Annotated in this window: 56 protein-coding genes and 1 riboswitch (2 of these 57 only partly in view); of the genes, 28 read left to right on the top strand and 28 right to left on the bottom strand. The window is 72.1% G+C overall.

The window, feature by feature from the left end:
- The 8 genes from ACZ6I1_RS17880 to ACZ6I1_RS17915 form a co-directional block, all read left to right on the top strand.
- Positions 1 to 132, top strand: the end of a protein-coding gene (locus tag ACZ6I1_RS17880; protein WP_469288152.1) for a 2-oxo-4-hydroxy-4-carboxy-5-ureidoimidazoline decarboxylase. Its footprint begins 474 nt before the window's first position; only the last 132 of its 606 coding nucleotides appear in the window; the start codon falls outside the window, past its left edge; its stop codon occupies positions 130 to 132.
- Between the two features lie 152 nt (positions 133 to 284).
- Positions 285 to 665, top strand: a complete 381-nt coding sequence (gene sdhC / locus ACZ6I1_RS17885) for a succinate dehydrogenase, cytochrome b556 subunit (RefSeq protein ID WP_469288153.1) — start codon at positions 285 to 287, stop codon at positions 663 to 665.
- 5 nt (positions 666 to 670) lie between these two features.
- Entirely contained in the window at positions 671 to 1,153 is a 483-nt protein-coding gene (locus tag ACZ6I1_RS17890; RefSeq protein ID WP_030663932.1) for a succinate dehydrogenase hydrophobic membrane anchor subunit, read from the top strand.
- Between the two features lie 23 nt (positions 1,154 to 1,176).
- Positions 1,177 to 2,931 carry a succinate dehydrogenase flavoprotein subunit gene (gene sdhA, locus ACZ6I1_RS17895; protein WP_469288156.1) on the top strand — a complete coding sequence of 585 codons (1,755 nt, stop codon included), beginning with the start codon at positions 1,177 to 1,179 and terminating at the stop codon, positions 2,929 to 2,931.
- On the top strand, positions 2,931 to 3,698 hold the full coding sequence (locus ACZ6I1_RS17900; protein WP_469288158.1) for a succinate dehydrogenase iron-sulfur subunit: 768 nt from the start codon (positions 2,931 to 2,933) through the stop codon (positions 3,696 to 3,698). Before sdhA ends, ACZ6I1_RS17900 begins: the two co-directional genes overlap by 1 nt.
- 217 nt (positions 3,699 to 3,915) lie before the next feature.
- Complete coding sequence (locus ACZ6I1_RS17905; protein ID WP_469288160.1) at positions 3,916 to 4,446, top strand: hypothetical protein; 531 nt, start codon at positions 3,916 to 3,918, stop codon at positions 4,444 to 4,446.
- Between the two features lie 94 nt (positions 4,447 to 4,540).
- Positions 4,541 to 5,305 carry an alpha/beta fold hydrolase gene (locus ACZ6I1_RS17910; RefSeq protein ID WP_469288162.1) on the top strand — a complete coding sequence of 255 codons (765 nt, stop codon included), beginning with the start codon at positions 4,541 to 4,543 and terminating at the stop codon, positions 5,303 to 5,305.
- A 74-nt stretch (positions 5,306 to 5,379) separates the two neighbouring features.
- On the top strand, positions 5,380 to 6,039 hold the full coding sequence (locus ACZ6I1_RS17915; protein ID WP_469288164.1) for a Uma2 family endonuclease: 660 nt from the start codon (positions 5,380 to 5,382) through the stop codon (positions 6,037 to 6,039).
- A gap of 145 nt (positions 6,040 to 6,184) precedes the next feature.
- Here the strand turns inward: ACZ6I1_RS17915 and ACZ6I1_RS17920 are convergent, their stop codons facing one another.
- A complete protein-coding gene (locus tag ACZ6I1_RS17920; RefSeq protein WP_469288166.1) occupies positions 6,185 to 6,556 on the bottom strand; it encodes a VOC family protein in 372 nt (123 codons plus the stop codon).
- A gap of 75 nt (positions 6,557 to 6,631) precedes the next feature.
- On the opposite strand from ACZ6I1_RS17920, the gene ACZ6I1_RS17925 reads away from it, so the two are divergent.
- The 9 genes from ACZ6I1_RS17925 to ACZ6I1_RS17965 all read left to right on the top strand — a co-directional run bounded on the left by ACZ6I1_RS17925 (position 6,632) and on the right by ACZ6I1_RS17965 (position 12,493).
- Entirely contained in the window at positions 6,632 to 7,360 is a 729-nt protein-coding gene (locus tag ACZ6I1_RS17925) for a hypothetical protein (RefSeq protein ID WP_469288168.1), read from the top strand.
- A 78-nt stretch (positions 7,361 to 7,438) separates the two neighbouring features.
- Positions 7,439 to 7,867, top strand: a complete 429-nt coding sequence (locus ACZ6I1_RS17930) for a hypothetical protein (protein ID WP_469288170.1) — start codon at positions 7,439 to 7,441, stop codon at positions 7,865 to 7,867.
- 30 nt (positions 7,868 to 7,897) lie between these two features.
- Positions 7,898 to 9,226 carry a hypothetical protein gene (locus ACZ6I1_RS17935; RefSeq protein ID WP_469288172.1) on the top strand — a complete coding sequence of 443 codons (1,329 nt, stop codon included), beginning with the start codon at positions 7,898 to 7,900 and terminating at the stop codon, positions 9,224 to 9,226.
- 29 nt (positions 9,227 to 9,255) lie between these two features.
- On the top strand, positions 9,256 to 9,756 hold the full coding sequence (locus ACZ6I1_RS17940) for a hypothetical protein (protein WP_469288173.1): 501 nt from the start codon (positions 9,256 to 9,258) through the stop codon (positions 9,754 to 9,756).
- 4 nt (positions 9,757 to 9,760) lie between these two features.
- Positions 9,761 to 10,273 (top strand): hypothetical protein, encoded by a 513-nt coding sequence (locus ACZ6I1_RS17945; protein ID WP_469288175.1) that lies wholly within the window; start codon positions 9,761 to 9,763, stop codon positions 10,271 to 10,273.
- Between the two features lie 68 nt (positions 10,274 to 10,341).
- The gene (locus tag ACZ6I1_RS17950) at positions 10,342 to 10,737 is read left to right on the top strand and encodes a hypothetical protein (RefSeq protein ID WP_469288177.1); all 396 of its coding nucleotides are present in this window, start codon (positions 10,342 to 10,344) and stop codon (positions 10,735 to 10,737) included.
- Positions 10,738 to 10,880: 143 nt separating this feature from the next.
- Positions 10,881 to 11,285 carry a hypothetical protein gene (locus ACZ6I1_RS17955; protein WP_469288179.1) on the top strand — a complete coding sequence of 135 codons (405 nt, stop codon included), beginning with the start codon at positions 10,881 to 10,883 and terminating at the stop codon, positions 11,283 to 11,285.
- Between the two features lie 27 nt (positions 11,286 to 11,312).
- Positions 11,313 to 11,720 (top strand): thiol-disulfide oxidoreductase DCC family protein, encoded by a 408-nt coding sequence (locus ACZ6I1_RS17960; RefSeq protein ID WP_469288180.1) that lies wholly within the window; start codon positions 11,313 to 11,315, stop codon positions 11,718 to 11,720.
- Between the two features lie 11 nt (positions 11,721 to 11,731).
- Positions 11,732 to 12,493 (top strand): TetR family transcriptional regulator, encoded by a 762-nt coding sequence (locus ACZ6I1_RS17965; RefSeq protein WP_469288182.1) that lies wholly within the window; start codon positions 11,732 to 11,734, stop codon positions 12,491 to 12,493.
- 42 nt (positions 12,494 to 12,535) lie between these two features.
- Here the strand turns inward: ACZ6I1_RS17965 and ACZ6I1_RS17970 are convergent, their stop codons facing one another.
- Positions 12,536 to 13,837, bottom strand: coding sequence for a metallophosphoesterase (locus ACZ6I1_RS17970; RefSeq protein ID WP_469288184.1), 1,302 nt, complete (start codon positions 13,835 to 13,837; stop codon positions 12,536 to 12,538).
- Positions 13,834 to 14,139 (bottom strand): SCO4848 family membrane protein, encoded by a 306-nt coding sequence (locus tag ACZ6I1_RS17975; protein ID WP_469288186.1) that lies wholly within the window; start codon positions 14,137 to 14,139, stop codon positions 13,834 to 13,836. The genes ACZ6I1_RS17970 and ACZ6I1_RS17975 overlap by 4 nt, the downstream gene beginning before the upstream one ends.
- Before the next feature lie 133 nt (positions 14,140 to 14,272).
- Between ACZ6I1_RS17975 and ACZ6I1_RS17980 the strand changes: the two genes are divergently transcribed.
- Positions 14,273 to 15,520: a D-alanyl-D-alanine carboxypeptidase family protein gene (locus ACZ6I1_RS17980; RefSeq protein ID WP_469288311.1), complete on the top strand. Its 1,248-nt coding sequence runs from the start codon at positions 14,273 to 14,275 to the stop codon at positions 15,518 to 15,520.
- Positions 15,521 to 15,584: 64 nt separating this feature from the next.
- Here the strand turns inward: ACZ6I1_RS17980 and ACZ6I1_RS17985 are convergent, their stop codons facing one another.
- From ACZ6I1_RS17985 to ACZ6I1_RS18005, 5 genes are all read right to left on the bottom strand, one after another.
- Positions 15,585 to 16,028: a hypothetical protein gene (locus tag ACZ6I1_RS17985; RefSeq protein WP_469288188.1), complete on the bottom strand. Its 444-nt coding sequence runs from the start codon at positions 16,026 to 16,028 to the stop codon at positions 15,585 to 15,587.
- Between the two features lie 139 nt (positions 16,029 to 16,167).
- Positions 16,168 to 17,061, bottom strand: coding sequence for a YihY/virulence factor BrkB family protein (locus ACZ6I1_RS17990; RefSeq protein ID WP_469288190.1), 894 nt, complete (start codon positions 17,059 to 17,061; stop codon positions 16,168 to 16,170).
- Between the two features lie 166 nt (positions 17,062 to 17,227).
- Positions 17,228 to 17,824, bottom strand: a complete 597-nt coding sequence (locus ACZ6I1_RS17995) for a 2'-5' RNA ligase family protein (RefSeq protein WP_469288192.1) — start codon at positions 17,822 to 17,824, stop codon at positions 17,228 to 17,230.
- Positions 17,825 to 17,918: 94 nt separating this feature from the next.
- Positions 17,919 to 18,932, bottom strand: a complete 1,014-nt coding sequence (gene trpS / locus ACZ6I1_RS18000; protein WP_469288194.1) for a tryptophan--tRNA ligase — start codon at positions 18,930 to 18,932, stop codon at positions 17,919 to 17,921.
- 396 nt (positions 18,933 to 19,328) lie between these two features.
- Complete coding sequence (locus ACZ6I1_RS18005) at positions 19,329 to 20,597, bottom strand: serine hydroxymethyltransferase (protein ID WP_469288195.1); 1,269 nt, start codon at positions 20,595 to 20,597, stop codon at positions 19,329 to 19,331.
- A gap of 34 nt (positions 20,598 to 20,631) precedes the next feature.
- Positions 20,632 to 20,722: riboswitch (ZMP/ZTP riboswitch) on the bottom strand.
- A gap of 109 nt (positions 20,723 to 20,831) precedes the next feature.
- Between ACZ6I1_RS18005 and rocD the strand changes: the two genes are divergently transcribed.
- Positions 20,832 to 22,034, top strand: coding sequence for an ornithine--oxo-acid transaminase (rocD, locus tag ACZ6I1_RS18010; RefSeq protein ID WP_469288197.1), 1,203 nt, complete (start codon positions 20,832 to 20,834; stop codon positions 22,032 to 22,034).
- Between the two features lie 25 nt (positions 22,035 to 22,059).
- Here rocD and ACZ6I1_RS18015 read toward each other — a convergent pair whose 3' ends face one another.
- Positions 22,060 to 23,250, bottom strand: a complete 1,191-nt coding sequence (locus ACZ6I1_RS18015; RefSeq protein ID WP_469288199.1) for a glutathionylspermidine synthase family protein — start codon at positions 23,248 to 23,250, stop codon at positions 22,060 to 22,062.
- Positions 23,251 to 23,264: 14 nt separating this feature from the next.
- Positions 23,265 to 23,567: a hypothetical protein gene (locus ACZ6I1_RS18020; RefSeq protein ID WP_469288201.1), complete on the bottom strand. Its 303-nt coding sequence runs from the start codon at positions 23,565 to 23,567 to the stop codon at positions 23,265 to 23,267.
- 116 nt (positions 23,568 to 23,683) lie between these two features.
- Between ACZ6I1_RS18020 and ACZ6I1_RS18025 the strand changes: the two genes are divergently transcribed.
- Positions 23,684 to 24,499 (top strand): DMT family protein, encoded by an 816-nt coding sequence (locus ACZ6I1_RS18025; RefSeq protein ID WP_469288313.1) that lies wholly within the window; start codon positions 23,684 to 23,686, stop codon positions 24,497 to 24,499.
- A gap of 49 nt (positions 24,500 to 24,548) precedes the next feature.
- Here ACZ6I1_RS18025 and pdxR read toward each other — a convergent pair whose 3' ends face one another.
- The gene (gene pdxR / locus ACZ6I1_RS18030) at positions 24,549 to 25,952 is read right to left on the bottom strand and encodes a MocR-like pyridoxine biosynthesis transcription factor PdxR (protein WP_469288203.1); all 1,404 of its coding nucleotides are present in this window, start codon (positions 25,950 to 25,952) and stop codon (positions 24,549 to 24,551) included.
- A 47-nt stretch (positions 25,953 to 25,999) separates the two neighbouring features.
- Here pdxR and ACZ6I1_RS18035 point away from each other — a divergent pair, with 47 nt between their 5' ends.
- Entirely contained in the window at positions 26,000 to 26,491 is a 492-nt protein-coding gene (locus ACZ6I1_RS18035) for a carboxymuconolactone decarboxylase family protein (RefSeq protein ID WP_469288205.1), read from the top strand.
- Positions 26,492 to 26,556: 65 nt separating this feature from the next.
- On the opposite strand, the gene ACZ6I1_RS18040 is transcribed toward ACZ6I1_RS18035, so the two are convergent.
- The 6 genes from ACZ6I1_RS18040 to ACZ6I1_RS18065 all read right to left on the bottom strand — a co-directional run bounded on the left by ACZ6I1_RS18040 (position 26,557) and on the right by ACZ6I1_RS18065 (position 32,172).
- The gene (locus ACZ6I1_RS18040) at positions 26,557 to 27,138 is read right to left on the bottom strand and encodes a hypothetical protein (RefSeq protein ID WP_469288207.1); all 582 of its coding nucleotides are present in this window, start codon (positions 27,136 to 27,138) and stop codon (positions 26,557 to 26,559) included.
- A gap of 176 nt (positions 27,139 to 27,314) precedes the next feature.
- Complete coding sequence (locus ACZ6I1_RS18045) at positions 27,315 to 27,731, bottom strand: hypothetical protein (RefSeq protein WP_469288209.1); 417 nt, start codon at positions 27,729 to 27,731, stop codon at positions 27,315 to 27,317.
- Positions 27,712 to 29,487, bottom strand: a complete 1,776-nt coding sequence (locus tag ACZ6I1_RS18050; protein WP_469288211.1) for a hypothetical protein — start codon at positions 29,485 to 29,487, stop codon at positions 27,712 to 27,714. Before ACZ6I1_RS18050 ends, ACZ6I1_RS18045 begins: the two co-directional genes overlap by 20 nt.
- A gap of 160 nt (positions 29,488 to 29,647) precedes the next feature.
- Positions 29,648 to 30,637: a malate dehydrogenase gene (locus ACZ6I1_RS18055; protein WP_469288213.1), complete on the bottom strand. Its 990-nt coding sequence runs from the start codon at positions 30,635 to 30,637 to the stop codon at positions 29,648 to 29,650.
- A gap of 253 nt (positions 30,638 to 30,890) precedes the next feature.
- Entirely contained in the window at positions 30,891 to 31,322 is a 432-nt protein-coding gene (locus ACZ6I1_RS18060; protein WP_469288215.1) for a DUF3017 domain-containing protein, read from the bottom strand.
- Positions 31,312 to 32,172, bottom strand: coding sequence for a bifunctional methylenetetrahydrofolate dehydrogenase/methenyltetrahydrofolate cyclohydrolase (locus ACZ6I1_RS18065; RefSeq protein ID WP_469288217.1), 861 nt, complete (start codon positions 32,170 to 32,172; stop codon positions 31,312 to 31,314). The genes ACZ6I1_RS18060 and ACZ6I1_RS18065 overlap by 11 nt, the downstream gene beginning before the upstream one ends.
- A 329-nt stretch (positions 32,173 to 32,501) precedes the next feature.
- On the opposite strand from ACZ6I1_RS18065, the gene ACZ6I1_RS18070 reads away from it, so the two are divergent.
- A complete protein-coding gene (locus ACZ6I1_RS18070; protein ID WP_469288219.1) occupies positions 32,502 to 33,107 on the top strand; it encodes a hypothetical protein in 606 nt (201 codons plus the stop codon).
- Positions 33,108 to 33,200: 93 nt separating this feature from the next.
- Here ACZ6I1_RS18070 and purH read toward each other — a convergent pair whose 3' ends face one another.
- The gene (gene purH / locus ACZ6I1_RS18075; RefSeq protein WP_469288220.1) at positions 33,201 to 34,811 is read right to left on the bottom strand and encodes a bifunctional phosphoribosylaminoimidazolecarboxamide formyltransferase/IMP cyclohydrolase; all 1,611 of its coding nucleotides are present in this window, start codon (positions 34,809 to 34,811) and stop codon (positions 33,201 to 33,203) included.
- On the bottom strand, positions 34,808 to 35,431 hold the full coding sequence (gene purN, locus ACZ6I1_RS18080) for a phosphoribosylglycinamide formyltransferase (protein ID WP_469288222.1): 624 nt from the start codon (positions 35,429 to 35,431) through the stop codon (positions 34,808 to 34,810). Before purN ends, purH begins: the two co-directional genes overlap by 4 nt.
- Positions 35,432 to 35,683: 252 nt before the next feature.
- Here purN and ACZ6I1_RS18085 point away from each other — a divergent pair, with 252 nt between their 5' ends.
- Positions 35,684 to 36,280 (top strand): hypothetical protein, encoded by a 597-nt coding sequence (locus ACZ6I1_RS18085; protein WP_469288224.1) that lies wholly within the window; start codon positions 35,684 to 35,686, stop codon positions 36,278 to 36,280.
- Between the two features lie 115 nt (positions 36,281 to 36,395).
- Here the strand turns inward: ACZ6I1_RS18085 and ACZ6I1_RS18090 are convergent, their stop codons facing one another.
- The 3 genes from ACZ6I1_RS18090 to ACZ6I1_RS18100 all read right to left on the bottom strand — a co-directional run bounded on the left by ACZ6I1_RS18090 (position 36,396) and on the right by ACZ6I1_RS18100 (position 39,979).
- Complete coding sequence (locus ACZ6I1_RS18090; protein WP_469288226.1) at positions 36,396 to 37,199, bottom strand: cyclic nucleotide-binding domain-containing protein; 804 nt, start codon at positions 37,197 to 37,199, stop codon at positions 36,396 to 36,398.
- Positions 37,196 to 37,459 carry a hypothetical protein gene (locus ACZ6I1_RS18095; RefSeq protein WP_469288228.1) on the bottom strand — a complete coding sequence of 88 codons (264 nt, stop codon included), beginning with the start codon at positions 37,457 to 37,459 and terminating at the stop codon, positions 37,196 to 37,198. The genes ACZ6I1_RS18090 and ACZ6I1_RS18095 overlap by 4 nt, the downstream gene beginning before the upstream one ends.
- Positions 37,460 to 38,161: 702 nt before the next feature.
- A complete protein-coding gene (locus ACZ6I1_RS18100; protein ID WP_469288230.1) occupies positions 38,162 to 39,979 on the bottom strand; it encodes a cell division protein PerM in 1,818 nt (605 codons plus the stop codon).
- A gap of 119 nt (positions 39,980 to 40,098) precedes the next feature.
- Here ACZ6I1_RS18100 and ACZ6I1_RS18105 point away from each other — a divergent pair, with 119 nt between their 5' ends.
- Positions 40,099 to 41,445 (top strand): helix-turn-helix domain-containing protein, encoded by a 1,347-nt coding sequence (locus ACZ6I1_RS18105; protein ID WP_469288232.1) that lies wholly within the window; start codon positions 40,099 to 40,101, stop codon positions 41,443 to 41,445.
- A gap of 88 nt (positions 41,446 to 41,533) precedes the next feature.
- Here ACZ6I1_RS18105 and sucD read toward each other — a convergent pair whose 3' ends face one another.
- The 5 genes from sucD to ACZ6I1_RS18130 all read right to left on the bottom strand — a co-directional run bounded on the left by sucD (position 41,534) and on the right by ACZ6I1_RS18130 (position 48,542).
- Positions 41,534 to 42,424: a succinate--CoA ligase subunit alpha gene (sucD, locus tag ACZ6I1_RS18110; protein WP_469288233.1), complete on the bottom strand. Its 891-nt coding sequence runs from the start codon at positions 42,422 to 42,424 to the stop codon at positions 41,534 to 41,536.
- A 21-nt stretch (positions 42,425 to 42,445) separates the two neighbouring features.
- Positions 42,446 to 43,624 carry an ADP-forming succinate--CoA ligase subunit beta gene (gene sucC / locus ACZ6I1_RS18115; RefSeq protein WP_366100195.1) on the bottom strand — a complete coding sequence of 393 codons (1,179 nt, stop codon included), beginning with the start codon at positions 43,622 to 43,624 and terminating at the stop codon, positions 42,446 to 42,448.
- Between the two features lie 281 nt (positions 43,625 to 43,905).
- Positions 43,906 to 45,102, bottom strand: coding sequence for a vWA domain-containing protein (locus tag ACZ6I1_RS18120; protein WP_469288235.1), 1,197 nt, complete (start codon positions 45,100 to 45,102; stop codon positions 43,906 to 43,908).
- A gap of 69 nt (positions 45,103 to 45,171) precedes the next feature.
- Positions 45,172 to 47,439 (bottom strand): DUF5682 family protein, encoded by a 2,268-nt coding sequence (locus tag ACZ6I1_RS18125; RefSeq protein ID WP_469288237.1) that lies wholly within the window; start codon positions 47,437 to 47,439, stop codon positions 45,172 to 45,174.
- Positions 47,436 to 48,542 (bottom strand): ATP-binding protein, encoded by a 1,107-nt coding sequence (locus ACZ6I1_RS18130; RefSeq protein ID WP_469288239.1) that lies wholly within the window; start codon positions 48,540 to 48,542, stop codon positions 47,436 to 47,438. The genes ACZ6I1_RS18125 and ACZ6I1_RS18130 overlap by 4 nt, the downstream gene beginning before the upstream one ends.
- Positions 48,543 to 48,676: 134 nt before the next feature.
- Here ACZ6I1_RS18130 and ACZ6I1_RS18135 point away from each other — a divergent pair, with 134 nt between their 5' ends.
- Positions 48,677 to 50,020: an SWIM zinc finger family protein gene (locus ACZ6I1_RS18135; protein WP_469288241.1), complete on the top strand. Its 1,344-nt coding sequence runs from the start codon at positions 48,677 to 48,679 to the stop codon at positions 50,018 to 50,020.
- A gap of 274 nt (positions 50,021 to 50,294) precedes the next feature.
- Positions 50,295 to 51,884 (top strand): DUF5691 domain-containing protein, encoded by a 1,590-nt coding sequence (locus ACZ6I1_RS18140; protein WP_469288243.1) that lies wholly within the window; start codon positions 50,295 to 50,297, stop codon positions 51,882 to 51,884.
- 147 nt (positions 51,885 to 52,031) lie between these two features.
- On the opposite strand, the gene ACZ6I1_RS18145 is transcribed toward ACZ6I1_RS18140, so the two are convergent.
- Positions 52,032 to 52,433: a cobalamin B12-binding domain-containing protein gene (locus ACZ6I1_RS18145; RefSeq protein ID WP_446592799.1), complete on the bottom strand. Its 402-nt coding sequence runs from the start codon at positions 52,431 to 52,433 to the stop codon at positions 52,032 to 52,034.
- Positions 52,434 to 52,624: 191 nt separating this feature from the next.
- Here ACZ6I1_RS18145 and ACZ6I1_RS18150 point away from each other — a divergent pair, with 191 nt between their 5' ends.
- A complete protein-coding gene (locus ACZ6I1_RS18150; protein ID WP_469288245.1) occupies positions 52,625 to 53,449 on the top strand; it encodes an esterase/lipase family protein in 825 nt (274 codons plus the stop codon).
- 221 nt (positions 53,450 to 53,670) lie between these two features.
- Positions 53,671 to 55,041: the 5' portion of a M23 family metallopeptidase gene (locus tag ACZ6I1_RS18155; protein ID WP_469288247.1), read on the top strand. The gene runs 180 nt beyond the window's last position; only the first 1,371 of its 1,551 coding nucleotides appear in the window; the start codon lies at positions 53,671 to 53,673; the stop codon falls past the right edge of the window.

A 55,041-nucleotide genomic window follows, 5' to 3' on the forward strand; every position in this document is an offset into this window, starting at 1 on the left:
GAGGAGCGCTCCATCTCCGCCGATGAGCTTCGCCGCCTCGCGCAGGCCCGGCTGTGCGACCTGACACAGTGGCTGACGTCCGCGGAGGGCCCGACCGGGGCGGAAATGGGGCTATTCGCCCCTGTCGGATAGTCCGTCCGAGCCTGTTTGATCACACCGATGGCCCCCGCGCGAAGGAACCGACAAAGCGTCGCTACGATGTCCGGGGCCGGAGGACCGTACCCGGCCGGGCCCGACCGACAAAGAAGCCGGCTGGCCCCCGCCCCGCTTCCGGAGGGTTTTCCGTGCCGGCTGGAACGTTGTACCGCGGCCGGGAAGGAATGTGGTCCTGGGTGGCTCATCGAGTCACCGGCGTCCTCATTTTCTTCTTCCTGTTCGTACACGTCCTCGACACCGCACTCGTCCGCGTCTCCCCCGAGGCGTACGACGACGTGGTGGCTACCTACAAGACGCCGATCGTCGCGCTGCTGGAGTACGGCCTCGTCGCCGCAATCCTCTTCCACGCGCTCAACGGTCTCCGTGTCATCGCAGTGGACTTCTGGTCCAAGGGTCCGCGCTACCAGAAGCAGATGCTCTGGTACGTCATGGCTATCTGGATCGCGCTGATGATCGGGGCCGTGTACCCCGTCCTCAGCCACGCCTACCTTGAACTGTTCGGGAAGTGACACGCATGTCTTCTGACACTTCTTCCGCCAAGGTCATCGGTGACGTCGAAGGCGTGAGTCTCTACGACGTCGACAACCCGGCGCCGTACATCGAGGCACCGCGCAAGCGCACGGGCAAGACCCCGCGCTCGACCCGCGGCAACTTCGAGATGGTCGCGTGGCTCTTCATGCGCCTCTCGGGCATCGTGCTCGTCGTCCTCGTCATCGGCCACCTGCTGATCCAGCTGGTGCTCGACGGCGGCGTCTCCAAGATCGGCTTCGCCTTCGTGGCCGGCCGGTGGGCTTCCCCGTTCTGGCAGGTCTGGGACCTGCTGATGCTGTGGCTGGCCATGCTGCACGGCGCCAACGGTCTGCGTACCGTCATCAACGACTACGCGGAGCGCGCCAACACGCGGCTGTGGCTGAAGGGCCTGCTCTACACCGCCACGGTGTTCACCATCCTTCTGGGCACGCTGGTGATCTTCACCTTCGACCCGAACATCCGCTAGGCACGGGGCTGAGGCAACCGACTATGAAGATCCACAAGTACGACACCGTCATCGTCGGCGCCGGCGGCGCGGGCATGCGCGCCGCCATCGAGGCGACGAAGCGCAGCCGCACCGCCGTGCTGACGAAGCTCTACCCCACCCGCTCCCACACGGGCGCCGCGCAGGGCGGCATGGCCGCCGCGCTGGCCAACGTGGAAGAGGACAACTGGGAGTGGCACACCTTCGACACGGTCAAGGGCGGTGACTACCTGGTCGACCAGGACGCCGCCGAGATCCTGGCGAAGGAGGCCATCGACGCGGTCCTCGACCTGGAGAAGATGGGCCTGCCGTTCAACCGCACCCCGGACGGCACCATCGACCAGCGCCGCTTCGGCGGCCACTCCCGCAACCACGGCGAGGCCCCGGTCCGCCGGTCCTGCTACGCCGCGGACCGCACCGGCCACATGATCCTCCAGACGCTGTACCAGAACTGCGTCAAGGAGGGCGTGGAGTTCTTCAACGAGTTCTACGTCCTGGACCAGCTCCTGGTCGAGGAGGACGGCGTCAAGAAGTCGGCCGGTGTGGTCGCGTACGAGCTCGCCACCGGCGAGATCCACGTGTTCCAGGCCAAGGCCGTCATCTACGCCTCCGGCGGCACCGGCAAGTTCTTCAAGGTGACCTCCAACGCGCACACCCTCACGGGTGACGGCCAGGCGGCCTGCTACCGCCGCGGCCTGCCGCTGGAGGACATGGAGTTCTTCCAGTTCCACCCGACGGGCATCTGGCGCATGGGCATCCTGCTGACGGAGGGCGCCCGCGGTGAGGGCGGCATCCTCCGCAACAAGGACGGCGAGCGCTTCATGGAGAAGTACGCGCCGGTCATGAAGGACCTCGCGTCCCGTGACGTCGTCTCGCGCTCCATCTACACCGAGATCCGCGAGGGCCGCGGCTGCGGTCCGGCCGGTGACCACGTGTACCTGGACCTGACGCACCTGCCGCCGGAGCAGCTCGACGCGAAGCTCCCGGACATCACCGAGTTCGCGCGCACCTACCTGGGCATCGAGCCGTACACGGACCCGATCCCGATCCAGCCCACCGCGCACTACGCCATGGGCGGCATCCCGACCAACGTCGAGGGTGAGGTCCTGGCGGACAACACCACCGTCGTCCCCGGCCTGTACGCGGCGGGCGAGGTCGCGTGCGTGTCGGTGCACGGCGCGAACCGCCTGGGCACCAACTCGCTGCTGGACATCAACGTGTTCGGCAAGCGGTCCGGCATCGCGGCGGCGGAGTACTCGGCGAAGAACGACTACGTCGAGCTGCCGGAGAACCCGGCCCAGCAGGTCGTCGACCTGGTCGAGCAGCTGCGCAACTCCACGGGCAACGAGCGGGTCGCCGACCTGCGTCTGGAGCTCCAGGAGACGATGGACGCGTGCGTGATGGTGTTCCGTACGGAGCAGACCATCAAGACGGCGGTCGAGAAGATCGCCGAGCTGCGCGAGCGCTACAAGAACGTGTCCGTCCAGGACAAGGGCAAGCGCTTCAACACGGACCTGCTGGAGGCCATCGAGCTGGGCAACCTGCTCGACCTGGCCGAGGTCATGGCCGTGTCCGCGCTGGCGCGCAAGGAGTCCCGCGGCGGTCACTACCGCGAGGACTACCCGAACCGCGACGACGTCAACTTCATGCGCCACACCATGGCGTACCGCGAGGTCGGCGACGACGGCAAGGACTCCGTCCGGCTGGACTACAAGCCCGTCGTCGTCACCCGCTACCAGCCGATGGAGCGTAAGTACTGATGGCCACCCCCACCCTGTCCAAGACGGACAAGATGGAGGCCGCGGCCGCGGCCTCGCCGTACATCACGGTCACCTTCCGGATCCGCCGCTACAACCCCGAGATCTCGGACGAGGCGCAGTGGCAGGACTTCCAGATCGAGATCGACCCGAAGGAGCGCGTGCTCGACGGTCTCCACAAGATCAAGTGGGACCTCGACGGCACGCTGACCTTCCGCCGCTCGTGCGCGCACGGCATCTGCGGCTCCGACGCGATGCGGATCAACGGCAAGAACAGGCTCGCCTGCAAGACGCTGATCAAGGACATCAACCCGGAGAAGCCGATCACCATCGAGGCCATCAAGGGCCTCACGGTGATGAAGGACCTCGTGGTCGACATGGAGCCCTTCTTCCAGGCGTACCGCGACGTCATGCCGTTCCTGGTCACCAAGGGCAACGAGCCGACGCGTGAGCGTCTGCAGTCGGCCGAGGACCGCGAGCGCTTCGACGACACGACCAAGTGCATCCTGTGCGCCGCGTGCACGTCCTCGTGCCCGGTGTTCTGGAACGACGGCCAGTACTTCGGTCCGGCGGCGATCGTCAACGCGCACCGCTTCATCTTCGACTCGCGCGACGAGGCCGGCGAGCAGCGGCTGGAGATCCTGAACGACAAGGACGGCGTGTGGCGCTGCCGCACGACGTTCAACTGCACCGACGCGTGCCCGCGCGGCATCGAGGTCACGAAGGCGATCCAGGAAGTCAAGCGCGCGCTGATCACGCGCCGCTTCTGATCCTCCTCGCCCGATCCTGAGGCCCGCACCCCGTCTTCTACGGGGCGCGGGCCTCAGGCGTACTCGGGGCCGGGTCGGGGCCGGGTGGGGTCCGGCTCCGGGATGCCCGGCAACCGCTGGACGATGGCGGCGGGCCTCACGCGGATCGTGGAAATGGTCGAAGCAGCTCTCTGACCGGGGGTACGGGACAGCGGGCCGCTATGGAAGGATCGGCCGCATGAGCGAGCAGCAGCCGAATCCCTACGCGAGCGACCCCCACCAGAGCGGTGACTACAAGTGGGGCCCGGGCGAGGCCGGTTACGGCTACCCCTATCCGGCGGCCCCGGCCCCTGCCCCTGCCCCTGCCTACCAGCCGACCGTGGGCGCCGGCATGCCGACCCCCGCCTACCCGGCCGCCGCCCCGGGCGGCGCCGGCTTCTCCCTCGGCGACATCAGCATCGCCGGCGACCAGATCATCACCCCGTCGGGCACGATGCCGCTGCGGGGCGCGATGTGGAACGCGACGGACTTCTCGCGCACCGAGGAGAAGATCCCGACCCACGCGATCATCCTGGCCGTCATCTTCTTCCTGTTCTGCCTGCTCGGCCTGCTGTTCCTCCTGATGAAGGAGAAGAAGACCACCGGCTACATCCAGATCACGGTCACCAGCGCCGGCCGCCACCACTCCACGATGATCCCGGCCACGGACGCGATGGCGTACCAGCGGGTGATGGGGCAGATCAACTTCGCCCGCTCTCTGAGCATGTGACGGGACGACACCCCTGACCCGGCCACCCCCGTCACGGCCCCGGCCCCACCGAAACACAGTGGCGGGTGGGGCCGGGGACCGCGAAGATCCGGGGATGAACGTTTCCTTTGAGGTGTCCGGGCCCGTGGACGGGCCCGCCGTGGTGCTGCTGCACTCTTCCGTCTGTGACCGGCGCATGTGGGAGCCGCAGTACGGGCCGCTCGGCGAAGCCGGGTTCCGGGTGGTCCGGCTCGACTTCCGGACCTGCGGGGACTCCCCCGCCGCGCAGGAGCCGTACAGCGACCACGGCGACGTCGTCGCCCTGATGGACCGGCTCGGCATCGAGCGCGCCGCGCTCGTGGGGGCCTCGTACGGCGGGCAGGTCGCCCTGACGGTCGCCGCGCTGCACCCGGAGCGGGTGACCCGCCTGGCCCTGCTGTGCGCGGGCCGCCCGGGGTACCGGCCCGGGAGCCCCGAGGTGAAGGCGTTCGGCGCCGCCGAGGACGCCTTGCTGGAGGCCGGCGACCTGGCGGGCGCGGCCGAGCTGAACGCCCGTACCTGGCTCGGCCCGGACGCCGACGAGGCCGCGCACGCCCTCGTACGGGACATGCAGCTGCGGAACTTCCAGAACTCCCTGCTCCCCGCCGGCGACCACGAACTCCCCGCACCGGACGTCGACCTCGCCGCCGTCAGCGCCCCGACCCTCGCCGTAGGCGGCGCCCACGACGTCCCCGACTACCGCGACGTCGCCGCCGGACTCCCGGACCTCGTCCCGGGCGCCCGCCACCTGGAACTCCCCTGGGCGGGCCACCTGCCCTCGCTGGAACGCCCGGCCGCGATCACGGACCTCCTGCTGGACTTCCTCCACCCGGTCCGGTGACCGGACCGCTTGCGGGACGCGCGCGTGCCACCGGCCTACGATGATGTTCTCGACCCAGCCCACGGGAGGCCGAGATGTCCGCAGCGCCCGTCGAGTACCCCGCGTACCCGGACGAGAACCAGCCGCTGACCCTGCTCGAAGCGGCCAACAGGCTCATGGAGCAGGCCCCTGGCTACCGCGTCGAGATCATCGGAGGCCAGCTCACTGCGACGCCGCCTGCGGACCTGCCCCATTCCCGGGTGCTCAACAAGATCACCCGGCCACTCGTCGCCGCAGGCTTGGACGACGGTGAGACCGAGGTGCACCAGGGCATCGGCCTGTGGCTGCCGGGGGGACCGGAGGACTACGCCATCCCGGACCTCGTCGTGATCGATGCGGACAGCGACGAGAACCTGATCAGGAACAACTGCTACGACCCGGCCGTATTCCGGCTCGTCGTAGAAGTGACGTCGAGCAACTACAACACCGACCTGCGCTCCAAGGTGGGGGCCTACGCGAGTGCCGGGGTCCCCGTCTACGTCATCGTCAACCGCAAGCACCAGCGGCTGCACGTCCTGACCGAGCCCGTCGACGGGACGTACGACAGCCACCGCGTCTACGCCGCGGGCGAGCTCGCCACCCTCCCCGACTCCCTGGGCGCCAAGGTCACGCTCGATGTCGACGAGCTCCTGTCGGCGGGCCGGCCGCAGCCGCGCAAGAAGGCCGCCCCGCCGGCCGCGGAGGAGACCTCCTGAAGGAGCCGGCCCTGGGGCCGCGGTCGCCGGACGAGGAGCGACAACTGTCCCTGGCCACGGCCGCGAGGACGATCCCGCCGCGCCGGCCGCCCTCGAAGCGGCCGGCTTCCGCTGGATCGACGGGCCACCGGATCGGTCCGCGTCACTACGTGCGCTCGGCCGCGCTGCGTTCGACGCAGAACTCGTTGCCCTCGGGGTCGGCGAGCGTCACCCAGCCCGTGCCGTCGGGGTTGCGGTGGTCGCCGACGACGGTGGCGCCCAGGGCGAGGATGCGTTCCACCTCCTCGTCGCGCGTACGGTCCTGCGGCTGGAGGTCCACGTGCACCCGGTTCTTCACGGTCTTGGCGTCGGGCACCGTCACGAACAGCAGCGCCGAACCGGGCGCCGTGACCAGCGCCTCGGGGTCGCCCGGGGAGTCCTCGTCGGAGATCTTGCCGTCCAGGACGCCGGCCCAGAACTGCCCCAGGGCGTAGGCGTCGGAGCAGTCGAAGGTGAGGTGTCGTACGAGAGAAGTCATACGGCGGACTATCGGACAGGGGCGCCTCGGCTGTCCACCGAGTTCACCGGCCGGGGACTGTGATGGAGTGGCGCCATGACCGACTTCGAGACGATCACGGTTCCGGACCACCTGTGCGGATACCCGGGAGTCGCCTTCGGCGGCTACGTGGCGGGCGTGCTCGCCGGGCGGGCCGCGGCGAAGACCGTACGGGTGGACTTCCGCCGGCCGGTGCCGACCGGCACGCCGGTCCTGCTGACCGGGACGGCCGGAGGGGGCGCCGAACTCACCTCCGATGACCTGCTGTTGGCCGCCGCGACACCCGCCGGTCCGCATACGGACCCGGCCGGCGTACCCGATGCGCCCTCCTGGGCGGCGGCCTCGGCCGCGGCCGAGGCCTACCGGGCGGCCCCGCCGGACGGCTCGGCGGACTGCTTCGGCTGCGGCCTCGACCGCACACCCGCCACCGGACTGCGCCAGCACTGCGGGCTGGTGCCGGGCCGTAAGGACATGGTCGCCACCGCGTGGACGCCGTCCGCCGAACTCGCGGGCTCCGACGGCCTGTTGCCGCCCGAGCTGGTGTGGGGCTCGCTGGACTGCCCGGGGAACGCGGCCGGGCGCCTGCTCGACGGCCGCCCGGCCGGCGCCGTCACGGCCGCGCTGACGGCGCGACTGCTGCGGCCGGTTCCGGTCGGCGAGGGCCTCGTCACCTACTCCTGGCTGCTCGGCTCGGAGGGCCGCAAGTACACGGCCGGCACCGCCCTGGCCACGGCGTCGGGCGACCTCTGCGCCTATGCCGAGGCGCTGTGGGTGCAGCCGCGCTAGGCCCTGCCCGCCGGACTCCTTGGCCGGTTCCCATCTGCCGTGCATATGATCGAAGCCTCGGGACGGGGAGGCGTGAACATGTCAGAAGATCTCGGTCAGGTGGGCATGCGGTTGAACCAGGTGCCGCCGGAGCCAGGGGGGTCGGCCCCAGGGCCGCCCGCTCCGGCAGGTCCCGGCGGTCCCGGCGGTCCCGCCGACTTCGCCTCCACGCCGGCCGAGAAGAAGGCCGCGGCGAACACCATCGAGACCGAGCTCGAACCGAACACGAAGAAGGCCGTCGAGCACGCGGACGACTCCACCGGCACCGCCCAGAAGGGCTTCGAGGGCTGGGACACCGCCTCCGGCCTGAAGAAGGTGGCGGACACCTGGGACCAGCAGGTGAAGACCCTGATGGGCCGCCTGGCCGCCGAGAAGAACGCACTGCGCGGGGCCTCGGGCCTCTTCGCCCGCAACGACACGGGTCTGCATCACCAGTTCACCTCGCAGTCGAAGCTGAACGGTCTGTAGGGGGCTGCGGTGCTGACCTATGCGGAAGTCATGACCACGGACCTGGGCCTGCTGACGGCGGCCGCCGCCCAGTGGGACGCGATGGCGGGCGAGCTGAAGAAGGTCGAGACCCGCTACGGCGAGACCGTCCAGAAGATCACCATGGGCGACAACTGGTCCGGTCTCAGCGCCGGAACCGCCCACACCGGCTTCGCGGCGACCCGCTACGAGTACGCGGCCGCGCAGAGCCAGGCCAAGGCGATCGCGAGCCTGCTGCGCGACGCGCACGAGAAGTTCACCGACCTCAAGAAGAAGCTCGAGAGCGGCCGCGACGACGCGATAGCCGCCGGCATGACCGTCTCCGAGCAGGGACACGTCGCCTTCGACTACGCGAAGCTCACCCCTTCCGAGCGCAGCGCCTACCACCACGACCCCGACGGCCAGACGATCATCCGCGAAGCGGTCGCCAAGTGGCAGACGCACATCAACGACCGGGTGAAGGCCGTCACCGAGGCCGACGGACTCGTCAAGACCGCCCTCGAGGCCGCCGTCGTCGACAGCAACCGGGACGCCTTCGGCAAGGGCGCCGACCAGACCCTCTCCGGGTTCAACCACTACGCCGAGGGCGACCTGGCGAAGGTCAAGAAGCCGGACGAGTCCAAGGCCGAGACGAAGACCGACAGCGAGGGCAAGGTCAGCGTGACCGGGCCCGACGCCGGTTTCACGGTCAGCGGGACCAAGTACGGCAAGGAGGGCTCGGTCAAGGCGTACGCCGACCTCTTCCACGCGAAGGCGGAGGGCTCGACCACCCTGGGCGGCGTGAAGCTCTCCGGGGTCGAGGACTGGTACGGCGGAGCCCGGGCCACGGCGAACTACGGCGCCACCAACAAGGGCCTCGTCGGCAAGGCCGAGGCGTCCGTGGGCATCCGGGCCCTGAACGAGGGCCGGGTCGAATACGGGCACGTCGGCGGCTACGGCCGCGTCGAGGGATTCGCCGGCGGCGAGGCCGGGGTCAGTGCCGGGGTGGGCCTGGAGGGCGTGAACGCCGGAGCGAAGGCGTTCGCCGGCGGCAAGGCCGGCGTCGCCGGGGGCGGCGAGGTCGCGGGCATCGGCGCCGGCGGGACCGCCGAGGGCTGGGCCGGCGTCGGCGCCGAGGCGAACGTGACCTTCGGCAAGGGCGAGGACGGCAAGTTCCACATCGGCGGCAAGGCGGGCCTCGCCCTCGGGTTCGGCGGTTCGGTGGGCGCCGAGTTCACCTTCGACCCGGACAAGTTCACCAACGCCGCGGGCGACGCGGCCGACGCGGTGGGCGATGCGGCGGACGCGGTCGGCGACTTCGCCGGCGGCGCCAAGGACGAAGTCGTCAGCTGGTTCGACTGATGTACTTTGCCCTGGAAGGAAGGTCCTGAATGTCCACGACACTGCCCGTGCCGATCGAGTTCCGCCTGCCGGAGGGCTGGCGCCCGGCCCCGCCGGACGCGGTCAACGCCCCGGGCGTGGCCTTCGTCGCGCTGCATCCGCATCCGGATGCCGGGTTCACGGCCAACATCACCATCGAGGGCGAGTTCCTGCCGGAGGAGACGACGCTGGAGGGCCTCGCCGACGCGTCGGTGCAGAACCTGCACGAGGTCGCCGAGTCGGTGGCCGTGGTCCACCGCCGGGAGATCGGCTCCGCGGACTCCCCGGGCCTGACCCAGCGGCTGACGTTCTCGGCCCTCGCCGGCGGCGCGCGCCGCGACCTCGTCCAGTCCCACGTCTACTTGGCCGTGGTCGACGCCGAGGACCCGGAGAAGCGTGCGGTGATCAAGATGGTCCTGACCGCCACCGCGGCCCAGCACGACAGCGTGCTGGGCGACTTCCAGGAGTTCCTGCGCACCGTCCGCCCGGAGAGCCGGGCGGAGGAAGGCTGATCCGATGGGCCTCTTCGACAAACTGACCGGCACCCGGCACCCCGCGGGCGGAGTCGCACCGCGTTCCGCCGAGGAGGTCCGGGCCGCGCTGCTCGCGCTCAACGCTCCGGACGTGGCGTACGCCGTACGCAACGCCGCCCCCGCGGAGAAGGCCGACCTGCTGGCCGAGTGGCGGATCCTGGAACCTGCCTGGAACACCTTCTTCGTACGCACCCAGCTGACCCGGACCCTCAAGGTCCGGATGCGCCTGGTCCCGGAGAAGCACGAGGTCCGCGCCCTCGACGAGCAGTGGGACGTCACGTGGGCCGGGAACACGCCCCGGCTGGCGATCGCGGCCGAGCAGTCCCGCGGGCAGGTGAAGACCGTGTCGAAGCGCTGGTCGGTCGAGCGGGGCGAGGACGGCAGCCTGCACAGGACGGAGGTCTTCGACTTCGACACCGCCCAGCTGAAGGACCCGCTGCGGGAGGCCGTGCTCGCCGCCGGATGGAGCTGGCGGGGAGTCGTGTTCAAGCTCTGATGGGCCGGCTCTGGGACAGGTTCACGGGCACCAGGCACCCCGCCCCGGGCATCCGACCGCGGCCCGCCGTGGAGGTGCGGGAGGCGCTGCTGGCGCTCAACGACACGGGCCTGCCGTTCGTCATACGCCAGGGCTTCCCGAAGGAAGGGTGCGACCTGGTCGCGGACTGCCGGGTCCGGGAACTGCGGCTGACGTTCAAGATCCGGATGCGGCTGGTCGCGTCCACGCGCGAGGTGCGGGCGCTCGACGAGCGATGGGAGCCGTCGCACGAATCCTCCCGTGAGCAGTACGCCCGCGGCCCGGGGATCGCGGTGTACAAGCAGTGGGAGTTCAAGAAGGGGCCGGACGGTCGCCGGCGCAAGGTCGAGACGCTCCGCTTCGATACCCGCGACGTGAAGAACCCGCTGCGGGACACGGTCCTCGCCGCGGGATGGACCTGGCGCGGAGTGCTGTTCGGCCTCTGACGGGAGGGGTGGGCGCCGGTGGGGGCCCACCCCTCCGGCATTCGCGCACGGCGCCGCCCCCCTCCACCCCTTGAACCTGTTCAAAAAAGGCCCTACAGTCATGCCCGTCAGCAGTTGAACATGTTCAAAGGAGGCTGAGGGCTGTGGACCTCACCGTGGTCGCGTACGTCATCTACCTGCTCATCAGCATCGGGCTCACCGTCTGGGTCGCCCGTACGCTCAGCCGCAACGGCCGCGTCTTCATCGGCGACGTCCTCCAGGGCAACGAGAAGCTCGCGGACGCCGTCAACCAGCTCCTCGTCGTCGGCTTCTACCTCGTCAACGTCGGCTTCGTGACCCTCTACCTCCGCTCGGGCGAGGAGATAGTCCAGGCCCGCGGCCTCTTCGAGGCGCTGTCGGTCAAGCTCGGTGTCGTCCTGCTCGTCCTCGGGGTCATGCACCTCGGAAACGTGTGGGTGCTCAACAAGATGCGCCGCCGCGGGATCATGGAGCGGCAGCAGACCCCGCCGGTCGCCCCGCAGGGGTGGACCGCTCCGGCCGGGGCCTGACCGGTGGCCGGCCCCCGGTCGTCGGCGGTGCACCGCCTGACCGTGCTCTACGACGCCGACTGTCCGCTCTGCGTGCACATCAGGCACTGGCTGCTCGCACAGCGCCGGCTGGTATCCCTGCGGCTCATGCCCGCCGCGTCGTTCGAGGCGCGGCGGCGGTACCCGGAGCTCGACCACGAGTCGACGCTGAAGGAGATCACCGTGATCGGGGACTGTGGACAGGTGTGGACCGGGACCGACGCCTTCATCGTGTGCCTGTGGGCCCTGGCCGAGCACCGCCCGAAGGCCAACTGGCTCGCCACGCCCGCCGGACGGCCCTTCGCCCGGGCTGCCATGTACACGGCCTCCAAGTGGCGGGCGGCGGTACGGACCGAGGGCCATCCGCCGGGGGCGGAGTACCCGGCCTGTGACGACCAGTGCGCCGTCCCCCGATAGGCTCGTGCACCGTGACTGATCAGAAGGCTCCCAAGAGCGAGCAGACCCGCACGCTCATCCTCGAAACCGCGCTCCGCCTCTTCCAGGAGCGCGGCTTCGACAAGACGACGATGCGGGGTATCGCGAAGGAGGCCGGTGTCTCGGTCGGCAACGCCTATTACTACTTCGAATCGAAGGAACACCTCGTCCAGGGGTTCTACGACCGGATCGGCGCCGCGCACCAGGCGGCGGTCCGGCCCATCCTGGACAGCGAGACCGATCTGCAGAAGCGGCTCGCGGGCGTACTGACGAGCTGGATGGACATCGCGGCCCCGTACCACGAGTTCGCCTCGCAGTTCTTCAAGAACGCGGCGGACCCTGAGAGTCCGCTCAGCCCGTTCTCCCCGGAGTCGGAGGACGCGCGGCAGGCGGCGATCGACATCCACCGCGAGGTGCTCGCGGGGGCGAAGACCAAGGTGCCGGCCGAGCTGGCCGACGTCCTGCCGGAGCTGATGTGGCTCTCGCAGATGGGCCTGGTCCTGTACTGGGTCTTCGACCGGTCGCCGAACAGCGAGAAGACGCGGCGCCTCGCCGAGCGCGGCGCGCAGCTGACGACGCGGGGCATCGTGCTGGCCCGGTTCCGGGTGCTGCGGCCGCTGGTGCGCGAGCTGCACGAGCTGTTCGCGGACTTCCTGCCCGGTATGGCGCAGACGGCCACGGCCGGTGCCCGCAAGCGGGCCTCGGCCCCGGACCCGGCTCCGGAGCCCGGCCCCGCGGACCCGAAGTCCGCATAGGGCCAGGCCTCCAGGATCCGGGAAGCCCCGCCTCCGGGCGGGTCAGGCCTGGTACGAGGCGAGTTCGACGACCGTGATGTCGGACGGCGCGCCGACCCGGACCGGGGGTCCCCAGGCTCCGGCTCCGCGGGACACCCAGAGCTGGGTGTCGCCGTACCGCTCCAGACCGGCGACGGTGGGGTTGGCGAGCTCGGCGAGGTAGTTGCCGGGCCACAGCTGGCCGCCGTGGGTGTGGCCGGAGAGCTGGAGGTCGACGCCGTGCTTGACGGCGTCGTGGATGACGACGGGCTGGTGGGCGAGGAGTACGGCGGTACGGGCGCGGTCGCGGTCGCCGAGCGCCGCCGCGAAGTCGGGGCCGTGGCCCTCGGTCTCGCCCGCGATGTCGTTGACCCCGGCGAGGTCGAAGTACGGGAGCGCGCGGCGGGCGTTCTCCAGCGGGGTCAGTCCGAGCTCGCGGACGTGGTCGATCCACTGCTGGGCGCCGGAGAAGTACTCGTGGTTCCCGGTCACGAAGTACGTGCCGTGCCGGGCGGTGAGCCGGCGCAGCGGCTCGGCGGCCGGTCCGAGGTCGTGGACGTCGCCGTCGACGAGGTCGCCGACGATGGCGATGAGGTCGGGCTGGGTCCGGTTGACGGTGTCCACGATGCGCTGGGTGTGGGCGCGGCCGAGGATCGGGCCGAGGTGGACGTCGCTGACGACGGCGATCCGGAAGCCGTGCGCGGCGCGCGGCAGTTTGGCCAGGGGGACCTGCACGCGCCGGACACTGGGCCCGCGCAGGACGCCGTGCGTGCCGTACGCCCCGTTCGCGACGGTCCCCAGGGCCACGGCGGCGGCCGCCCCGCCGACCGCTCGCGCGACGAACCGGCGGCGGGTCACGCCGTCCGCGGGCGGTGTGGCGGGCGCGGCGGGCGCGGCGGGCGCGAGGGGGGAGGCGACGGCGGTGGTGGTGGTCGTCGTCGCGGTCGTGCCGGCGCCTTCCTGACGCACACCGGGGGCCGTGTCCGCCACTTCGGAGGGGACCCGGTGGGCCAGTCGGCGGAGCAACAGCGCGCGGATCGGCTCCGCGACCAGCATCGTCAGGGTCAGGTACAGGAGTACCGCGAGCCAGAGGAACCCGGGCCAGGCCACGGCCTGCTCGATCGGGAAGGGAACACCCGCGCGTCCCGCGGTCAGCGCGGCCACGGAGAGGAGGGGCAGGGCGATGGCCAAGGCGGTACCGACGCGGCGGGGCAGGCCGCCGGGGGCGGTGGTGTCGCGGACGAGGCGGATCCACAGCCAGCGGTGGACCAGCACCAGGAGGGCGATGACCGCGAGCGCGACCAGCGCGAAGACGGCGATCCTCATGCGTCCTGCTCCTTCTCGCCCTGGCCCTGCGCGCCCGGCTGCTGCGCGTCCTGCTCCCCGCGTGATGCACGCCGCAGCGCCCGGACCCCGCGCAACCCGATCACGCCGACGGCCGTCCCCAGGAGAAAGGACGTCACCGCGAGCGTCAGGTGCACCCAGAAGTAGGCCGTGGGGTCGCCCGCCGCATCGAATGCCAGCCCGCTGCCGTTCTTCCACAGGTTCCGGACGAAAGACACCCAGATGAACCAGCTCCACACTCCGAAGGAGAGCAGGAACCAGGAGGCGGTACGGCTGAGTTTCATGGCCCCAGTATCGGTTCGGTCCCCAGGACGGACGCGCCGGGGTGGGCTGTCCCGGCAGTGGTTGTACCGAATGGGCCGGTCAGCGCCGCCGTGCAGCCGATCGGGAGGTACTTTCACCTGCGTGTCCGTAAAGATGACCGCGCTGACGGTCCTTTCCGCCGTGCTGCTGGTGCCCGCGATGCTCACGGCCCCCGCGCATGCCGCGCCGACCCCGCCGGCCGACGGGAAGGCGCAGCCGCCGAAGACGCCCAAGACCGCGAAGGCCCCGGCGGCTCCCGCGCCCCCGGCGTCGATGTCCACGGTCGGCGGGGCCCTGCTCGGCCGGCCGGGAACCCAGGTCAGCCTGCTGGCCGGAGCGCCCGCCCTGCCCTCGAACCTGACGGGGCGCTCGTGGATCGTGGCGGACGCCGAGTCCGGCGAGGTGCTGGCCGCGCACAACGCGCACTGGCGGCTCCCCCCGGCCTCCACCATGAAGATGCTCTTCGCGGACACCGTGCTGCCGGGCCTGCCCAAGGAGCAGATCCACAAGGTCACCGATGAGGACATGGAGGGCGTGGGCCCGGGCAGCAGTCTGGTCGGGGTCAAGGAGGACCACGAATACAGCGTCCACGACCTGTGGCTCGGGGTGTTCCTGAGGTCGGGGAACGACGCCGTGCACGTGCTGTCGGCCATGAACGGCGGCATCGAGAAGACGGTCAGGGACATGCAGGCGCACGCGGAGGAGCTCCAGGCGCTGGACACGCACGTGGTGTCGCCCGACGGGTACGACGCCCCGGATCAGGTGTCGAGTGCGTACGACCTCACCCTGATCGCCCGCTCCGGTCTGCAGAAGCACGACTTCCGGGAGTACTGCGGCACGGTCGAGGCCAAGTTCCCCGGCCTCCAGGAGCCCGGCAAGCCGCGGGACTACTTCGAGATCCAGAACACCAACCGGCTGATGACGGGCGCGGGCGGCATCTCCCCGTACAAGGGCATCGCCGGGGTCAAGAACGGCAACACGACGATGGCCGGCTCCACCTTCACCGGCGCGGCGCAGAAGGGCGAGCGCAAGCTGCTCGTCACGGTGATGAACCCGGGCGCGGGCGGCGCCAACTCGGTGTACGAGGAGACCGCAGCGCTGTTCGACTGGGGTTTCGCGGCGGCGGGGAAGGTCAAGCCGGTGGGTGAGCTGGTGCCGCCGAAGAGCGAGGACACCTCCTCGCTCGGCTCGCCGGCCCAGTCCCACGAGAACCACCCGTCGGCGGGCGGTGCGGGCTCGAGCGGCATCGGTACGGCGCTGGGTGTCGCGGGCGGGGCGATGGCCGTGCTGGCGGGCGGGGCGTTCGTGGTCAACCGGCGCTGGCCGCGCGGCCGCCGCAGCCGGGGCGAGGACCTCGTCTAGCCGCTGTGACCGCAGCATGGCGGTGAGGGCCCCGTGGCGTGGCGCGGGGCCCTGTGCCGTTGCGTCAGAACATGCGGTCGGTGCGCCAGGACGACTGGCTGGAGGGGTTGGTCAGGTCGAACGTGGTGCCGGAGAGCCGGCCGTCCGGGCCGCGGACGCCGGTGTAGCGGCCGACGGGCCCGTGGTTCCAGCCGACGGTGAAGTAGATGTTCTCCCCGTCCACGAGGCCGTCCCGGAGGGTCCCCACCGTGTTGCCGGAGGAGACGGTTCCGAAGAGGTACCCGTCCCTGTCCTGCCTCAGGTCCACCCGCACGGTGGCGTTGGTCTGGTAGAGGTACCAGACCCCACCGGCGTGGAACGCGGGCGGCACCCGTACGTCGCGCAGTGCGCTCGGTGCGGTGGCGGGGGCGCCGCTCGCGGGGGCGGCCAGTCCGGCCCCGGCGACGGAGAGGAGCAGGGCGGCGGCGGTCGTGGTGAGGAGCTTGCGCAGACGGCGTGAAGCGGACATGTGCCCTCCAGGTGCGGCCATGACGATCGGTGTCGTCGATCCCGTTGCATCGTGCACGGAACCTCGCGGCCGACCTACCCCCTCCCTGCGCGGATGATCTCCGGATTCACCCGAAGGAGATCGGCTGAGCGACGGACGGCTACGTGTGCGCCGCCTTCGCGTCGGCGGCCTTCTCCTCGGCTTCGTCGTCGCGGGTCGCCGTCCAGGCCGCGACGAACAGGAGCAGTTTCGCCGTGAAGTTGATCCAGAGCAGCAGGGCGATCGGCACGCCGAAGGCCCCGTACATGCTCTTCGCGGCGACCTCGCGGATGTAGCCGCTGAGCAGCAGCTTGAGCAGCTCGAAGCCCGCCGCGCCGATGAGGGCGGCCTGGATCAGGCGGGCGCGCGGCGGTTCGACGCCGGGGAGCAGGGTCAGGACGTACAGCAGCAGCAGGAACGCGGCCAGGACGCCGACGAGGAAGGCGCCCGAGCGCAGCAGCGCGCCGCCGATGCCCTCGCGCGGGATGCCGAGCCACTCGGCGGTCTTGCCGACCGCGCTGGCGCCGAAGATCGAGGCGGCGGCCGAGGCCAGGCCGACGCCGCCGAGGCCGAGCAGCACCAGCCCGTCCTTGCCCTTGCGGGCGAAGGGGTTCCCCTCGTCCTCGTCGTCCTTCTCCCACACGGCGCGCAGGCAGTCCCGCATGGAGCCCACCCAGCCGATGCCGGTGAAGAGGAGGAGGGCGCCGGCGACGAGGCCGACGGTGCCGGCGTTCGCCACGAGGGCCTCGATGTCGAGCTGGTCGGAGATGCCGGGAACCTGTTCGGCGAGGCTCTTCTGGAGCCGGTCGAGCTGGTCCTGGCTCAGGAGTCCGGCGCCGACGGAGGCGGCCACGGTGATCAGGGGGAAGAGCGCGAGGAAGCTGATGAAGGTGATCGCCGCGGCGAGCCGGCTCCAGTGCACGCGGTCCAGGCGTTCGTACGAGCGCCATGCGTGTGTCCGCATCAGACGCGACACCAGGGGGCCGATCACCGGGAGTTTCGTCAGCCAGTCCATGAAGTCACCGTAATTGAGCTGTCGGAAATAGCCGGTATTGCCCGTTTCGGGTACTACGGTCGTCGACTGTGACTTTTCGCGAAGTGCCCCGGACGGACCGTCCGTTCCACGCCCTGGTCCTGCGCAGGCTCAGGTTCCACACCTACCAGGCCCTGCGGCCGCTCCGTCAGGAAGGCAGCGCCGTCGTCCCGGCCGCTTCGTCGGCCGGTGACCCCAGCTGCGCCGGGACGCCCGTCGGACCGGTGCCGAACGGGTACTCGCGCAGCTTGCGCCAGACACCGTCCGAGCCCTGCTCGTAGAGCGCGAAGCCCGCGCAGACCCACTCGGCCGCGTACGCGGCGAGGGTCGCGAACGCCAGGTCCATCGCCTCCTCGGAGATCCCGTGGGCGACCGTGACGTGGGGGTGGTACGGGAACGCCAGCTCGCGGCTGAGCGGCCCGTCGGGGTCGCGGACCTCGCCCTGGAGGCGGGTGCAGCCCTCGGCGCCCTCGACGACCTGGACGAAGACGACCGGCGAGAGGGGGCGGAAGGTTCCCGTCCCCTCCAGCCGCATCCGGAAGGCCCGGAAGGCGGCGGCGACCTCGGCGAGGTGGGCGCGGATCCCCGGGAGCCGGTCCGCCTCCACCTCGGTCGGCGGGACGAGGGTGACGTGCGTGGGGATGCCGTGCGCGGCGGCGTCCCCGAAGCCGGCGCGCAGCTGCTGGAGCTGGCTGCCGTACGGCTCCGGGACCGCGATCGAAACGCCGAGCGTTACGGTCCCCACGTATCTCTCCTCCGTGTGTCGGGATGGACTGCTGCCGCCAGTGTGAGGCCAGCACCCCCGGTCTCGCCAGGGCCTCTTTGCCCCGGTGCCCGCGTCAGTGCTTGGCGGGCAGGAATCCGAGGCGGTCGTACGCCTGCGCGAGGGTCTCGGCGGCGACGGCGCGGGCCTTCTCCGCGCCCTTGGCCAGGATGGAGTCCAGCGTTTCCGGGTCGTCCAGGTATTCCTGGGTACGCTGCTTGAAGGGTGTGACGAAATCGACCATCACGCCGGCCAGGTCGGTCTTCAGCGCGCCGTAGCCCTTGCCCTCGTAGCGGGCCTCCAGGGCGGGGATCGTCTCGCCGGTGAGGGTCGAGTAGATCGTGAGCAGGTTGCTGACGCCGGGCTTCTTCTCCGTGTCGAAACGGATCTCGGCCTCGGTGTCGGTGACCGCGCTCTTGATCTTCTTCTCGGTGACCTTGGGCTCGTCGAGGAGGTTGATCAGGCCCTTGGGCGAGGACGCGGACTTCGACATCTTGATCGCCGGGTCCTGGAGGTCGTAGATCTTCGCGACCTCCTTGACGATGTGCGCGGCGGGGAGGGTGAAGGTCTGGCCGAAGCGCTGGTTGAAGCGCTCGGCGAGGTCGCGGGTCAGCTCGATGTGCTGGCGCTGGTCCTCGCCGACCGGGACGGCGTCCGCCTGGTAGAGCAGGATGTCGGCGACCTGGAGGATCGGGTACGTGAACAGCCCGACGGTGGCGTTGTTGGCGCCCTGCTTGGCGGACTTGTCCTTGAACTGGGTCATCCGGCTGGCCTCGCCGAAGCCGGTGATGCAGTTCATGACCCAGCCGAGCTGCGCGTGCTCGGGCACGTGGCTCTGGATGAAGAGCGTGCAGCGCTCGGGGTCCAGGCCGGCGGCGAGGAGCTGCGCGGCGGAGAGGCGGGTGTTCGCGCGGAGGTCCTTCGGATCCTGCGGCATGGTGATCGCGTGCAGGTCGACCACCATGTAGAACGCGTCGTGCGTCTCCTGGAGGGCGACGTACTGGCGGATGGCTCCGAGGTAGTTCCCGAGGTGGAACGAGCCGGAGGTGGGCTGGATGCCGGAGAGCGCGCGAGGACGATCAGAAGCCATGGCTTCATTCTCTCAGGTGCGGGGGCGGGCTCGGGCCCGCCGCCGGCCGGATCCTTCCGCGTCGCGGCGGGCGGCCCCGCGCCGGGCCGCCGTACCGCCCGGTAGAGGCCCGTCCGGATCCCGCCCCGGCCAAGCGGCCGCTTTCCGCTCGGAGCGTGCCGCGCGGCTCCCGGGCGCGGCCTTGCGGCGCCGCTGGGCGGGGCTCGGCGGGCGCTGCCCCCACGCAGGGCGCGGCCGTGCCTCCGACACGGACCCGGCGCCTTCGGCCCGGGTGCGCCCTCGAACGCCGGGCGGGCTGGATGTGGCCGCTGCCGCCTGTTCAGCGCCGCTGGATGGACCGCAGGGCACCACACAGTCCGGCCTCGCCGAGCGACATCCAGCCCCGCCGCCGCAGGGTCAGGACAGCGGGAGGCCCGGGGCCGGGTGGGCGGCCATCAGGGTCGCGACCTCGGACCGGATCGTCCCGAGCGCGGCCTCGTCCCCCTTCGCGGCGGCGTCGACCGCCCGCGCGATCCACTCCGCGACCTGGGGCATGTGGCCGGTCCCGAGGCCGCGCGACGTCAGCGACGGCGTGCCGATCCGGATCCCCGACGGGTCGAACGGCTTGCGCGGATCGAACGGCACCGTGTTGTAGTTCACCACGATGCCCGCCCGGTCCAGGGCCTTGGCCGCCACCTTGCCCGGCACGTCCCGCGAGGTGAGGTCCATCAGGATCAGGTGGTTGTCCGTACCGCCCGACACCAGGTCGAAGCCCCGCGCCAGCAGGGCCTCCGCCAGGGCCTTGGCGTTCGCCACGACCGCGTGCGCGTACGAGACGAAGGCCGGCTGCGCCGCCTCGTGCAGCGCGACCGCGATACCGGCCGTCGTCTGGTTGTGCGGCCCGCCCTGGAGCCCGGGGAACACGGCCTTGTCGATGGCCTTCGCGTGCTCCTCCCGGCACATCAGCATCGCGCCCCGCGGCCCGCGCAGCGTCTTGTGCGTGGTCGTCGAGATCACGTCCGCGTGATCCGCCGGGGACGGGTGCGCCCCGCCCGCGATCAGACCCGCGATGTGGGCCACGTCCGCGACGAGGACGGAGCCGGCCTCCTCGGCGATCGACGCGAAGGCGGCGAAGTCGATCGTGCGGGGCAGCGCCGTACCGCCACAGAAAATGATCTTCGGGCGCTCGGCGAGAGCCAGGTCGCGCACCGCGTCGTAGTCGATCAGCCCGGTGCCGGGCTGGACCCCGTACTGCACGCCCCGGAACCACGAACCCGTCGCCGAGACGCCCCAGCCGTGCGTCAGGTGCCCGCCCATCGGCAGCGCCATGCCCATCACCGTGTCGCCCGGCTTCGCGAAGGCCAGGTAGACGGCCAGGTTCGCGGGCGAGCCGGAGTACGGCTGGACATTGGCGTGGTCCACCCCGAACAGGCCCTTCGCCCGCTCGACGGCCAGTGCCTCGACCCGGTCGATGTTCTGCTGACCCTCGTAGTAGCGGCGGCCCGGGTAGCCCTCGCTGTACTTGTTCTGCAGCACCGTGCCCGAGGCCTCGAGGACGGCGGCGGACACGTAGTTCTCACTGGGGATCAGACGCAGGGTCTCGGCCTGCAGGGTTTCCTCCGCCGCGACGAACGACGCCAGCTCGGGGTCGGTCGCGAAAAGGGCGGGATGGCGGCTCGCGGACATGGCGGGCTCCTCCGGGGTCGATGTGATCGGTACCCCGCGAGGCCCAGGCGAGCGGCCCTGTGTGCGGTCGAGCGCGCACGACTCCCCCGGAGTTCGTTCTCCGTACGCCAGTCGCCGTGCGTACCGACCACCTTAGCGGGCGCGCCGCGGGAAAGGTTTCTCCGTGCCGTCCGCGAGCGAGGATGGAGGGTGACGCCACCCTCGTCACAGGCCTGACGGACGATCGGAGACCCCGTGTCGACAACTGCTGATGCCATCCGTTCCGCCGACGCGCACAGCGCGCACACCTATCACCCGCTGCCCGTCGTCGTCGCGTCCGCGGACGGCGCGTGGATGACCGACGTGGAGGGCCGCCGGTACCTGGACATGCTCGCCGGCTACTCGGCGCTCAACTTCGGGCACGGCAACCGCCGCCTGCTCGACGCCGCCCACGCGCAGCTGGACCGCGTCACGCTCACCTCGCGCGCCTTCTTCCACGACCGCTTCGCCGACTTCTGCGCCGAACTCGCCGCGCTGTGCGGCAAGGAGATGGTGCTGCCCATGAACACGGGCGCGGAGGCCGTGGAGACGGCGGTGAAGACCGCCCGCAAGTGGGGGTACGAGGTCAAGGGAGTCCCGGACGGCCACGCCAAGATCGTGGTCGCGGCGAACAACTTCCACGGCCGGACGACGACGATCGTCTCCTTCTCCACGGACCACGAGGCCCGCGACCACTACGGCCCCTACACCCCCGGCTTCGAGATCGTCCCGTACGGCGACCTGACCGCGATGGAGTCGGCGGTCACCGCGCACACCGTCGCCGTCCTGCTGGAGCCGATCCAGGGCGAGGCGGGGGTGCTGGTGCCGCCCGCCGGGTACCTGAGCGGCGTACGGGAGCTCACGCGCGAACGGAACGTCCTGTTCATGGCGGACGAGATCCAGTCGGGGCTGGGCCGCACCGGCCGGACCTTCGCGTGCGAGCACGAGGGCGTCGTCCCCGACGTGTACGTCCTCGGCAAGGCGCTCGGCGGCGGGGTGGTGCCCGTCTCGGCCGTGGTCGCCGACCGGGACGTGCTCGGGGTGTTCCGGCCGGGCGAGCACGGGTCCACCTTCGGCGGGAACCCGCTGGCCTGCGCCGTCGCCCTGGAGGTCATCGCGATGCTGAAGACCGGCGAGTACCAGCAGCGCGCCGCCGAGCTCGGCGACCACCTGCACCGGGAGCTGAACCTGCTGGTCGGCGGTGGCGCGGTGACCGCCGTACGGGGCCGGGGGCTGTGGGCGGGCGTGGACCTCGACCCGTCCCGCGGGACCGGACGGGAGATCTCCGAGAAGCTGATGGAACGGGGCGTACTGGTGAAGGACACCCACGGATCGACGATCCGGATCGCCCCGCCGCTGGTGATCGGCAAGGAGGACCTGGACTGGGGCCTGGAGCAGCTCCGGTCCGTCCTCGCCTGACCATCCGGCCGGGTACTGCTGCTCCCTACAGGATCACGTGGGGCAGGAAGCGGGCGTACTCGTCCGTGACCGGCCCCGCCGATTCGCGGATGCCGAGCCCCGCCGCCTCGTCCTCGACGACCCACGCGCCGAGCACCACCCGGTTGCCGTCGAAGTCGGGCAGCGGGGCCAGGCCCTGGAAGCAGTACTTCTCGTCGTCCCGCGCCACGAAGGGCTCGCCGCCGGGTTCGTGGAGGGTGACCCCGGCGCCCTCGCGGCCGAGCAGCGGCTTGGCGGCGTAACCGCCCTCCTCGGCCAGCTCGCGCGGGCCGTCGAGGTAGGCGGGCAGCAGGTTCGGGTGCTCCGGGAAGAGCTCCCACAGGATCGCGAGCAGCGCCTTGTTGGACAGCAGCATCTTCCACAGCGGCTCGATCCAGCAGGTGGTGCCGGAGCCGCCGCCGTGGTCGTAGGTGCCGAGGACCTGCGGGCCGAACTGGTCCGTGGCCAGCCACTCCCACGGGTAGAGCTTGAAGCAGCTGCGGATGAAGCGGAGCTTCTCGTCCACGAAGCGGCCGGAGAGGCTGTCCCAGCCGATCTGCTCGACGGACAGGGCCTGGGTGTCCAGGCCCGCCTGCTCGGCGGTCTCCTGCAGGTAGGCGACCGTCATCAGGTCCTCGCCGAGCTCGTCGGTCTCGGAGTGCGCGAAGTGCAGGGGGCCGGGCGGCAGCAGTTCGGCCTGCCGGCGCCAGGCGTCGACGAGGCGCTCGTGGAGGGAGTTCCACTGGTCGGCGCCGGGGAAGCGCTCCTCCATCCAGAACCACTGCGGACTGGCCGCCTCCACCAGGGAGGTCGGGGTGTCGGCGTTGTACTCCAGCATCTTGGCCGGGCTGCCGCTGCCGTCGTAGCGCAGGTCGAAACGGCCGTAGAGGGAGGGCTGTTCGGCGCGGCGGCGCCAGGATTCGGCGATCAGCGAGGCCAGTCGGGGGTCGGTGATGCCGAGGTCCGCGAACCGGTCGTGCTCGACGATGTGCGCGGCCGCGGCCAGGCACATGGCGTGCAGTTCCTCGACCACGTTCTCCAGCGCCTCCACCTCGGGGAGCGTGAAGGCGTAGTACGCGCTCTCGTCCCAGTAGGGACGCAGGGAGTCGTCGGGGTACCGGGTGAGGGGGTAGATCAGCCCCTGTTCCTCGACGGTCTTCTGCCAGTCGGGGCGGGGCTCGATGGTGTGCCGCTGCATGGGTTCCGGTTTCCTCAGCCGCCGCTGGAGCCGGAGCTGGAGTGGCCCCCGATGCCGCCGCGGGTGACCGCGGACTTGTCGAAGCTGCCGCCGGTGACCTTGCCGTTGTGGACGGTGCCGCCGTAGTAGTACGCGCCGCTGCCGCCGCTCTTGCACTCCTTGTTGTTCAGGTGTTCCAGCGTGGAGCGCGACGCGCAGCGCTTGTCCGGCTCGTTGCTGCTGCCGCAGGCCACGAGCGTGGCCGCGAGCAGGCCCATGCCGCCGAGTGCGACGGCGCCGGAGCGCATACGGCGCTTGTTGGTGCTGCTGGTGTCCATACCTGCTGCTCCCCCTAGGTCCTGGCGTGCTGCCGACAGACTAGAGCGGGGCCCCGGGCCGATGGAATCCGGCCGTCCTCAGATCCGTGACCTAGAGTCAGTTCGTGCTCATTGGGATGATTTGCGCACTGGGTGCGGCGGCCTGCTTCGGTACGGCGTCCGTTCTGCAGGCGGTCGCGGCGCGGGCGGCGGAGCCGGGGACGGGATCCGGAGTGGACCCGGCGCTGTTCCTGCGGGCGCTCCGGCAGTGGCGGTATCTCGCCGGTCTGGGCCTGGACGCGATGGGCTTCGTGCTCCAGATCATCGCGCTGCGCCACGTCCCCCTCTACACGGTCGGGGCCGCGCTGGCCGCGAGCCTGGCGGTGACGGCGGTGGTCGCGGCCCGGCTGCTGAGCGTCCGGCTGTCGCGTACGGAGTGGGGCGCGGTGGCGGTGGTGTGCGCGGGGCTGCTGATGCTGGGGCTGGCCTCCGGCGAGGAGGGCTCGGGGGCGGGCTCGCTCGCCCTGAAACTGGGGCTGCTGGGAGTGGCGGGGCTGGTGCTGCTGGTCGGCGCGGCGGCCGGCCGGCTCCCCGACGGGCCGCGGGCGCTGGTGCTCGGCTTGGCCTCGGGCACCGGCTTCGGCGTCGTCGAGGTCGCCGTCCGCCTCATCGACTCCGTTCCGGACCTGGGCAACCCCGCCCTGTACGCCCTCCTCCTGGGTGGCGGCGCGGCCTTCCTCCTGCTCACCTCGGCCCTGCAGCGCGGCTCGGTGACGGCGGCGACGGCCGGCCTGGTCCTGGGCGAAACGGTCGGCCCGGCGGTCGCCGGCGTGGCCTGGCTCGGCGACCGCACCCGCGAGGGCCTGACCTGGCTGGCCGTCCTCGGCTTCGCGGTGGCCCTCGCCGGCTCCCTGGCCCTGTCCCGCTTCGGGGAACCGGCCCCTACGACGTGACCCGGCCCCGGCTGCGCCGCTCCTGGGGCTCCGCACCCGGCGGCGGACCTCACGGCAGCGCCGCCGACAGGGCCGCCAGAGTGGGGGTCCAGGCGCTGTCCGGCGGGGTGCCGTAGCCGACGACCAGGGCGTCGCGCGGGGCGGCGGTCGCCTCCGGGTGGCGGAACCAGCCCAGGCCCTGCACGGCCAGGTCCTGCCAGGCGGCCGACTGGAGGACCGAGCGTTCCGTCCCCGCCGGGAGGTCCAGCACCGCGTGGAGGCCCGCCGCGATCCCCGATACGCCGACCCGGTCGCCGACGGCCGCCACGAGTTCGTCCCGGCGGCGCCGGTAGCGCAGGCGCATGCCGCGCACGTGGCGGTCGTACGCCCCCGAGGTGATGAACTCCGCCAGGGTGAGCTGGTCCAGCGCGCTGGAGGTCCAGTCGCTCACGCCCTTGGCCGCCAGGACCTCGTCCAGCAGCCCCGGCGGGACCACCATCCAGCCCATCCGCAGCCCCGGCGCCAGGGACTTGCTCGCCGTGCCGAGGTAGACGACCCGGTCCGGGTCCAGCCCTTGGAGGGCGCCCACCGGCTGGCGGTCGTAGCGGAACTCCCCGTCGTAGTCGTCTTCCAGGATCAGCCCGCCGGTGGTGCGGGCCCAGTCGACCGCCGCCGCCCGGCGGGCCGGTGTCAGGGCGGCCCCGGTCGGGAACTGGTGCGCCGGGGTCAGCAGGACGGCGCCCACCCCGGCGGTCAGCTCCCCCGTGCGGGCCCCGTCCCCGTCCACCCCCAGCGGCCGGGTCCGCAGGCCCGCCCCCGTGAGCAGGTTCCGGTGGACGTCCAGGCCGTACCCCTCCACCGCCATCTCCCGTACCCGCCGCGCCCGCAGCACGCGGGCCAGCACAGTCAGCCCGTGCGCGAAGCCGGCGCACAGCACGATCCGCTCCGGGTCCGCGTACACCCCGCGCGCCCGCGCCAGGTACCCGGTCAGCGCCTCCCGCAGCTCGGGCCGGCCGCGCCCGTCGGGCCCGTACCCGAAGGCCTCGTTCGGCGCGTCGGTCAGCGCCCGCCGGGCCGCCGAGAGCCAGGCCGCCCGCGGGAAGCCGCTCAGGTCCGGGGAGCCGGGCAGCAGGCTGTAGGCGAGCCCGCGGCGCGCGGGGCGGCGGCCGCCGGGTGCGCGGACGGCCGCCGCCGCCCGGCGCGGCCTCGCCCGCTCCGCGACCCGGGTGCCCGAGCCCTGACGGGCCGTCAACCAGCCCTCGGCGACGAGTTCGGCGTAGGCCTCCGCGACCGTGTTCCGCGCGATCCCCAGGTCCACGGCGAGCGAACGGGAGGACGGCAGCCGGGTCCCGGCCGCCAGCCGGCCGCTGCGCGCCGCCTCGCGCAGCGCCTCGGTGAGACCGGCCCGCAGTCCGCGCCCGTCGGAGAGGTCGAGATGCAGGTCGGCGCCGAAAGTGGCCCAGGATTCCGTCATGGATATGGACCATAGCGGCGGGCCGCCCGTCTCCTACGGTGGATCACATGACGAACACGCAGAACGCGACCGAGCACACCCCCCGCATGCACATGGCGAAGCTCGCCCCCGAGGTCTACAAGGCCGTCCTGGGCCTGGAGATCGCCGCCAAGAAGGGCCTGGACCCGGCCCTCGTCGAACTCGTCAAGATCAGGGCCTCGCAGCTCAACCACTGCGCGTTCTGCCTGGACATGCACACCAAGGACGCCATCGCGGCCGGTGAGAGCGTCGAGCGGATCGTGCAGCTGGGCGCCTGGGAGGAGTCGCGGCACTTCTACACGGAGAAGGAGCTCGCCGCGATCGAACTCACCGAGGCGGTGACGGTCCTGACCGACGGATTCGTACCGGACGAGGTGTACGAGAAGGCCGCGAAGCACTTCGAGGAGCGCGAGCTGGCCCAGCTGATCGCCGTGATCGCGACGATCAACGTCTGGAACCGGATCGGCGTCACGACGCGCATGGTGCCGGGGCACTACACGCCGGGGATGTACCACAGCTGATCCGGCCGGATGGCGGTGCAGCGGTGCCCGGCGCCCGTCGCTCCCGCGGCTCCCGCGGCTCCCGCTCAGTCCGTCCGGAAGGATCCGACCGCCGTCGCGAGCTGCTTGCGGACGAGGGGGACGTCGGTCTTGGGGCCGTAGACCAGGAGTACCCAGCGGGTGTCGTCGGAGGCGACGAGGAGCCGGACGACGGCGTGGGCGGCCTCGTACTCGTAGACCTGCTCGCAGCCGTCACCGTCGACGGGCTCCCTGGAGATCTCCCGGTAGCCGGGGTTCTTGCTCAGTTCCACCGTGGACTCGCGCAGGATCTGGCAGGCGGTCATCGTGTCGTCGGTGGCCCGGAAGACCTGGAGCCCCGCGCTCCGGTCGCCTCCGGCGGGGCGGTAGACGGCCCCGTATCCGGTCTCACCGGGACTGGCCTCCCAGCCCGGGGGGATGCGGACCGAGAAACCGGCCACCGTGTCCCGCACCTGCGTGTACTCGGCCCGCGCGGGCCCGGAGTCCGGGCCCTTGTGGTCCAGGTACAGCCACCCGGCCACGGCGGCGGCGCCCAGCACGGCCACGCCGGCCGCCGTCACCGCCACCAGCAGCATCCGCCGGCGCCGCTCGGGGGCCGGCTCCGGCGGGTACGCGTACGGGGAGCCCACCGGGGCATCAGCCGCCCCTTGCGCCTCAGCCGGGGCCTGCGCCGGGGACGCGGCCGGAGCCTGCGCAGGGGGCACAGCCGGGGCCTGCGCAGGGGGCACGGCCGGGGCCTGCGCCTCCCGTTCCCACCGCTGCGACCGCGGGTTCCAGCGGACCCCGCCCTCCCCCTCGGCCACCGTCAGCCGCCCAGCGTCGTCAGCAGGGCCGCCAGGGCGGTGGCCGCGCTCACGGAGTCCACCAGCGGGGCCCATCTCTCCAGCGCCCCGCGCAGCCGGGCCGGCAGGCCCGGACGCACCTCGCCGCCCGCCTCCAACACCCCGGCCACCTCGTCCAGTTCTCCGTCCAGCGCCGCCCGGTCGGGGCTGCGGGGCAGGCGTACGAGGGCCGCGCGCAGCTCCCGTACGGCCTCCAGGAGTTCCTCGGCGCCCGGCTGCGGCCCGTCCCCCGTACCGCCACCGTGGTGGACGGTGCTGTTGGTGTTGTGGGAGCCGCCGATGCTGAAGCTGCTGCCGTGGATGTCGCCTATCCGTACCGCGGACTGTTCCGAGCCACCGCCACCACCGCCACCGCCGCCGCTACCACCGCTCGCTGCCACCGCTTCTCCCCTTCTCCTTGCCCGCACCCGCACCCGTGCCCCGGCCCGGCTCCGGACCCTGGTGGCTGACGGCGCTGTTGTGGCTCACGCCGCCGATGCCGAAGGCGCTGTTGTGCACCGATTGGATGAACACCGCGCCCTCCGCGACGTTGACGGCCCGCTCCGCGAACTCCTTGGTGTGCCAGCCCGCCTCGTGCAGGGCCTCGGCCACCCCGCCGACGATCCGCTCCTGGACGGTCTTCAGGTACCGGTCCAGGTCCATCAGCTGGAACAGCGAGGCGTCGGTCTGCGAGGCGAGTTCGCGTACGGAGACGGCCGGTCCCGCCGGGATCGCCACGCCGTGCCCCGCCGTGGCCGTCCGCCACGGGATGCGGGCCGCGCGCACCAGGGCCGGCACCGCCGGGCCGAGCGCGCCCGCACCGTTGACGACCGCCCAGACCACCTTCGCGAAGACGGAGTTGCGCCGCTGCCGCTGGACGGTGTCGTCGGCCCGCTGGAAGTCCGGCCGGACGGGCAGCAGAACGTGCGGCGCCACCTCCAGCATCAGCATGCCGCCCTGCGTGTGCACGCGGATGAAGACGGTGACGACGAGGTTCTCGTCCCAGCCGCCGATCCGCACGCGCAGGAAGTGCCGGCGGCGCTCGCCGCCCTCCTCGACGGCGGCGGCGCGGTGCTCGGCGAACGCCTCGTCCGACAGGTCCAGGGAGTCGACGTCGGGCGGCCCGTCGGCCGGCAGGAACACGCACTCGTCGATGACCAGTTCGCGCAGACGGTCCAGTACGGAGGCCTCCGCCTCCCGCGAGCCGTGCGGCGACGGAACGCGCAGGGCTTCCAGCCGTGGCCGGATCCGGTCCACGATCTGGGCGTTGTCCAGCGCCTGTGCCTGCGCCTCGCCGCCATCGCGCGGCCGCAGTTCGACGGACAGCTGCCACGGCAGGTGTGCCTGGCCGGCGCCGCAGAACGGATTGGCCACGTCGTACAGGACCAGGGGCGCGTGCTGGATCCGCTGGATCCGTGCGCGGGCCCGCCCGAAGCGCCGGCCCGTCACCACCAGGTCTCCCGCCCCGGCGGCGTAGCCCTCACGGTCCAGCGACAGGTGCAGGACGCGGGCGAGATGCCCGCGCTGGAGCCCGGCGACGGTCGTGAGCAGGAGGAAGACGAGTACGGCGACCCACGAGTACGCCTCCCCGTGGAACCGCCCCATCAGCGGCCACTCCACGAAGATGCCGAGCGGGTTCCGTACGACCGTCTCGCCGAGGTACGGCAGGAACCAGCCGGATTCCGAGAAGCGCATCGGACTCACGAGGTCGTCGGCGAAACCGGCGACCACCCCCCACAGGACGTTGCCGAGCATCCAGACGGCGTACCCGCGCAGGAGGTACTCGACGATCCGGGGGCCGCGGCCGGTCCGGTCGCGGCGCCGCTTGATCGCCCCGGCGCCGCTGAGCAGGAGCGCCGGGACGATCAGGAAGACGATGAAGGTCTGGAGCAGCAGCAGCCCGAGGGCCCAGACCGCGACGACCGCCACCGCCCAGGCGATCTCGATGCGCCGGGCGCGCAGGGCGTGGGCCAGGACGCGGGCCGCGTCGAATCCGTAGGAGGGCGCGGTGAAGCGCTCCTCGTGGACGTACAGCTCGTCGATCACCCGGTCGCGGAACGCGGGGTCGAGATAGACACCGGCGCAGAGGAGCCGTCCGGCCTCCGTCTGCGACGGGTGGACGGGCGCTCTGCCGTCCTCCGCAGTGGTACCACTCACCGAGTCCCCCCTCAGGTGTGGGGGGAAACCGTACGGGGTCCCGCGGAGCCCGCACAGGGCGGATCACGCCAAAAACGTGCGCCGCGGGCGCGCTGCGCGGACATGCCGAAAGGCCCCGGCGCGCTGGGCGCCGGGGCCTTTCAGAGCTGTGGAGCCGCGATCAGATGAGGCCGAGCCCGCGGACCGCGTCGCGCTCCTCGACGAGCTCCGCGACGGAGGCGTCGATGCGGGCGCGGGAGAACTCGTTGATGTCCAGGCCCTGGACGATCTCGTACTTGCCGTCCTTGGTGGTGACGGGGAAGGAGGAGATGATGCCCTCCGGGACGCCGTAGGAGCCGTCCGACGGGATGCCCATGGAGGTCCAGTCGCCCTCGGCGGTGCCGTTGACCCAGGTGTGGACGTGGTCGATGGCGGCGTTGGCGGCCGAGGCGGCCGAGGACGCGCCACGGGCCTCGATGATGGCCGCACCGCGCTTGGCGACGGTCGGGATGAAGGTCTCGGCGAGCCACAGCTCGTCGTTGACGACCTCGGCGGCGTTCTTGCCGGCGATCTCCGCGTGGAAGATGTCCGGGTACTGGGTCGCCGAGTGGTTGCCCCAGATGGTGAGGCGCTTGATGTCGGAGACGGCGGCGCCGGTCTTGGCGGCCAGCTGCGAGATCGCGCGGTTGTGGTCCAGGCGGGTCATCGCGGTGAAGCGCTCGGCCGGTACGTCCGGGGCGGCGGCCTGCGCGATGAGCGCGTTGGTGTTGGCCGGGTTGCCCACGACGAGGACCTTGATGTCGTCCGCGGCGTGGTCGTTGATGGCCTTGCCCTGCGGCTTGAAGATGCCGCCGTTGGCGGAGAGCAGGTCGCCGCGCTCCATGCCCTTGGTACGGGGGCGGGCGCCGACGAGCAGCGCGACGTTGGCACCCTCGAAGCCCTGGTTCGGGTCGTCGAAGATGTCGATGCCCTTGAGCAGCGGGAAGGCGCAGTCGTCGAGCTCCATGGCGGTGCCCTCGGCGGCCTTCATGCCCTGGGGGATCTCCAGGAGGCGGAGCTTGACCGGCACGTCCGCGCCGAGCAGGTGGCCGGAGGCGATGCGGAAGAGCAGCGCGTAGCCGATCTGGCCGGCGGCGCCGGTGACGGTGACATTCACGGGAGTGCGGGTCATGGCCTTCTCCGTTAGACAGCTGGCGGTGGGGCGTCCCCGCCCCATGTGCGGACGCCGCTTCGCTGTGAATCTTGACGTGAAGAGACAGTCCGGCGTCAGGCTATCCGACCTTGGCGCGGCCCAATCCCCCGGTGTGTGTGGTGCGGGGCACACGGGCCGCGCGTGCGCAGGCCGGGAGGGCCTTCCCCTCCGCGTCCGGGCGCGCCGGCACCGCCGGACGGGCGAACGTACGGCGTCGCCCGCGTGCGGCGGCTCAGCGGACGGTGAAGCGGACCGCCGTTTCCAGGAACGGGAGGTTCAGCAGCGGCTTGGGCTCCATCACCAGCGCGAGCAGCGTGATCGCCACGCCCAGCAGCCCGTACGTGACCATGTCCGTGAAGCGGGAGCGCACCGCGAGCATCCCCACCGAGGGGAGCACGCGCCGCAGCACCGAGGCCGTGATCAGGGCCACGCCGATCACCAGGCAGCCGATCCGCGGATGTCCCATCGCCGTGGCCAGCAGCCCGGCCGCGGTCGCGGTGAGCACGCTGAGCATCGGCCACTGGCGGGCGGGCGTGGACACGGCCCCGGGCACGGCCCGGCCGCTGCCCTCGGGGCGGGCGGTGTCGCGGGTGACGGACGGGAAGCGCCGGGACCGTGCGGCGTCGGCGGACGCCGCGCGCTCGTCGTCCCGCTCAGCCCGCACTGGTGCTCCGTTCCGCGGCCTCGACGACGTTGACGAGGAGCTGGGCCCGGGTCATCGGGCCGACGCCGCCCGGGTTCGGGGAGATCCAGGCCGCCACGTTGGCGACGCCGGGATGCACGTCGCCGACGATCTTCCCGTTCTCGTCGCGGCTGACGCCCACGTCGAGCACGGCCGCGCCCGGCTTCACGTCCTCCGGCTTCACCAGGTGCGGGACGCCGGCCGCGGCGACGACGATGTCCGCCTGGCGCAGCATCCCGGAGAGGTCGCGGGTGCCGGTGTGGCAGAGCGTCACGGTGGCGTTCTCGGACTTGCGGGTGAGCAGGAGGCCGATCGAGCGGCCGACGGTGATGCCCCGGCCGAGGACGACGACGTGCGCGCCGTTGATCCCGACGCCGTGGTGGCGCAGGAGTTCGACGATCCCGTACGGGGTGCAGGGCAGCGGGCCGGGCTCGTTCAGGACCAGCCGGCCGAGCGACATGGGGTGCAGGCCGTCGGCGTCCTTCAGCGGGTCCATCAGCTCCAGGACCCGGTTGGTGTCGATGCCCTTGGGCAGCGGGAGTTGGACGATGTAGCCCGTGCACTCCGGATTGGCGTTGAGTTCCCGTACGACCGCCTCGATGTCCTCCTGGGAGGCCGTCTCGGGAAGTTCGCGCTGGATGGAGGCGATGCCGACCTCGGCGCAGTCCTTGTGCTTGCCGTTGACGTACCAGCGGCTGCCCGGGTCGTCACCGACCAGCAGGGTGCCGAGGCCGGGCGTGACGCCCCGGGCCTTCAGGGCCGCCACACGGACGGTCAGTTCGGACTTGATCGCGGCGGCGGTGGCCTTGCCATCGAGAATCTGGGCGGTCATGTGGCCATCCTCCCGGATGGAGTGCCCCCGGTTCCAGTCAAGGCGCTCGCGTGCTCGCACGGTTCACGGGGTTCACGGCGGTTCACGGCGGTTCACGGCCGGTTCTCCGCGTTTCTCGGGGTTCACCGGGTTCGCTGGGTTCGCTGGGTTCATTGCACTTGCACAACAAGTCACCGGCCCCGGAGCGCCCGGCTGGACAAGTCCGGTCCGGTCGGACGACGATGACCGGAAAAGAGTGCCGCGGGCAGTGCCGGGGGGCGGACCGTAGAACACAGCTTTCCTCCGCGCGTGCCGTGCGTCCCCGCACTTCCACGGAGGAACACCCCAAGATGAGCTTCGGCGACCCGAACAACCCGTACGGCCAGCAGCCCCCGGCCCCGCAGGGCCAGCCCGGCTACGGCTACCCGCAGCAGGCGCCCCAGGGCGTTCCGCCGCAGGGCGGCTACGCCTACCCGCAGCAGGCCCCCCAGGCCTACCCCGGTGCCCCCGGCGGCTACCCGGGCATGCCCATGGAGATGCCGGGCCTGCTGAAGACCTCGCGCGTGCTGCTCTTCATCATCGGCGGCCTGCAGATCCTCTTCGGCATCATCGCCGCCGTCGGTGGCGCCGCCCTGTCGAGCACCGACTCCAGCAGCGCCGCCGGTGACGTCGTCGGCGGTGTGCTCATCCTCGTGGCCGTCATCGTCGTCGTGTTCGGCGTGCTGGCCATCGTCCTCGGCGCCAAGTTCGCCAAGGGCGGCAACGGCGTGCGCATCACGACGATCGTCTTCGCCTCGCTGTCCATCCTGGGCAGCCTCGGCAACTTCGCCAACGCCTCCGCCAACGGCGGCTCCGCCATCTACGGCGGCATCGTCGGCCTGGCCATCAGCGGCATCATCCTCGCCTCGGTGGTCAGCAGCTCCGGCGCCGCCTGGTTCAAGCGCCCGCGCTACTGATCGCCCCCGCGTACGGCGAAGGCCGCGACCCGCGCAGTGTGTGCTGCGGGTCGCGGCCTTCGCCGTTCCGTACGCCGTTCCGGTGGGGCCGGATCAGTGGAAGAAGTGCCGGGTCCCGGTGAAGTACATCGTCACGCCGGCCTTCTTCGCGGCCTCGACGACCTGCTCGTCACGGACCGAACCGCCCGGCTGGACCACGGCCTTGATACCGGCGGCCGTGAGGATCTCCAGCCCGTCCGGGAAGGGGAAGAAGGCGTCGGAGGCGGCGTACGAGCCCTGCGCGCGCTCGGCGCCCGCCCGTTCGACGGCGAGCTTCGCCGAGTCGACGCGGTTGACCTGGCCCATGCCGACGCCGACGGACGCGCCGTCCTTGGCGAGCAGGATGGCGTTGGACTTGACGGCCCGGCAGGCCTTCCACGCGAACGCGAGCTCGGCGAGCTCGTCGGCGGACAGCGCGTCGCCGGTGGCGAGGGTCCAGTGGGCCGGGTCGTCGCCCTCGGCCTGGAAGACGTCCGACTGCTGGAGCAGTGCACCGCCGGAGACCGGCTTGAGGTCGCCCGGCTGGTGCGGCGTGCCGTCCACCTTGAGCACCCGGATGTTCTTCTTCTTGGCGAGGATCTCGACGGCGCCGTCCTCGTAGCCGGGGGCCGCGATGACCTCGGTGAAGATTTCGGCCACCTGCTCGGCGAGCTCGACGGTCACCGGGCGGTTGACGGCGATGACACCGCCGAAGGCCGACAGCGGGTCACAGGCGTGCGCCTTGCGGTGGGCCGCGGCGACGTCCGTGCCCACGGCGATGCCGCACGGGTTGGCGTGCTTGATGATCGCGACGCAGGGCTCTTCGTGGTCGTAGGCGGCCCGGCGGGCGGCCTCGGTGTCCACGTAGTTGTTGAAGGACATCTCCTTGCCGTGCAGCTGCTCGGCGTTGGCCAGCCCGCCGGGCTGACCGTCCGTGTAGAGCGCGGCGGCCTGGTGCGGGTTCTCGCCGTAGCGGAGGGTCGACTTGCGCTCCCAGGCGCCGGCCAGGAACTCGGGCAGCACCGCCTCCGGCTCCGGGGCGTACGCGTTCGTGAACCAGGAAGCCACGGCCACGTCGTAGGCGGCGGTGTGCTGGAAGGCCTCGGCCGCCAGCCGCTTGCGCGCGGTGAGGTCGAAGCCGCCGCCCTGGGCGGCCGCGATCACGTCGGCGTAGCGGGCGGGGCTGGTGACGACGGCGACCGACGGGTGGTTCTTGGCGGCGGCGCGGACCATCGACGGGCCGCCGATGTCGATCTGCTCCACGCACTCGTCCGGGGTGGCACCCGACTGGACGGTGGCCAGGAAGGGGTAGAGGTTGACGATCACCAGGTCGAAGGGCTCCACGCCCAGCTCGGCGAGCTGGTTGCGGTGGTCCTCCAGGCGCAGGTCGGCGAGGATGCCGGCGTGTACGCGCGGGTGCAGCGTCTTGACGCGGCCGTCGAGGCACTCGGGGAAGCCGGTGAGCTCCTCGACCTTGGTGACGGGCACCCCGGCCGCGGCGATCTTCGAGGCCGTGGAGCCGGTGGAGACGAGCGCGACACCCGCCTCGTGCAGCCCGCGGGCCAGCTCTTCCAGTCCCGTCTTGTCGTAGACGCTGACGAGCGCACGCCGGATCGGCCGCTGGGTCGTGGTCGGTTCGTTGCTGTCTGCGCTGTCTGCGGTCTCTACGCGCTCTACGGCGGTCACTGGATTGTTACCTTTCGTCCCTCAATGCGGTAGCCGTGCCGGGCCAGGCGCCCCACGACGTCGACGAGCAGCTCGCGCTCGACTTCCTTGATGCGCTCATGGAGAGCGGCTTCGTCGTCCTCTTCCCGGATCTCGACGACACCCTGGGCGATGATCGGACCGGTGTCCACGCCGGAGTCCACGAAGTGGACCGTGCAGCCGGTGACCTTCGCTCCGTAGGCGAGCGCGTCCCGTACGCCGTGGGCGCCCGGGAAGGCGGGGAGGAGGGCGGGGTGGGTGTTGATGAACCGGCCGCCGAAGCGGTCGATGAACTCCTTGCCCACGATCTTCATGAACCCGGCGGACACGACGAGGTCCGGGGCGTGGGCGGCGGTCGCCTCGGTGAGGGCGGCGTCCCACTCCGCACGGCTGCCGTACGCCTTGACCGGGCACACGAAGGTGGGGATCCCGGCCTTCTCGGCCCGCTCCAGACCGGCGATGTTCTCGCGGTCGGCCCCCACGGCGACGACTTCGGCGCCGAAGCCCTCGGGTCCGCCGGGGTGGGCGTCGATGGCGTCGAGCAGGGCCTGGAGGTTGGTGCCGGAACCGGAGACCAGCACGACCAGGCGGGAGGCGGCCATGGGAGGCCCTTTCTCACGGGAATGCGGTGTTCGTCTTTGTGTGGTCATACGAAACTTCGGGGTACCGATATACGGGGAACCATACGAAGTCACCGACCGCCTGCAACGATACCGGCACACGGGACGGCCCCCGAGGGACGGGGTGACGGGCGGGCGGTAGCGTCTGGCCTACAAGCCGCACAGGCCTCACCCACCTGGCCTCCGCCGCGACGTCGCCCTGACGTCCATGACACAGGGGAAGAAACACACCCGATGCCGGACCGCCGCCAGCCCGACTCCCCCACCGACGACAATCCCTTCGCGGCTCCCCCGGAAGGCCGGCCCGATCAGCCGTGGCAGCCGCGCGGCGGTGGCAACGGCGCGGACGGCGACGGCGGCGGCCGGCAGGAACCCGAGGGCGGCGGCCGGGGCGGGCCGGCGCGCTGGGACCCGACCGACCCGATCCAGCGCCGCGCCCGCTACGCGCTGCTGGCCGGCATGTGGGGCTTCTTCTTCGGGATCTTCGGGATCCCGTCGGTGGGACTGCTGCTGGGCGCGCTCGCCCTGTACTGGGGCATCAGCGCCCTGCGGGGCAAGCCGGCGGTGGAATCCGCCGAGGGCGGCCCGAGCTCCCCGGGCGGCCTGGCGGCCCTGGGCGAGGCGGCCCGCCCCCAGCGCACGGCGGCGGTGAGCGGCCTGGTCACGGCGTCACTGGCGATCCTGCTGGCGATGAGCTCGTACGCCGTGCAGCTGGCGTACAAGGACTTCTACGTCTGCCGCGACGACGCCCTGACGCACACGGCGGAACTCCGGTGCAACACGCTCCTGCCGGACAACGTCCTGGGCGACATCCTGAAGGTCCGCCGCTGACGATCGCTCTGCGCCCCCGCTTCCCGCTTCTCGCAGCCCCCGCCGGGGCCGGCTCCCGCTCCGCCCCGGCCCTCGTCGGCGCGTACCGAGCGGGGGCGGGGGCGGCGCGGAGCGGTCAAGAGGCCGCGCGGGCCAGGGACCTCAGACGACCGAAGTCCATCACCTCGTAGTACCGGTTCGACCGGGTGCCCGGTGCCAGCGCGGTCAGGATCCCTTCGGCACGGAGGGAGGCGATCGCCTTCTCGACCGTGGTCCGGCCAAGTCCCAGCGCATCGGCGATGTCGACCTGGCTGGGGCCGGTGAGCGTGAGCGCCTCCGCGGGCACCGCGTGGTGCCCGGTCCGGGTCCACCTGAAGCGTTCGACTCCCTTCCGGGACCTGCCGGATCCGACGACCAGGTAATCCAGGAGCCGTGCCACCCGGATCACCGGGTCGGCCTTCGAGGCCGCGTAGACCGACTCGACGATCCCGGAACGTTCGTTGGTCAACTGCGCGAGGAGCAGGGCCAGCACGGGCTCCTTCTCGATGAGGGACGCGAACGTGCGGGCGGTGAGGCTCAGACAAGCCCCGGTGGCCAGGAAGGTGATGTGGGGCCCCACCCCCCGGGAACCCGACTCGTCGGTCGCCCCCTTCCTGAGCATCACCCGGCTGATGTCGCCGAGGATCGCGCCCCTGCGCCAGAGACGAGTGGTGCCGTGGGGTGTCGTTTCCTTGATGACGCCGCTGCCCATGATGTGGATCCACTCCTGGCCGTACGCGAGGACGTCTCCTCGCTGACGGGCCTCGACGCGCCCCGCGGTCATCAGGGAATCGACCGAGTAGGAGGGGAGGCCCAGCAACCGCAGGTACGAGGCCACGGAGTCGTGGGACCAGGAGCGGATCTTGGTCCCGGGGTTGTAGAACTCGACGATGTCGGTCATCGCGCACCACCTCCGAAACCGGTGCCGGCCTGCGGTACGCCCTGGTGGGGCCCGGCGGGGGCGACGTACTGGGCCGGCACCGGGGAGGGCGACTCGACGAGGATCTTGACGACCGGCACGAGGGCGGCCACGAGGACGGCCAGCGCCCCGATGACGACCGCGATGCGGCCGGCGGTTTTGTTGAGGTGGCGGATGGCGAAGCAAGCCGCCCCCACCACGATCGCGACGATGAGGACAGCCGCGAGGATTCCTTCGGACACGACGGTTACCTTCGAGGTATGGCGGCCGAGCCGTACCGACCCCGACAGGGAGAGCACAGCTCGACCGCAGCTTGGAATAGCCCCTACTGGACGTGCGTGACCGGTGAGCTCGAACCCTGGCGAGGGGTCGAACCGGCTAGCACGCAGAATACGCCACACGGGTGACCCAACCCCAAATTGCGTCTACCCGGAGGGAATTCATCCGCAACGGTGGCCAGAGAAAGCGAGGTTCGGAATTCAACGAAGCTTTCCCCAAAGGTCGTTGGTCCGATCCAAGCAGCCCTCAGACAAACGCAAAGACGGCCCCACCCTGAAGGGTGCGGCCGCCTGGTGCCTGCTTCATGAGCAGAGAGGCCACACCGGGGGAGCCACCCCCGAGGAGACCTCGGACGCTGAGCGGGACTATTCCAAAGCCGTGTCAGCTGAAGACAGTGCACACCGTTAACTTGCGACAGAACCCTCTCTGAGAGGGAAAGTGTGCCTTGCATGCGCTGAAATCCCTACAGGAAGGGATTATGCAACCGAAAAAACAGCTTTGAAGCTGAGAAAAAACGTGTGATCTCACGTAGAAGCTCAACTCTGCAACTCACTTGAGTTATTGGTTCTTCAGAACTTTCAACGGGCAGGGGCTCCGGTCGAAGGTTCCGGTGCGCCGGCCGGGGACCGGGCACAGGGAGCGGGGGCGGCACCCCGCAGCGGCCCTCACTGCCTCGTCGGCGGTTGTGGCGCGGAGTCGGCCGGGGGCTTGCGGCGGGGGAGGATGCGGGCGCCTGCCACCTCCACCGGCGGCACCGGCGGCGGCTTTGCGGGGAGCAGGTCCAGGCTGAGCCCGGGTACGACGGTCACCTGACGGATCGGCCGCACCGCAGCCGGAGCCCGGGCCGGAACCGGGGCGTGGGCCGAAGCCGGGGCCATTGCGTGGGCGTGGGCCGAAGCCGGGGCCATTGCCTGGGCGTGGGCGTGGGCCGAAGCCGGGGCCTTGGCCGGGACGGAAGCCGGGGTCGGGACCGAAGCTTGGGCTTGGGCTTGGGTCTGGGCGGGAGCCGAGGCCTTGGTCTGGGCGGGAGCCGGAGGCTGGGCCGGGGTCGAGGCTTGGGCGTTGGCCAGGGGCGACGCCGGGGCCTTGGCCGGAGCCGGGTCCGGGGTCGGGGGCTGGGGGAGCGGGAGGGGTGGGGTGATGTCCGGGACCAAGGTGCCCGCGGCTCGGCGCAGGGCCGCCCAGCGGATCTCGCGTACGCCGCTGTCGTGCCAGCCGTCGCCCATCGCCAGGGCCGGCCGGTTCCGCCACGCATGCACCGCCACCGCCACCGGCACCGCCAGCAGCAGCGTCCACGCGAAGGCCGCCGCCCCCGTGGCCCACCACACCGGCCCGAACTCGGCCAGCGCCCGCGAACCCATCGGCCCCGACGAGGCCGCCGCGAGCCCGGCCATGACCAGCCCGCACACCAGCGCACCCAGCGCCGCCGTGAGCGCGGTCTCCCCGTACGACACCTCCCGCGCCCGCCGCACCGCGAACCAGCCGACAGCCAGCCCGGCGACCACCGGCACCCCCGCGACCGCCCAGGTCAGCGGCGTCCCGGCGCCCTCCGGCGGCAGCGCCGCCAGCAGCGGGAACCGGGGCAGCGCGGGCGATCCCGTGAACCCGAGCGGCGTGGCGGTCACCCCGGCGCCGAGGGCGAAGCCGGGCCCGAGGGCATAGGCGGCTCCCCAGACCATGGCGTTCGGGATCAGCGCGACCGCCAGCAGCAACACCGCGAAGCGGCCCGACCACACCCCCGTCAGCGCCAGGAACGACCCCCGCACCTCGGCCCCGTGCCACGCGAGCGAACCGCCGACGAGCAGCGCGCCACCGCCCAGGAGGACGAGGGCCCCGCCCGCACCGGCTCGGAGCGCCAGCGCGTAACGAGGGCGCGCGACTGCCCTCCGTACGCCCCCCGGCACCCAGGCCGGCGGCGGCCCGAGCGGACGGCCGCGCACCGCCCACACCCCGCCCGCCGCGGCGAGTACGGCGACCAGCGGAACGTGCCAGGCCGCACTGATCGGATCGGCCGGCATGGGACCGCCCGCCGCATACACCGTGGCCAGCGCCCCCACGGCCAGATAGCCGCAGAGCACGGCCGAGAAGACGGCACTGGCCGGCAGCACTTCCTCCCCGTCCTCCTCGGACGCGCTGCCCAGGCGCGCGGCCCGCCGCATGAGCAGCACGGGCAGCGCGACCAGCAGCAGGGGGGTCAGGCCGACGGGCGCGGGCACGCCGGAGAGGGTCTCGTACCGCACCAGCTCCGTCCCGTGGGCGAGGAGCCACAGCCCGGCGGCGAGGTGCAGGGCCCCGCCGGGGCCGCTGTCGGGATAGGGGGAGCTGATCCACAGCACGATGACGAGCACGGCGAGGAAGCCGAGCCCCAGCCCGGCCGCCACGGCGCCGCCCACCACGCACGCGGCGGCCGCCGGGGAACGGCGCCGCCCGACGGCTCGCGGGGCCACGGACAACGGGGTCCCGCGTTCGGTCACTTGGGTCACCCCGCCATGGTGCCAACGACACGCGCTATGAGCGGGTAACAGGCGAATGCCCGTGGTGTCGCTCAATATACGTTTATGTACTTTTTCGCCCAGGGCTGCCAGGTCGCGGGGAGCGTGGCATGACTCAACGCGTCGAAGGCCTGCCCGCCCCGAAAGAGCGCCGCAGACTGCGCGAAGCCGCACGGCTGACGCCCGAACAGGTCGCGTCGGCGGTGGGCGTCACCGCGACCACGGTCCGCTCCTGGGAATCGGGCCGTACCCAGCCCCGCGGCCGCAAGCTCGACCTGTACGCGGACTTCCTGGCCGGCCTCGCGACCCCGCCGAGCGCCCTGGGTATCGAAGCCGCAGCCGCGCCCGCGGCCGCGGCCGAAGGGGCGTCAGACGGGGCGGCGACTGCGGGCACTTCGGCCGCACCGGTCCCCGAGGAGGCCACGGCGGGAACCACGGACCGTTCCGCCACCCCGGACAAGTCCGCCCGAACGGCCGAACCCGAGCCGGCAGCCGAAGCCGAAGCCGAAGCCGAAGCCGAGCCCGAAGCGGAAGCCGGGCCCGCAGCCGAAAACGAAGCCGAACCCGCGGCCACCGCCGAACCGGCCGAAGCCCCCGAGCCCGCCGAGCCCGCCGAGCCCCCCGCCGGGGACCCGGCACCGCCACGCAGCCCCGCCGAGGCCTTCGACGCCCTCTACGCCCGCACCGCCGCGGACCTGGCCCGGCAGGCCTATCTCCTCACCGGCCGCCGCCGCCTCGCCCTGGAGGCCGTGGAGCGGGCGTTCCGTCAGGCCTGGGACCAGTGGCCGGAGGTGGCCGCCGACCCCGACCCGGCGGGCTGGGTGCGCGCGGCCGCGTACGAGTACGCCCTCTCCCCCTGGCACCGGTTCCGGCGCGCCCACCGCCACCCGGACAAGCCCCCGGCCGAACCCGCCGACCGGATCGTCCTCGACGCGATGCTCGCCCTGCCCACCGTCCACCGCCGTACGGTCCTGCTCTACGACGGAGTCGGCCTGGACCTGCCCGACACGGCCGCCGAGACCGAGGCCAGCACCCCCGCGACGGGCAACCGCCTCCTGAACGCGCACGAGGACCTCGCCGACCGGATCCCCGAACTGGCCGGCGTACCGCCCGAGGAGCAGTCCGCGCTGCTGCACGACCTGTTCGGCGCACTGCGGCCGGCCGTGCAGCTCGATCCGCCCCCGGCGGCGCAGGTACGGGGCTACGGCGAGCGCCGCATCCGGATGTGGACCCGCGCGACCCTCAGCCTGACCGCGGTGATCGCCGCCGCGACCGCCTACACCGCCGCGACCGCGCCCACCCGGTACGAGCCCCCGCGGTCGCCCGCCGAGAGCGTCTCCGGCGTACCGCCGCTCAGCGGCCCCCAGCAGCTCACCGAGCAGAGCCGGCTGCTCCACGACAAGCTGCGGGCCGACCCGGCCGCCGGCCCGGCCCGGATCGCCCCGGAGAGCGAATGACGTGACGTGACGTGACGGGCGATGAGAAAGGGCGTGGCCCGCACCCCCCGGGGGGTGCGGGCCACGCCCTTGCACACGTGCGTGCTGCTTACCGAGCGGCGTTGAGGATCTCGCGCGCCAGCTTCGCGGTCTCGGTCGGCGTCTTGCCGACCTTCACGCCGGCGGCCTCGAGGGCCTCCTTCTTGGCCTGTGCGGTGCCAGAAGAGCCGGAGACGATGGCGCCCGCGTGGCCCATGGTCTTGCCCTCGGGGGCGGTGAAGCCCGCGACGTAGCCGACGACGGGCTTGGTGACGTTCTTCGCGATGAAGTCCGCCGCACGCTCCTCGGCGTCGCCGCCGATCTCGCCGATCATGACGATCAGGTCGGTGTCGGGGTCGGCCTCGAACGCCTCGAGGGCGTCGATGTGCGTGGTGCCGATGACCGGGTCGCCACCGATGCCGACGGCCGAGGAGAAGCCGATGTCACGGAGTTCGTACATCATCTGGTAGGTCAGCGTGCCGGACTTGGACACGAGACCGATGCGGCCGGGCTTGGTGATGTCGCCCGGGATGATGCCGGCGTTGGACTGGCCGGGGGTGATCAGACCCGGGCAGTTCGGGCCGATGATCCGCGTCTTGTTGCCCTTGGCGGTCGCGTACGACCAGAAGGCGGCGGAGTCGTGCACCGCGATGCCCTCGGTGATGACGACGGCCAGCGGGATCTCGGCGTCGATGGCCTCGACGACGGCGGCCTTGGCGAAGGCCGGCGGGACGAAGAGGACGGAGACGTTGGCGCCCGTCTTCTCCATCGCCTCGGCGACGGAGCCGAAGACCGGGACCTCGGTGCCGTCGAAGTCGACGGTGGTGCCGGCCTTGCGCGGGTTCACGCCGCCGACGATGTTGGTGCCGTCAGCCAGCATCAGCTTGGTGTGCTTCATGCCCGTGGCACCGGTCATGCCCTGGACGATGACCTTGCTGTCCTTGTTGAGGAAGATAGCCATGTGAGTCTGTGACCTCTGCCCTTACTTCGCAGCCGCGAGCTCGGCGGCCTTGTCGGCCGCGCCGTCCATGGTGTCCACGCGCTGGACCAGCGGGTGGTTGGCGTCCGAGAGGATCTTGCGACCCAGCTCGGCGTTGTTGCCGTCGAGACGGACGACGAGCGGCTTGGTGACCGCCTCGCCCTTCTCCTCCAGCAGGGCCAGCGCCTGGACGATGCCGTTGGCGACCTCGTCGCAGGCGGTGATGCCACCGAAGACGTTGACGAAGACGGACTTGACGTCCGGGTCGCCGAGGATGATCTCGAGACCGTTGGCCATGACGGCGGCGGAGGCGCCCCCGCCGATGTCCAGGAAGTTGGCGGGCTTGACGCCGCCGTGGTTCTCGCCGGCGTAGGCGACGACGTCCAGGGTGCTCATGACGAGACCCGCGCCGTTGCCGATGATGCCGACCTCACCGTCGAGCTTCACGTAGTTGAGGTTCTTCGCCTTGGCGGCGGCCTCGAGGGGGTTCGCGGCCGCGTGGTCCACGAACTCCTCGTGGCCCGGCTGGCGGAACTCGGCGTTCTCGTCGAGCGAGACCTTCCCGTCGAGCGCGATGACGTCGCCGGAGGCGACCTTCGCGAGCGGGTTGACCTCGACGAGGAGCGCGTCCTCGGCGATGAAGGTGTCCCACAGGGTCACGAGGACCTCGGCGACCTTCTCGGCGACCTCGGCCGGGAACTGCGCCAGCGCGACGATCTCGCGGGCCTTCTCGATGGTCACGCCCTCGTTGGCGTTCACCGGGACCTTGGCGAGCTTCTCCGGGGTCTCCTCGGCGACCTGCTCGATGTCCATGCCGCCCGCGACCGACGCCATGGCGAGGAAGGTGCGGTTGGTTCGGTCGAGGAGGTACGAGACGTAGTACTCCTCGAGGATCTCGGGAGCCGTCTCGGCGATCATCACCTTGTGGACCGTGTGGCCCTTGATGTCCATGCCGAGGATGTCCGTCGCCCGGGCGACGGCCTCGTCCGGGGTGGCGGCCAGCTTCACGCCGCCGGCCTTGCCGCGGCCGCCGACCTTCACCTGCGCCTTGACGACCGACTTGCCGCCCAGCCGCTCGGTGGCCTCGCGAGCCGCCTCAGGCGTGTCGATGACTTCACCGGCCAGCACCGGTACACCGTGCTTGGCGAAGAGGTCCCTCGCCTGGTACTCGAACAGGTCCACGCGCGTCCGTCCCTTGTCTTTTTTAAAGATTCGCAGTGATTCGCGGTTGTCTGCTATCTGCGTGGGCGTGCCGCGGAGGGCAACGTGACGGCGCTGTCACAAGGAAGGCGCACACGGTGACCGTGGACGCGGCATGTCCGTCCCGCAGGTTATCCCCGTGGGCCGTGGGTCCCTAAATCGCAGATCACACCTGAGCGGTGATACCTGTCACAGATCGCCTCACGGCTGAGCTGGAAGTTCGTGCGATCGGCCGATTCCCACGGTGGCGCGGTCCGGGCGCGTCACGGCACGGGGAGGGGCCGCTTCTCCAGGGCCGCGGCCATCACCTCCGGGAACAGGTCGGGGGTGCAGGCGAAGGCGGGGGTGCCGAGGGACGCGAGCGCGGCGGCGTGCTCCCGGTCGTAGGCCGGGGCGCCCTCGTCGGACAGCGCGAGAAGGGTCACGAACTCGACTCCGGAGGCCTTCATCGCGGCGACCCGCTTGAGCATCTCGTTGCGTATGCCGCCCTCGTAAAGATCACTGATCAGGACCACGACGGTGTCGGCGGGCCGGGTGATCTTCGACTGGCAGTAGGCGAGCGCGCGGTTGATGTCGGTGCCGCCACCGAGCTGCGTGCCGAAGAGGACGTCGACGGGGTCGTCGAGCTGGTCGGTCAGGTCGACGACGGCGGTGTCGAAGACGACCAGCCGGGTCGCGATCGAACGCATCGAGGCCAGCACCGCCCCGAACACGGAGGCGTAGACGACGGAGGCCGCCATCGAACCCGACTGGTCGATGCAGAGGATCACCTCCTTCTTCACCGATTGGGCCGCCCGGCCGTAGCCGATCAGCCGTTCGGGGACGACCGTGCGGTACTCGGGCAGGTAGTTCTTGAGGTTGGCCCGGATCGTGCGGTTCCAGTCGATGTCGTGGTGGCGGGGGCGGCTGATCCGGGCGGAGCGGTCCAGGGCGCCGGCCAGCGTGGCCCGGGTGCGGGTCGCGAGGCGCTTCTCCAGCTGCTCGACCACCTTGCGGACCACGGCCCGGGCCGTTTCCTTCGTGGTGTCGGGCATCGCCTTGTTCAGGGACAGCAGGGTGCCGACCAGGTGGACGTCGGGCTCGACGGCCTCCAGCATCTCCGGCTCCAGCAGCAGGGCGGACAGCCCGAGCCGCTCGATGGCGTCGCGCTGCATGATCTGGACCACCGGGCTGGGGAAGTACATACGGATGTCGCCGAGCCAGCGCGCCACGTTCGGCGCCGACCCGCCGAGCCCGGCGGACCGCGACCCCGAGGACTTGCGCGAGCCGTCCGCGCCGCCCCCGCCGTACAGCGCGCCGAGCGCGGCGTCCATCGCGGCGTCCCGCCCGCCCAGCGCACACCCGGTCCCGTCGGCCTCTCCCCCTCCCAGCACCATCCGCCACCGCCGCAGGCGCTCGCCCGCGTCGGCTTCCGCAGCGATCCCGTCGCGCGCCTCGGTCCGGCTGTCCGTACCGTTCATCTGCCTGTCCCCCTGTACTCGCTGTACTCGCTGTATTCGCTGTGCTCGCCTTGTCCGTCGGCCCGCGCCTCAGGCCACCGCCGGGCTGAGCAGCAGCCGGACCAGGTCCACCACCGCGTCCGACCGGTCCGGGTCCAGCTCCGGCGCGAAGCCCTCGGGGGCCGCGCCGGGCACCGTCGCCGAGACCCCGCCGGGGCCCCGCCGGACCAGCTCGCCCAGGGTCCGCTTCACGCCCGGCTCGTACGCCCCGAACGTGCGCCGCAGCAGGGGCAGTACGTCGGTGAACGCGCGCTCCGGGACCCCGACCGTCCAGCTGTCGATCAGACCCAGCAGCCGGTCGTCGTGGACGAGCAGGGTGCCGCCGCCCGAACTGCCGCCCGCGAAGCCCTCGATCCAGCCCGCCGCGTCGGACGGGTCGGTCGCCGGCGACAGCGCGAGCCCCATCAGCCGGGCCGTCTCCCCGGCCGGGAGCCGCCCGTCGTCGAGCAGCAGCCGGGCCGCGCGGCCGCGGATCAGGCCGGGCACGGTGTCCCGGCCGGCCAGCGTCCGCAGCACCGCGGACCAGCGCTCGCGCAGCCCTTCCTCCGCGTCCGCCAGCAGCCCGACCGCTCCGTGCACCCCGTCCACGTGGCCGCGCAGTTCGGCCGCCGCGTCGGCGTCCAGCCCGGCGGCGCAGGCGGGCGGCAGGGCCACGCATATCCGCTCGGCGAGCCCGGCCGCCACCGTGCCGAGGGCCGCCGCGTCGGTGCCGCGTACGTCCCCGTAGCGCAGCGAACGGGCCAGTGCGGGCAGGGCCTTGGCGAGCCGCGCCACATCGGTGTCCAGCGCGGCACGGTCCGCGAGCGCCCGCAGCACGGCGGGCAGCGCCTCGGACAGCCCGGCCAGCAGGCACCGCTCGGCCAGCGCGGTGACCTCGCCCAGCTCCCCCGCCCCGGCCGCGTCGGCCTCCGCTTTGGCGGTGGCCGCCGCGAGGACGGTGGTGCCCCAGATCCCGGCCTCGGCGACCCGTACCGACAGCTCCGGCTCCCAGCGCAGCCGCCAGGTCTCCCGGAAGGTCCCGGTGCTGCTCCGCGAGGCGGCCGGTACGCCCCAGTCGATGCCGAGCAGCCGCAGCCGGTGCAGCAGCAGGGACTTGGCCGCGTCGGTCTCCTTGCGCAGGTCGAGCTCCAGCTCGCGGTCCTGCGCCTCGGGTTTGAGCCGCAGCGAGCGCTGCCGGCGGGTGAGGTCGCGCTGGAGCGGTACGACGGGCGCCTCGTCCGGGACCTCCCCGAGCACGTCGCCGACGACGAGCCGGTCCTCGATCAGCGCGAGCGGCACGTCCGATCCGTCGCACATCACCGCCCGGACCGCCTCCAGGGTCTCCGTCAGCCCGGGCAGCGGCCTGCCGCGCATCGCGGCCAGCGTGTCGGCGAGCCGGACCGCCTCGATGACGTGCGCCGAGGAGACCTGCCGGTCCTCCTCGCGGAGCAGGCCGGCGACCTTGGTCAGCCACCGCTCCACGGGCCGGTCCCGGGCCGCGAAGAGGTGTGCGTACCAGCCGGGGGAGGTGATCCCGGCGCCGTACCCGCCGGCCCGTGCCAGCCTGCGGTGCGTCCAGGGCACCCAGGTGGTCTCCACCTTGACCTTCGGCAGGCCGGTGAGCAGGGCCTTGTCGGCGGCAGCGGTGGTCTTGGCCCGCAGCGCCGGTACGTGCCAGGCGCCGCACACCACGGCGTACGCGTCGCCGAACTCCCTGCGGGCGGCCCGCATCCGCTGCCGCATGTACGCCTCGCGCACGAGGTCGCGGGAGTGGCCCCCGTCTCCGTACGCCTCGCGCAGGGCGCCCATGGCCTCCCCGAGCGCCTCGAACGCGGCCAGCGGGTCCCGCCCGGCGCCGGTGCCGCGGTGTTCGACCACGTCCTCCCACCAGGCCTCGGGGTCGTCGTACCCGGCGGTCCCGGCCAGTACCGCGAGGGGGTCCACCCGTACGGAGCCGGCCTCCTCGTCCTCGCCTTCGCCCTGGCCTTCCCCCTCCTCCCGGAGGGCCAGCGAGTGGGCGGCCGGGAGGTCCATGAACCGCACGGGTACGCCCGCCTCCTGCGCCCAGCGGATCGCGATCCACTCCGGGGAGAAGCCGGCCAGCGGCCAGAACGCGGCCCGGCCAGGGTCGTCCGCGGCGTGCGCGAGCAGCGCCACGGGCGGTCTCATCCCGGGATCGGCGGCGAGCCCGAGCAGCGCGTCCCCCTCGGGCGGCCCCTCGATCAGCACGGCCGCCGGGCGGGCCGCGTCGAGTGCGGCGCGCACGGCGCGGGCCGAGCCGGGCCCGTGGTGCCGTACGCCCAGCAGGAGGGGGCTCATACGGTCACCTCCCGGCAGGCCCGGTAGAAGTCCTTCCAGCCGTCCCGCTCGCGGACCACGGCCTCCAGGTACTCCTGCCAGACGACCTTGTCGGCGGCCGGGTCGCGGACGACGGCGCCGAGGATCCCGGCGGCCACGTCGGAAGGGCGCAGCACGCCGTCCCCGAAGTGGGCGGCCAGGGCCAGGCCGCCGGTGACGACGGAGATGGCCTCGGCGGTGGACAGGGTGCCGCTGGGCGACTTCACCTTCGTCCGGCCGTCGCCGGTGACCCCGTCGCGCAGCTCGCGGAAGACGGTGACGACGCGGCGGATCTCCTCCAGGCCCTCGGGGACGGCGGGCAGGTCGAGGGCGCGGCCCATCTGGTCGACGCGGCGGGCGACGATGTCGACTTCGGCGTCGGCGGTGGCGGGCAGCGGCAGGACGACGGTGTTGAAGCGCCGGCGCAGCGCGCTGGACAGTTCGTTGACCCCGCGGTCGCGGTCGTTGGCGGTGGCGATGAGGTTGAAGCCGCCCACGGCCTGTACCTCTTCGCCGAGCTCCGGTATCGGGAGGGTCTTCTCGGACAGGACGGTGATGAGGGTGTCCTGGACGTCGGCGGGGATGCGGGTGAGCTCCTCGACGCGGGCGGTCATGCCGTCGGCCATGGCCCGCATGACGGGGCTGGGGACGAGGGCCTCGCGGCTGGGGCCGTGGGCGAGCAGGCGGGCGTAGTTCCAGCCGTACCGGATGGCTTCCTCGGGGGTTCCGGCGGTGCCCTGGACGAGGAGCGTGGAGTCTCCGCTGACGGCTGCGGCGAGGTGTTCGGAGACCCAGGTCTTCGCGGTGCCGGGGACGCCGAGGAGGAGCAGGGCGCGGTCGGTGGCCAGGGTGGTGACGGCGACTTCGACGATGCGGCGCGGCCCGATGTACTTGGGCGTGATGACCGTGCCGTCGTCGAGGGTGCCGCCGAGCAGGTAGGTGGCGACGGCCCACGGGGAGAGCTTCCAGCGGGCCGGGCGGGGCCGGTCGTCGGTGGCCGCCAGGGCTTTCAGTTCGTGTGCGAAGGCGTCTTCGGCGTGCGGTCGCAGTGCCTGGGTCCGCTGTTCGTTCTCGGGCGTGGTCATGGTCCCCCTCCAATGCTCGGCAGCCGCTTCCGACTGCTTTTCCAACGGTGCACCACGCCACTGACAACGCCCTTTGTTCGAACCGTTGTTGCAGGTCAGAGCGATTGTCAGTGGGGGTCCGTACGGTGGTTCACATGACTGAGCAGGGGGTCCGCTGGACGGCGGAACAGGTACTGGCTCTGGCTCCTGACGATGCCTCGCGCAAGGCGGGGGGCAGACTCGGCGGGGCGGGGCCGTGGTCACAGATCGGAGGTTCCGCTTCCGGTTCTGTGTGGGGGTTGTGCAAGGGCAGCGGCAGCACGCCGTACCGCACGGTCGTGGATCTGGCGGGGCCGGCGTACAAGTGCTCCTGCCCGAGCCGGAAGTTCCCGTGCAAGCACGCGCTGGGCCTGCTGCTGCTCTGGTCCGCGGAGGGGGTGGGCGAGCCGGGAGAGGCGCCGGAATGGGCCGCGCAGTGGCTGGCGGAGCGTGCGGCGAAGGCCGCGCGACCGGCCGCCGCGGCGGGCAGGCCGGCGGATCAGGAGGGGGCCAGGCGGCGGGCCGAGCGGCGGGCGGCGCGGATCAGTGCCGGCGTCACGGAGCTGGAGCAGCGGCTGGCCGACCTGCTGCGCGCCGGTCTCGCCGGGCAGGAGCAGTCGGGTTACGCGGCGTGGGAGGAGACGGCCGCCCGCATGATCGACGCCCAGGCGCCCGGACTGGCGGGGCGGGTAAGGGAGTTGGGCACGATACCCAGTTGCGGCCCCGGCTGGCCCGCCCGGATGCTGGAGGAGGCGGCGCTGCTGCACCTGCTGGACCGGGCCTGGCTGGGCGTGGCGGCACTGCCCGAAGAGCTGGGCGCGACCGTGCGCAGCCGCGTGGGACTGCCGGCTTCCGGGGAGGGGGAGGCCGTACGGGACCGCTGGCTGGTGCTGGCGCAGCACGACTCGGTGTCGCCGGACGGCCGGCTCACCACCCGCCGGATATGGCTGCGCGGGATGGGGAGCGGGCGGCCGGCGCTGGTGCTGGACTTCGGTCCGGCCGGGCGGCCGCCGGGGCTGGCCCTGCCGGTGGGGCTGGTGCTGGAGGCGGAAGTCCGCTTCCGGCCCGGGTCGGCGGGGCTGCGGGCGGATCTCGGGGGGAGTTCCGCGGCGGCCGTGCCGTGCACGGAGGTTCCGGCCGGGGTGAGCACGGGGGCGGCACTGGAGGCCTACGGGGCGGCACTGCGGCAGGACCCGTGGCTGGAGTCCTGGCCGGTGGTGCTCGGTCCGGTGGTCCCGATACCGGGAGAGCTCGGCTGGCAGCTGGCGGACGCGGAGGGCAACTCCGCCCTGCCGGTGCCCGTCACCGGGGCGGGCAGCCGCTCCCGCGGGGGTTTGTGGCAGCTGGCCGCGTTGTCGGGCGGGGGCCCGGTGACGGTGTTCGGGGAGTGCGGCCATCGCGGCTTCACGCCCCTGACCGCCTGGCAGCCGGGCTCGCCCGAGCCGGTGCCGCTGGCCTGAGCAGGGGCCCGGGCCGAGAAGGACACGCAGCAGAAAGCAGCAGGGGCCTGGGGACACGTGTGCCGTCACCAGGGCTGTGGCCGGAAAGGAAGGACGCGGTGGCGCGGGGGCGCCGGCGTGTGGTGACGAGAGCCGGGGGGCTTGCATGAACGACAACCACGCCAGCTGAGCACAGCGGAACGGCAGTTTACGGGGCATCGACTGCTCCGGTCCCGCGGAGGGGGCGGGACCGGAGCGCAGAAGTGATGGGCAGCGAGGGCGAGGGAGGGGTCCGATGGGCAAGGTCGACGAGGGGTACGGGGACTGGGAGGGGCTGGTCGGTGCGGCGCTGCTGGGCACCGACCGGCGCCGGAGCGGGGAAGGGGGCCCGGCGGGCTCGCCGCAGGCCCTGCTGGACGCGGCGGCCGTGCACACCGTGCGGCGCCGCGCCGGGTTGCGTCCGGCCGAGGCGGGCCCGCGCCCGGAGCCGGCGCCCCGGGACCCGCGCCCGGCACCGCCGGCCGCGGCCCGGCAGCGGCTCGCGCAGCTGTTGGCCGGGCGGACCGGTGCGGGAAGCGGCGGGCGGCGCGGCGCGGCCCCGGACCTGACGGAACTGCTGCCGCAGTGGCTGGCCGCGGCCGGCCGGCACGGCTACCGCTCACCGGCCTCGCTGGTCCCCGCGCTGCTGGACGCGGCCCGGGCGCGTACGGACCTGCGGCCGCAGGCACTCGCCCTGGCGGGGGCGCGGGGGCTGTGGCTGGCCCGGCTGAATCCGGACTGGCGGTTCGCCCTGCGGGGCGGGGCCGGTGGAGCCGGGGAGCTGCCGGAGGTGACCGACCGGGCCGGGGTGGAGCGGCTCTGGCAGGAGGGGCTGTTCGCCGAGCGGGTGGCGCTGCTGGGCGCCGTACGGGCACACGACCCGGCGGCCGCGCCGCAGCTGCTGGCGACGACCTGGGCCACCGAACGGGCCGAGGACCGGCTGATGTTCCTCGATTCGCTGCGGGTGGGCCTGTCGGAGGGCGACGAGCCGTTCCTGGAGGCGGCCCTCGGCGACCGCAGCCGCAATGTCCGCGCGACGGCCGCCGAACTGCTGTCGGGGCTGCCTGGCTCGGCACTGGCAGGGCGGATGGCGGAGCGCGCGCTGGCCTGTGTGGGCCCGGAGGGGGTGAATCCGCCGGCCGAGTGCGATGCGGGGATGCTGCGGGACGGCGTCGTCAGGAATCCGCCCGCCGGACGAGGAGAACGGGCCTGGTGGCTGGGCCAGTTGGTGGAGGCGGCTCCGCTGTCCTGCTGGCCCGAGCGGTTCGGCGGGCTCGCCCCGGCGGACATCGTGGCGCTGCCCGTGGCCGAGGGCGAGGCCTGGCGGGAGGAACTGCACGCGGCGTGGTGCCGGGCGGCGGTGCGCCAGCGTGACGCGCGGTGGTCGCGGGCCTTGCTGGGCGCACCGTCCGCGCCGCCTGCGGCGGGCCCGGGGACGGCCTCGCTCGCGGAGCGCGCCAAACTCCTGGAGACCCTGCCCGACGGGGAACGGGCGGAGTGGGTCGCGCAGTTCATACGGGCCCACGGGCTCTCGGAAGCGTTCCAGCTGCTCGGGGTGTGCGTGGTGCCGTGGGCGGGGGCGCTGGGGCGGGCGGTCGTGGACGCGCTGGATTCCGCGCGGGAGGCGGGCAGTTATCCGTGGAGCTTCAGCGGGGTGATGGGGCTGGCGGAGCGCTGCCTCGATCCTGCGGAGGCCGGGCGCCTGGAGATACTGACCGCCGCGGCGGAGGAGCCGGGGGACGCGGCGTCCGGCGGCGCCGCCGCGTACTGGGCCGAAGCCTTTCAGCGGCTGGTGGCCACCCTTCGCCTGCGCGAGGCGATGCTCTCGGAGCTGGCCCCGGCCTGACCGCCCCTCCCGGGAGTCGCCGCTGCGCGGAGCTCCCGGGCGCTGCCCGGGTCCCGCTCCTCCGAGCCGGCGGGGCTGGATCACGGGCTGTGCCGTGCGCGCCGGCGCGAGCTGGATCGGGCACGACCCAGCCCCGCCGGCGGGTGACTACTGGCGGACGTTCGCGCGGACCCAGTCGACGATCGACGTCGTCGTCGCACCCGGGGTGAAGATCGCGGCTACGCCCTTCTCCTTGAGGGGGGCGATGTCGTCCTCGGGGATGATGCCGCCGCCGAAGACCTTGATGTCCTCCGCGTCGCGCTCCTTGAGGAGTTCCAGGACGCGCACGAACAGCGTGTTGTGGGCGCCCGAGAGGATCGACAGGCCAATGGCGTCGGCGTCCTCCTGGATCGCGGTGTCCACGATCTGCTCGGGGGTCTGGTGGAGGCCGGTGTAGATGACCTCCATGCCCGCGTCACGCAGCGCACGCGCGATCACCTTCGCGCCGCGGTCGTGGCCGTCGAGACCCGGCTTGGCCACCACCACACGGATCGGACCGGTCACACCCATCGCACTGCCTCCCGAGTGAACGAACGTTAAGTACAGCATCGCGCACGCCGCCGTTTCGCGGTCAAGCAGGAGGGGGAAATCACACGTGGGACGGCATTGCGCCACCGTGCCGACAGCCGCACGGCACGGTGGCGCCACGGCCGCAGCCCCGAGAGGCTCAGGGGAGGCCGTCAGTGGGACTGTCCATACCCGTGTCCATTTCCGCCCAGCCGATACCGACCCTGTCGATACCGACCCGGTCGGTACCGGCCCTGTCGATACCGGCCCTCGGCGCCGCGCTGCGGGCCGGCGCACTCGAGGTGGTCGTGCTCGGCGGACATCTTCTCCTGTATCCCACCGGAGTGTGCCAGGAGAAGGTCACCACCGGCCCGCCCGCGACACGCCCGCCCGCCCTCCTCCTCCATGGGTTCACCGACAACCGTTCCGTCTTCGTCCTGCTGCGCCGCGCCCTCGGGGCGGGCGGTCTGCGGCACGTGGAGGCGTACAACTACTCGCCCTTCACCCGCGACCTCCGCGTCACGGCCCGCCACCTCGCCCGGCGCGTCGAGGAGCTGTGCGCGCGCACCGGGCAGGAGCGGGTGGACCTCGTCGGCCACAGCCTGGGCGGGCTGGTCGGCCGCTACTACGTCCAACGCCTGGGCGGCGACGCCCGCGTCCGGACCCTCGTCACGCTCGGTACCCCGCATTCCGGCACGCAGGTCGCCCCCTTCATGGACGCGCACCCGCTGGTGCGGCAGATGCGCCCCGGCTCCGAAGTGCTCGCCGAGCTGGCCGCGCCCGCCCCCGGCTGCGCCACCCGATGCGTGGCGTTCTGGAGCGAGTTCGACGCGCTGATGGCCCCGGTCGGGGCGGCCCGGATCGAACACCCGGACCTTTGCGTGGAAAACGTCCAGGTCACCGGGATCGGCCACCTCGCCCTGCCCGCGCACCCCACCGTGATCGCGGCCGTCCGGCGCGTCCTCGACGGGATCGGACCGGCCTCGGCACAGCCCTCGGAAGCCGCCTCCGTCGCATAGACAACAGCCGCCGCCAAGTCGAACGAATTTCGAACTCAAGGCCAAGGCTGCGTCTTTACGCGACCGAAAGAGGGCCGAATGCCCGGTTCCAGGGACATGGAAACCCTCCGAAGATTGTCGTGGCGAGTAACCGCCGGGTACAGTCACGCCACTGCTCTCCTCCGGTGAACCCCGAGTTCCCCGGCCACCCAGGCCCCAATGCCGAGGCGAAAGAGAAGTTGGTGAACGACCGCCCCTCGCCGGGCCAGTACCCGGATCCCGGGTATGACGGCCTTGCCACCACCACTTTCGCTGGTGACTCGCCCTACGTCTCCTATGAAACGCAGGACAGCTCGGCACCTGGGCTCAACTACGCGACATACGGCTCCTACGAGACGGGCGCGTACGACACCACGGCGTGGACCTCTCAGGACCCTTACCTGTCCACGATCCCCTCCCAGGGCATGCCCGCGGACACCACGGGCCTCGGCGCACCGAGCGGTGGCTGGGGGACGGACACGGGCGCCTGGAACACGCCGGCCGCGGACCACTCCGGCTACGGCGACTACCAGCAGGCCGCCTCCTTCGGTTACGACAGCTCCGGCGAGCAGACCGGGCACTGGGCGATGCCGGGCTACGGCACCGAGACCGGGGCCTACGACGCCACCGCCTGGAACACGGTCACCGAGAGCCAGCACCAGAACCACCAGTACGAGTACCAGCCCGCACCGCAGCAGCACGAGCAGCACCAGCAGCAGGAGTACGCACAGGAGTACGCGTACGAGGCAGCGGCGACGACCGTCGCCGACTACGCCTACGAGGTCCACATTCCGGCCCAGGACACCGTCGGCGAGACCTACGACGAGACCGCTGTCTTCGAGCTCGTCACCGAGGGCGCGACCGAGCCGGACGAGGTGCCCGAGGTCCACGACCTCCCCACCCAGGCCATGCCCGTCACCTCCCCCTCCGTGCCGCGCTCCGCCCGCCGGACCGCCGCCAAGGGGAACGCCAAGAGCAACGCCAAGGGCAGCGCCAAGACCGGCGGCGGCAGCAGCCGGCGCCGCACCCCGGCGAAGCGTTCCGCCCTGCTGACCGTGGCCGTGCCCTCCGCCTGCGTGATGGGCGTCGCGGGTGTCGCGGCCGCCTCCGTCGGCGGACTCACCGGCACCGAGAAGCCCGCCGACGACACCACCACGATGGCCGCGCCCGACCCGGCCTCGGTGAAGCCCGTCGCGGCGAACACCAAGCTCGACACCCAACTGGCGGCGCTCAGCGCCGACGCGGGCGACTTCGCGGACCGCGCGAGCCGCACGCAGGAGCGCATCGACCTGCGCCAGCGCCAGGAAGAGGAAAAGAAGAAGAAGGCGGAGGAGGCTGCGGCCAAGGAGGCGGCCCGCCCCAAGTTCGCGATCCCCGTCGCCCAGCACGGCCTCAGCGCCAGCTTCGGCCAGTCCGGCGGCATGTGGATGTCCGTGCACACCGGCATCGACTTCCCGGTCGGCTACGGAACCCCGGTCATGGCCGCCACCGACGGCACCGTGCGCACCCAGTACAACAGCGCCTACGGGAACATGGCCATAGTCACCGCGCCCGACGGAACCGAGACCTGGTAC

This window comes from Streptomyces sp. NPDC046303 (genome assembly GCF_055588085.1).

Bases quoted from the DNA above. Each gene is read 5' to 3' on its own strand.
- ACZ6I1_RS17890 (WP_030663932.1), top strand. From the start codon at position 671: ATGTCTTCTGACACTTCTTCCGCCAAGGTCATCGGTGACGTCGAAGGC.
- sdhA (WP_469288156.1), top strand. From the start codon at position 1,177: ATGAAGATCCACAAGTACGACACCGTCATCGTCGGCGCCGGCGGCGCG.
- ACZ6I1_RS17900 (WP_469288158.1), top strand. From the start codon at position 2,931: ATGGCCACCCCCACCCTGTCCAAGACGGACAAGATGGAGGCCGCGGCC.
- ACZ6I1_RS17905 (WP_469288160.1), top strand. From the start codon at position 3,916: ATGAGCGAGCAGCAGCCGAATCCCTACGCGAGCGACCCCCACCAGAGC.
- ACZ6I1_RS17910 (WP_469288162.1), top strand. From the start codon at position 4,541: ATGAACGTTTCCTTTGAGGTGTCCGGGCCCGTGGACGGGCCCGCCGTG.
- ACZ6I1_RS17915 (WP_469288164.1), top strand. From the start codon at position 5,380: ATGTCCGCAGCGCCCGTCGAGTACCCCGCGTACCCGGACGAGAACCAG.
- ACZ6I1_RS17920 (WP_469288166.1), bottom strand. From the start codon at position 6,556: ATGACTTCTCTCGTACGACACCTCACCTTCGACTGCTCCGACGCCTAC.
- ACZ6I1_RS17925 (WP_469288168.1), top strand. From the start codon at position 6,632: ATGACCGACTTCGAGACGATCACGGTTCCGGACCACCTGTGCGGATAC.
- ACZ6I1_RS17930 (WP_469288170.1), top strand. From the start codon at position 7,439: ATGTCAGAAGATCTCGGTCAGGTGGGCATGCGGTTGAACCAGGTGCCG.
- ACZ6I1_RS17935 (WP_469288172.1), top strand. From the start codon at position 7,898: ATGACCACGGACCTGGGCCTGCTGACGGCGGCCGCCGCCCAGTGGGAC.
- ACZ6I1_RS17940 (WP_469288173.1), top strand. From the start codon at position 9,256: ATGTCCACGACACTGCCCGTGCCGATCGAGTTCCGCCTGCCGGAGGGC.
- ACZ6I1_RS17945 (WP_469288175.1), top strand. From the start codon at position 9,761: ATGGGCCTCTTCGACAAACTGACCGGCACCCGGCACCCCGCGGGCGGA.
- ACZ6I1_RS17970 (WP_469288184.1), bottom strand. From the start codon at position 13,837: ATGAGGATCGCCGTCTTCGCGCTGGTCGCGCTCGCGGTCATCGCCCTC.
- ACZ6I1_RS17975 (WP_469288186.1), bottom strand. From the start codon at position 14,139: ATGAAACTCAGCCGTACCGCCTCCTGGTTCCTGCTCTCCTTCGGAGTG.
- ACZ6I1_RS17980 (WP_469288311.1), top strand. From the start codon at position 14,273: ATGACCGCGCTGACGGTCCTTTCCGCCGTGCTGCTGGTGCCCGCGATG.
- ACZ6I1_RS17985 (WP_469288188.1), bottom strand. From the start codon at position 16,028: ATGTCCGCTTCACGCCGTCTGCGCAAGCTCCTCACCACGACCGCCGCC.
- ACZ6I1_RS17990 (WP_469288190.1), bottom strand. From the start codon at position 17,061: ATGGACTGGCTGACGAAACTCCCGGTGATCGGCCCCCTGGTGTCGCGT.
- trpS (WP_469288194.1), bottom strand. From the start codon at position 18,932: ATGGCTTCTGATCGTCCTCGCGCGCTCTCCGGCATCCAGCCCACCTCC.
- ACZ6I1_RS18005 (WP_469288195.1), bottom strand. From the start codon at position 20,597: ATGTCCGCGAGCCGCCATCCCGCCCTTTTCGCGACCGACCCCGAGCTG.
- ACZ6I1_RS18015 (WP_469288199.1), bottom strand. From the start codon at position 23,250: ATGCAGCGGCACACCATCGAGCCCCGCCCCGACTGGCAGAAGACCGTC.
- ACZ6I1_RS18020 (WP_469288201.1), bottom strand. From the start codon at position 23,567: ATGGACACCAGCAGCACCAACAAGCGCCGTATGCGCTCCGGCGCCGTC.
- ACZ6I1_RS18025 (WP_469288313.1), top strand. From the start codon at position 23,684: ATGATTTGCGCACTGGGTGCGGCGGCCTGCTTCGGTACGGCGTCCGTT.
- pdxR (WP_469288203.1), bottom strand. From the start codon at position 25,952: ATGACGGAATCCTGGGCCACTTTCGGCGCCGACCTGCATCTCGACCTC.
- ACZ6I1_RS18035 (WP_469288205.1), top strand. From the start codon at position 26,000: ATGACGAACACGCAGAACGCGACCGAGCACACCCCCCGCATGCACATG.
- ACZ6I1_RS18055 (WP_469288213.1), bottom strand. From the start codon at position 30,637: ATGACCCGCACTCCCGTGAATGTCACCGTCACCGGCGCCGCCGGCCAG.
- ACZ6I1_RS18065 (WP_469288217.1), bottom strand. From the start codon at position 32,172: ATGACCGCCCAGATTCTCGATGGCAAGGCCACCGCCGCCGCGATCAAG.
- ACZ6I1_RS18070 (WP_469288219.1), top strand. From the start codon at position 32,502: ATGAGCTTCGGCGACCCGAACAACCCGTACGGCCAGCAGCCCCCGGCC.
- purN (WP_469288222.1), bottom strand. From the start codon at position 35,431: ATGGCCGCCTCCCGCCTGGTCGTGCTGGTCTCCGGTTCCGGCACCAAC.
- ACZ6I1_RS18085 (WP_469288224.1), top strand. From the start codon at position 35,684: ATGCCGGACCGCCGCCAGCCCGACTCCCCCACCGACGACAATCCCTTC.
- ACZ6I1_RS18090 (WP_469288226.1), bottom strand. From the start codon at position 37,199: ATGACCGACATCGTCGAGTTCTACAACCCCGGGACCAAGATCCGCTCC.
- ACZ6I1_RS18105 (WP_469288232.1), top strand. From the start codon at position 40,099: ATGACTCAACGCGTCGAAGGCCTGCCCGCCCCGAAAGAGCGCCGCAGA.
- sucD (WP_469288233.1), bottom strand. From the start codon at position 42,424: ATGGCTATCTTCCTCAACAAGGACAGCAAGGTCATCGTCCAGGGCATG.
- ACZ6I1_RS18120 (WP_469288235.1), bottom strand. From the start codon at position 45,102: ATGAACGGTACGGACAGCCGGACCGAGGCGCGCGACGGGATCGCTGCG.
- ACZ6I1_RS18125 (WP_469288237.1), bottom strand. From the start codon at position 47,439: ATGAGCCCCCTCCTGCTGGGCGTACGGCACCACGGGCCCGGCTCGGCC.
- ACZ6I1_RS18130 (WP_469288239.1), bottom strand. From the start codon at position 48,542: ATGACCACGCCCGAGAACGAACAGCGGACCCAGGCACTGCGACCGCAC.
- ACZ6I1_RS18135 (WP_469288241.1), top strand. From the start codon at position 48,677: ATGACTGAGCAGGGGGTCCGCTGGACGGCGGAACAGGTACTGGCTCTG.
- ACZ6I1_RS18140 (WP_469288243.1), top strand. From the start codon at position 50,295: ATGGGCAAGGTCGACGAGGGGTACGGGGACTGGGAGGGGCTGGTCGGT.
- ACZ6I1_RS18145 (WP_446592799.1), bottom strand. From the start codon at position 52,433: ATGGGTGTGACCGGTCCGATCCGTGTGGTGGTGGCCAAGCCGGGTCTC.